58 protein-coding genes (1 of these 58 only partly in view) are annotated in these 55,304 nt (G+C 61.0%); 27 read left to right on the top strand and 31 right to left on the bottom strand.

The window, feature by feature from the left end; all coding sequences use genetic code 11:
- On the bottom strand, nt 1-1,489 hold the 5' portion of the coding sequence (locus GSQ75_RS13730; RefSeq protein ID WP_158755425.1) for a DUF2779 domain-containing protein. Its footprint begins 479 nt before the window's first position; the window shows 1,489 of its 1,968 coding nt (coding positions 1-1,489); its start codon is at nt 1,487-1,489; the stop codon falls past the left edge of the window.
- A 445-nt stretch (nt 1,490-1,934) separates the two neighbouring features.
- On the opposite strand from GSQ75_RS13730, the gene GSQ75_RS13725 reads away from it, so the two are divergent.
- Nucleotides 1,935-2,612 (top strand): hypothetical protein, encoded by a 678-nt coding sequence (locus GSQ75_RS13725; protein ID WP_158755424.1) that lies wholly within the window; start codon nt 1,935-1,937, stop codon nt 2,610-2,612.
- Between the two features lie 131 nt (nt 2,613-2,743).
- Here GSQ75_RS13725 and GSQ75_RS13720 read toward each other — a convergent pair whose 3' ends face one another.
- From GSQ75_RS13720 to GSQ75_RS13710, 3 genes are all read right to left on the bottom strand, one after another.
- Nucleotides 2,744-3,424 carry a hypothetical protein gene (locus GSQ75_RS13720; RefSeq protein WP_158755423.1) on the bottom strand — a complete coding sequence of 227 codons (681 nt, stop codon included), beginning with the start codon at nt 3,422-3,424 and terminating at the stop codon, nt 2,744-2,746.
- 175 nt (nt 3,425-3,599) lie between these two features.
- Nucleotides 3,600-3,914, bottom strand: coding sequence for a DUF1161 domain-containing protein (locus GSQ75_RS13715; RefSeq protein WP_158755422.1), 315 nt, complete (start codon nt 3,912-3,914; stop codon nt 3,600-3,602).
- A gap of 95 nt (nt 3,915-4,009) precedes the next feature.
- Nucleotides 4,010-4,543, bottom strand: a complete 534-nt coding sequence (locus tag GSQ75_RS13710; protein WP_158755421.1) for a hypothetical protein — start codon at nt 4,541-4,543, stop codon at nt 4,010-4,012.
- Between the two features lie 285 nt (nt 4,544-4,828).
- Here GSQ75_RS13710 and GSQ75_RS13705 point away from each other — a divergent pair, with 285 nt between their 5' ends.
- The 3 genes from GSQ75_RS13705 to GSQ75_RS13695 all read left to right on the top strand — a co-directional run bounded on the left by GSQ75_RS13705 (nt 4,829) and on the right by GSQ75_RS13695 (nt 8,255).
- Nucleotides 4,829-7,204, top strand: a complete 2,376-nt coding sequence (locus GSQ75_RS13705) for a hypothetical protein (protein ID WP_216840690.1) — start codon at nt 4,829-4,831, stop codon at nt 7,202-7,204.
- Between the two features lie 174 nt (nt 7,205-7,378).
- Nucleotides 7,379-7,777 carry a metalloregulator ArsR/SmtB family transcription factor gene (locus tag GSQ75_RS13700; protein WP_216840689.1) on the top strand — a complete coding sequence of 133 codons (399 nt, stop codon included), beginning with the start codon at nt 7,379-7,381 and terminating at the stop codon, nt 7,775-7,777.
- Nucleotides 7,755-8,255 (top strand): SRPBCC family protein, encoded by a 501-nt coding sequence (locus GSQ75_RS13695; RefSeq protein ID WP_254058579.1) that lies wholly within the window; start codon nt 7,755-7,757, stop codon nt 8,253-8,255. Before GSQ75_RS13700 ends, GSQ75_RS13695 begins: the two co-directional genes overlap by 23 nt.
- A gap of 119 nt (nt 8,256-8,374) precedes the next feature.
- On the opposite strand, the gene GSQ75_RS13690 is transcribed toward GSQ75_RS13695, so the two are convergent.
- Entirely contained in the window at nt 8,375-8,773 is a 399-nt protein-coding gene (locus GSQ75_RS13690; RefSeq protein ID WP_158755419.1) for a VOC family protein, read from the bottom strand.
- A gap of 108 nt (nt 8,774-8,881) precedes the next feature.
- Here GSQ75_RS13690 and GSQ75_RS13685 point away from each other — a divergent pair, with 108 nt between their 5' ends.
- Nucleotides 8,882-9,493, top strand: a complete 612-nt coding sequence (locus tag GSQ75_RS13685; RefSeq protein WP_158755418.1) for a TetR/AcrR family transcriptional regulator — start codon at nt 8,882-8,884, stop codon at nt 9,491-9,493.
- Between the two features lie 263 nt (nt 9,494-9,756).
- Complete coding sequence (locus GSQ75_RS13680) at nt 9,757-10,308, top strand: YdeI/OmpD-associated family protein (RefSeq protein WP_158755417.1); 552 nt, start codon at nt 9,757-9,759, stop codon at nt 10,306-10,308.
- Between the two features lie 36 nt (nt 10,309-10,344).
- Here GSQ75_RS13680 and GSQ75_RS13675 read toward each other — a convergent pair whose 3' ends face one another.
- The 5 genes from GSQ75_RS13675 to GSQ75_RS13655 form a co-directional block, all read right to left on the bottom strand.
- On the bottom strand, nt 10,345-10,971 hold the full coding sequence (locus GSQ75_RS13675; RefSeq protein WP_158755416.1) for a glutathione S-transferase family protein: 627 nt from the start codon (nt 10,969-10,971) through the stop codon (nt 10,345-10,347).
- The gene (locus GSQ75_RS13670; RefSeq protein WP_158755415.1) at nt 10,968-11,603 is read right to left on the bottom strand and encodes a glutathione S-transferase family protein; all 636 of its coding nucleotides are present in this window, start codon (nt 11,601-11,603) and stop codon (nt 10,968-10,970) included. Before GSQ75_RS13670 ends, GSQ75_RS13675 begins: the two co-directional genes overlap by 4 nt.
- Nucleotides 11,604-12,311: 708 nt before the next feature.
- Nucleotides 12,312-13,157 carry a hypothetical protein gene (locus GSQ75_RS13665; protein WP_158755414.1) on the bottom strand — a complete coding sequence of 282 codons (846 nt, stop codon included), beginning with the start codon at nt 13,155-13,157 and terminating at the stop codon, nt 12,312-12,314.
- A gap of 224 nt (nt 13,158-13,381) precedes the next feature.
- Nucleotides 13,382-14,155, bottom strand: a complete 774-nt coding sequence (locus tag GSQ75_RS13660; protein ID WP_216840688.1) for a hypothetical protein — start codon at nt 14,153-14,155, stop codon at nt 13,382-13,384.
- Nucleotides 14,156-14,449: 294 nt separating this feature from the next.
- Nucleotides 14,450-15,034 (bottom strand): PadR family transcriptional regulator, encoded by a 585-nt coding sequence (locus GSQ75_RS13655; protein WP_158755412.1) that lies wholly within the window; start codon nt 15,032-15,034, stop codon nt 14,450-14,452.
- 48 nt (nt 15,035-15,082) lie between these two features.
- Between GSQ75_RS13655 and GSQ75_RS13650 the strand changes: the two genes are divergently transcribed.
- Complete coding sequence (locus GSQ75_RS13650) at nt 15,083-15,469, top strand: hypothetical protein (protein ID WP_158755411.1); 387 nt, start codon at nt 15,083-15,085, stop codon at nt 15,467-15,469.
- A gap of 203 nt (nt 15,470-15,672) precedes the next feature.
- Here the strand turns inward: GSQ75_RS13650 and GSQ75_RS13645 are convergent, their stop codons facing one another.
- From GSQ75_RS13645 to GSQ75_RS13625, 5 genes are all read right to left on the bottom strand, one after another.
- On the bottom strand, nt 15,673-16,698 hold the full coding sequence (locus GSQ75_RS13645; RefSeq protein WP_158755410.1) for a 2-dehydropantoate 2-reductase: 1,026 nt from the start codon (nt 16,696-16,698) through the stop codon (nt 15,673-15,675).
- A 120-nt stretch (nt 16,699-16,818) separates the two neighbouring features.
- Nucleotides 16,819-17,472: a glutathione S-transferase family protein gene (locus tag GSQ75_RS13640; protein WP_158755409.1), complete on the bottom strand. Its 654-nt coding sequence runs from the start codon at nt 17,470-17,472 to the stop codon at nt 16,819-16,821.
- Between the two features lie 194 nt (nt 17,473-17,666).
- Nucleotides 17,667-18,053, bottom strand: a complete 387-nt coding sequence (locus tag GSQ75_RS19215; RefSeq protein ID WP_343160925.1) for a VOC family protein — start codon at nt 18,051-18,053, stop codon at nt 17,667-17,669.
- A gap of 122 nt (nt 18,054-18,175) precedes the next feature.
- Nucleotides 18,176-18,655 carry a VOC family protein gene (locus tag GSQ75_RS13630; RefSeq protein ID WP_158755408.1) on the bottom strand — a complete coding sequence of 160 codons (480 nt, stop codon included), beginning with the start codon at nt 18,653-18,655 and terminating at the stop codon, nt 18,176-18,178.
- A 645-nt stretch (nt 18,656-19,300) separates the two neighbouring features.
- Nucleotides 19,301-20,212 (bottom strand): LysR family transcriptional regulator, encoded by a 912-nt coding sequence (locus GSQ75_RS13625; RefSeq protein WP_216840687.1) that lies wholly within the window; start codon nt 20,210-20,212, stop codon nt 19,301-19,303.
- Between the two features lie 129 nt (nt 20,213-20,341).
- Between GSQ75_RS13625 and GSQ75_RS13620 the strand changes: the two genes are divergently transcribed.
- Nucleotides 20,342-21,775, top strand: coding sequence for an aldehyde dehydrogenase family protein (locus GSQ75_RS13620; RefSeq protein ID WP_158755406.1), 1,434 nt, complete (start codon nt 20,342-20,344; stop codon nt 21,773-21,775).
- A gap of 95 nt (nt 21,776-21,870) precedes the next feature.
- Here the strand turns inward: GSQ75_RS13620 and GSQ75_RS13615 are convergent, their stop codons facing one another.
- From GSQ75_RS13615 to GSQ75_RS13605, 3 genes are all read right to left on the bottom strand, one after another.
- Nucleotides 21,871-22,596, bottom strand: coding sequence for a hypothetical protein (locus GSQ75_RS13615; RefSeq protein WP_158755405.1), 726 nt, complete (start codon nt 22,594-22,596; stop codon nt 21,871-21,873).
- A gap of 238 nt (nt 22,597-22,834) precedes the next feature.
- Nucleotides 22,835-23,218: a hypothetical protein gene (locus GSQ75_RS13610; protein ID WP_158755404.1), complete on the bottom strand. Its 384-nt coding sequence runs from the start codon at nt 23,216-23,218 to the stop codon at nt 22,835-22,837.
- Nucleotides 23,219-23,311: 93 nt separating this feature from the next.
- Nucleotides 23,312-24,202: a LysR family transcriptional regulator gene (locus GSQ75_RS13605; RefSeq protein ID WP_216840697.1), complete on the bottom strand. Its 891-nt coding sequence runs from the start codon at nt 24,200-24,202 to the stop codon at nt 23,312-23,314.
- Nucleotides 24,203-24,335: 133 nt separating this feature from the next.
- On the opposite strand from GSQ75_RS13605, the gene GSQ75_RS13600 reads away from it, so the two are divergent.
- Nucleotides 24,336-25,208 carry an aldo/keto reductase family oxidoreductase gene (locus tag GSQ75_RS13600; protein ID WP_158755402.1) on the top strand — a complete coding sequence of 291 codons (873 nt, stop codon included), beginning with the start codon at nt 24,336-24,338 and terminating at the stop codon, nt 25,206-25,208.
- A gap of 54 nt (nt 25,209-25,262) precedes the next feature.
- Here GSQ75_RS13600 and GSQ75_RS13595 read toward each other — a convergent pair whose 3' ends face one another.
- Nucleotides 25,263-25,931: a helix-turn-helix domain-containing protein gene (locus GSQ75_RS13595; protein WP_158755401.1), complete on the bottom strand. Its 669-nt coding sequence runs from the start codon at nt 25,929-25,931 to the stop codon at nt 25,263-25,265.
- A 91-nt stretch (nt 25,932-26,022) separates the two neighbouring features.
- Between GSQ75_RS13595 and GSQ75_RS13590 the strand changes: the two genes are divergently transcribed.
- Nucleotides 26,023-27,903, top strand: a complete 1,881-nt coding sequence (locus GSQ75_RS13590) for an aspartyl protease family protein (protein WP_158755400.1) — start codon at nt 26,023-26,025, stop codon at nt 27,901-27,903.
- Nucleotides 27,904-27,957: 54 nt separating this feature from the next.
- Here the strand turns inward: GSQ75_RS13590 and GSQ75_RS13585 are convergent, their stop codons facing one another.
- A complete protein-coding gene (locus GSQ75_RS13585; RefSeq protein ID WP_158755776.1) occupies nt 27,958-28,317 on the bottom strand; it encodes a DUF1428 domain-containing protein in 360 nt (119 codons plus the stop codon).
- Nucleotides 28,318-28,554: 237 nt separating this feature from the next.
- Here GSQ75_RS13585 and GSQ75_RS13580 point away from each other — a divergent pair, with 237 nt between their 5' ends.
- Nucleotides 28,555-28,944, top strand: coding sequence for a nuclear transport factor 2 family protein (locus GSQ75_RS13580; protein ID WP_158755399.1), 390 nt, complete (start codon nt 28,555-28,557; stop codon nt 28,942-28,944).
- Nucleotides 28,945-29,063: 119 nt separating this feature from the next.
- Nucleotides 29,064-29,903: a helix-turn-helix transcriptional regulator gene (locus GSQ75_RS13575; RefSeq protein WP_158755398.1), complete on the top strand. Its 840-nt coding sequence runs from the start codon at nt 29,064-29,066 to the stop codon at nt 29,901-29,903.
- A gap of 26 nt (nt 29,904-29,929) precedes the next feature.
- On the opposite strand, the gene GSQ75_RS13570 is transcribed toward GSQ75_RS13575, so the two are convergent.
- Nucleotides 29,930-30,763, bottom strand: coding sequence for a helix-turn-helix transcriptional regulator (locus tag GSQ75_RS13570; protein WP_158755397.1), 834 nt, complete (start codon nt 30,761-30,763; stop codon nt 29,930-29,932).
- A 93-nt stretch (nt 30,764-30,856) separates the two neighbouring features.
- Between GSQ75_RS13570 and GSQ75_RS13565 the strand changes: the two genes are divergently transcribed.
- Nucleotides 30,857-31,753, top strand: a complete 897-nt coding sequence (locus GSQ75_RS13565; RefSeq protein ID WP_158755396.1) for an SDR family oxidoreductase — start codon at nt 30,857-30,859, stop codon at nt 31,751-31,753.
- Between the two features lie 106 nt (nt 31,754-31,859).
- On the opposite strand, the gene GSQ75_RS13560 is transcribed toward GSQ75_RS13565, so the two are convergent.
- Nucleotides 31,860-32,618, bottom strand: coding sequence for an SDR family oxidoreductase (locus GSQ75_RS13560; protein WP_158755395.1), 759 nt, complete (start codon nt 32,616-32,618; stop codon nt 31,860-31,862).
- A 141-nt stretch (nt 32,619-32,759) separates the two neighbouring features.
- Here GSQ75_RS13560 and GSQ75_RS13555 point away from each other — a divergent pair, with 141 nt between their 5' ends.
- Nucleotides 32,760-33,665 (top strand): AraC family transcriptional regulator, encoded by a 906-nt coding sequence (locus GSQ75_RS13555; RefSeq protein ID WP_158755394.1) that lies wholly within the window; start codon nt 32,760-32,762, stop codon nt 33,663-33,665.
- A 47-nt stretch (nt 33,666-33,712) separates the two neighbouring features.
- Here the strand turns inward: GSQ75_RS13555 and GSQ75_RS13550 are convergent, their stop codons facing one another.
- Together GSQ75_RS13550 and GSQ75_RS13545 are read right to left on the bottom strand one after the other, a co-directional pair.
- Complete coding sequence (locus GSQ75_RS13550) at nt 33,713-34,198, bottom strand: hypothetical protein (protein ID WP_158755393.1); 486 nt, start codon at nt 34,196-34,198, stop codon at nt 33,713-33,715.
- Nucleotides 34,195-34,761 (bottom strand): DUF4865 family protein, encoded by a 567-nt coding sequence (locus GSQ75_RS13545; protein ID WP_158755392.1) that lies wholly within the window; start codon nt 34,759-34,761, stop codon nt 34,195-34,197. Before GSQ75_RS13545 ends, GSQ75_RS13550 begins: the two co-directional genes overlap by 4 nt.
- Between GSQ75_RS13545 and GSQ75_RS13540 the strand changes: the two genes are divergently transcribed.
- From GSQ75_RS13540 to GSQ75_RS13520, 5 genes are all read left to right on the top strand, one after another.
- Nucleotides 34,751-35,719 (top strand): LysR substrate-binding domain-containing protein, encoded by a 969-nt coding sequence (locus GSQ75_RS13540; protein WP_158755391.1) that lies wholly within the window; start codon nt 34,751-34,753, stop codon nt 35,717-35,719. The genes GSQ75_RS13545 and GSQ75_RS13540 overlap by 11 nt on opposite strands.
- A gap of 272 nt (nt 35,720-35,991) precedes the next feature.
- Entirely contained in the window at nt 35,992-37,941 is a 1,950-nt protein-coding gene (locus GSQ75_RS13535) for a M61 family peptidase (RefSeq protein ID WP_254058577.1), read from the top strand.
- Between the two features lie 304 nt (nt 37,942-38,245).
- Complete coding sequence (locus GSQ75_RS13530) at nt 38,246-39,370, top strand: hypothetical protein (RefSeq protein ID WP_254058576.1); 1,125 nt, start codon at nt 38,246-38,248, stop codon at nt 39,368-39,370.
- Between the two features lie 325 nt (nt 39,371-39,695).
- Nucleotides 39,696-40,322, top strand: a complete 627-nt coding sequence (locus tag GSQ75_RS13525; RefSeq protein ID WP_254058575.1) for a cytochrome P460 family protein — start codon at nt 39,696-39,698, stop codon at nt 40,320-40,322.
- Between the two features lie 169 nt (nt 40,323-40,491).
- A complete protein-coding gene (locus GSQ75_RS13520; protein WP_158755390.1) occupies nt 40,492-41,415 on the top strand; it encodes a Dyp-type peroxidase in 924 nt (307 codons plus the stop codon).
- A 13-nt stretch (nt 41,416-41,428) separates the two neighbouring features.
- Here the strand turns inward: GSQ75_RS13520 and GSQ75_RS13515 are convergent, their stop codons facing one another.
- Both GSQ75_RS13515 and GSQ75_RS13510 read right to left on the bottom strand, forming a co-directional pair.
- Nucleotides 41,429-42,079, bottom strand: coding sequence for a PQQ-binding-like beta-propeller repeat protein (locus tag GSQ75_RS13515; protein ID WP_158755389.1), 651 nt, complete (start codon nt 42,077-42,079; stop codon nt 41,429-41,431).
- A gap of 9 nt (nt 42,080-42,088) precedes the next feature.
- Nucleotides 42,089-43,309 carry a helix-turn-helix domain-containing protein gene (locus tag GSQ75_RS13510; protein WP_158755388.1) on the bottom strand — a complete coding sequence of 407 codons (1,221 nt, stop codon included), beginning with the start codon at nt 43,307-43,309 and terminating at the stop codon, nt 42,089-42,091.
- 167 nt (nt 43,310-43,476) lie between these two features.
- On the opposite strand from GSQ75_RS13510, the gene GSQ75_RS13505 reads away from it, so the two are divergent.
- The 4 genes from GSQ75_RS13505 to GSQ75_RS13490 all read left to right on the top strand — a co-directional run bounded on the left by GSQ75_RS13505 (nt 43,477) and on the right by GSQ75_RS13490 (nt 45,942).
- Nucleotides 43,477-44,130 (top strand): glutathione S-transferase family protein, encoded by a 654-nt coding sequence (locus GSQ75_RS13505; protein ID WP_174236734.1) that lies wholly within the window; start codon nt 43,477-43,479, stop codon nt 44,128-44,130.
- Nucleotides 44,131-44,150: 20 nt separating this feature from the next.
- Nucleotides 44,151-44,918: a DUF899 domain-containing protein gene (locus tag GSQ75_RS13500; protein WP_158755387.1), complete on the top strand. Its 768-nt coding sequence runs from the start codon at nt 44,151-44,153 to the stop codon at nt 44,916-44,918.
- A 54-nt stretch (nt 44,919-44,972) separates the two neighbouring features.
- Entirely contained in the window at nt 44,973-45,269 is a 297-nt protein-coding gene (locus GSQ75_RS13495) for a hypothetical protein (protein ID WP_216840686.1), read from the top strand.
- A gap of 205 nt (nt 45,270-45,474) precedes the next feature.
- The gene (locus GSQ75_RS13490; RefSeq protein WP_158755386.1) at nt 45,475-45,942 is read left to right on the top strand and encodes a hypothetical protein; all 468 of its coding nucleotides are present in this window, start codon (nt 45,475-45,477) and stop codon (nt 45,940-45,942) included.
- Between the two features lie 33 nt (nt 45,943-45,975).
- On the opposite strand, the gene GSQ75_RS13485 is transcribed toward GSQ75_RS13490, so the two are convergent.
- Entirely contained in the window at nt 45,976-46,323 is a 348-nt protein-coding gene (locus GSQ75_RS13485; RefSeq protein ID WP_158755385.1) for a metalloregulator ArsR/SmtB family transcription factor, read from the bottom strand.
- Nucleotides 46,313-46,756 carry an SRPBCC family protein gene (locus tag GSQ75_RS13480; protein ID WP_158755384.1) on the bottom strand — a complete coding sequence of 148 codons (444 nt, stop codon included), beginning with the start codon at nt 46,754-46,756 and terminating at the stop codon, nt 46,313-46,315. Before GSQ75_RS13480 ends, GSQ75_RS13485 begins: the two co-directional genes overlap by 11 nt.
- Before the next feature lie 300 nt (nt 46,757-47,056).
- Here GSQ75_RS13480 and GSQ75_RS13475 point away from each other — a divergent pair, with 300 nt between their 5' ends.
- Nucleotides 47,057-48,385 carry an amidohydrolase family protein gene (locus GSQ75_RS13475; RefSeq protein ID WP_158755383.1) on the top strand — a complete coding sequence of 443 codons (1,329 nt, stop codon included), beginning with the start codon at nt 47,057-47,059 and terminating at the stop codon, nt 48,383-48,385.
- Between the two features lie 337 nt (nt 48,386-48,722).
- Here GSQ75_RS13475 and GSQ75_RS13470 read toward each other — a convergent pair whose 3' ends face one another.
- Together GSQ75_RS13470 and GSQ75_RS13465 are read right to left on the bottom strand one after the other, a co-directional pair.
- The gene (locus GSQ75_RS13470) at nt 48,723-48,905 is read right to left on the bottom strand and encodes a hypothetical protein (protein WP_158755382.1); all 183 of its coding nucleotides are present in this window, start codon (nt 48,903-48,905) and stop codon (nt 48,723-48,725) included.
- A gap of 307 nt (nt 48,906-49,212) precedes the next feature.
- Nucleotides 49,213-50,100 (bottom strand): DoxX family protein, encoded by an 888-nt coding sequence (locus GSQ75_RS13465; RefSeq protein WP_158755381.1) that lies wholly within the window; start codon nt 50,098-50,100, stop codon nt 49,213-49,215.
- Nucleotides 50,101-50,362: 262 nt separating this feature from the next.
- On the opposite strand from GSQ75_RS13465, the gene GSQ75_RS13460 reads away from it, so the two are divergent.
- A complete protein-coding gene (locus GSQ75_RS13460) occupies nt 50,363-51,040 on the top strand; it encodes a GNAT family N-acetyltransferase (RefSeq protein WP_158755380.1) in 678 nt (225 codons plus the stop codon).
- A gap of 79 nt (nt 51,041-51,119) precedes the next feature.
- The gene (locus GSQ75_RS13455) at nt 51,120-51,890 is read left to right on the top strand and encodes a hypothetical protein (RefSeq protein WP_158755379.1); all 771 of its coding nucleotides are present in this window, start codon (nt 51,120-51,122) and stop codon (nt 51,888-51,890) included.
- 45 nt (nt 51,891-51,935) lie between these two features.
- Here the strand turns inward: GSQ75_RS13455 and GSQ75_RS13450 are convergent, their stop codons facing one another.
- On the bottom strand, nt 51,936-53,840 hold the full coding sequence (locus GSQ75_RS13450; protein ID WP_158755378.1) for an AMP-binding protein: 1,905 nt from the start codon (nt 53,838-53,840) through the stop codon (nt 51,936-51,938).
- 181 nt (nt 53,841-54,021) lie between these two features.
- Between GSQ75_RS13450 and GSQ75_RS13445 the strand changes: the two genes are divergently transcribed.
- The coding region (locus GSQ75_RS13445; protein WP_216840685.1) for a sulfotransferase at nt 54,022-55,304 on the top strand (1,283 nt) is incomplete at its 3' end.

The raw sequence follows: 55,304 nt of genomic DNA, 5'->3' as shown, positions 1-55,304 counted from the left end.
CGAACAAGCGTCCAAGTGTAGCGTCTGTACCAACCAACTCATCGACGAACTCAATTAGCTCATTGCGATCTTCTACTTCATCGACGGATGCAGACTGTAGCTGTGACCTCACCTCCTTTAGCACCGTGCGCTCATGATCCCACCAGTGCAGCACACTCCCTTTGTCGTCGCTCAAGGTCGTTTTCAGAGCGCGCAAGGTGTCGAAATTGGGCAACGTATTCAGAGTTTCGGCAAGGTACTGCGTGGCGTGGCGTAAAGCTCCATCAGCCTCGAGCCGATGATGCGAGAACTGAAAAAGTAGTTGCTCATACGGCTTAAGATTGGGATGAAAGGGCAGCGCTGGTCGAGATGTCTCAAAATCGATGAAATGAAGCGGGAACGATAACGTACTCAGCCGTTTTCGAATCGCCGCAGCACGGAGAAAGGCCCCATCTAGGGCTCCGCGTGCTTCCTCCGATTGCAGCCATTGGCGATGGGACAGCGTGATTTCATCTGGTCCTTCTTTAAAGCTCACATCCTCCGACTCAAGATCTGTCAGAAGCATCTTTCCAGCAGCAAGGAGAGCATCGGTTTTGCGCGATTGATACAGATCGAGCACTGTCCCTCGCTGCGCCGCTTCGGGAGTTACGCCGGCAGCTTTTTCCAGACATTCTAAGCGTCCATCGAGCCTTCCATCTGCGAGTTCCGCAGGCGTTGCATGAAACTGGCAGGCCTTACAAAAAGCTCCAAGTTTGGGCGGAAACGGAACATCATCGAGGCGATGCGCCAACTCTTCAATTCCTCCCTCAAAGCTGAATTCCCATCCACCCATGATCAAAGGGAGCGCTTCCAATTCGTCTAGATCATTGTCAACGGGAAGCGCATGCAGTACCGCACGCGCTATCGCTCCATCGCGTAGTGTTGGATCGACCTCGATCCTGATGCTTCCATCGACTTTCGTGATTTGAAGACGCTGCGCAAGCCGAGCTTCGCGACAGATGACGGTTTTGTTGGGCATCATCAGGTGACAATGAATTTCTGCGTCTGGGAATGCCTTTCTAAGGACATACCGTTGAAACGCCACGTCGTAGAGATAGGGCTTCATTTCGGCGAGAAAGTTATTCTTCGCGCCACGAATCTTAGGGTCTGCCGGATCGACGCCCTTAGCCTTGACTTCATATAGATCAAGGCGTTGACCACGCTTTTGCAGCAAATCAGTCCGAATGAATAGTCGACCAACCCGAATGGCAGCCTCAAAAAGAACTACCTCGTCGCGCTGCAGCGCCGAGTTAGTTTGTGCGACTTGCGCATCGTGACCGAGCGCATCGATTTCCATGCCTTCCGGAAAAATGCACTTGGCCAGCGCGCCGACTTGATGGCCGCCATCCGCCAACGCCAGCATAAATTCATTGGTGACATTGGCATTGGCGTAGCTCGGATCATCGCTGTAGTTAAGCTTTGTTGGACACTGCAGTGCCAGCGTGAAACGACTCTTGGTGAGATATCGCATAAGCCCTCCTAGCTAAAAACGTCAGAAATAATCGGGTATGAATCCATCACTCTACGCTCACTGCCGCTACGCGTATCCAAATTAGGGGGCGGAGGCAATTAAGTAGAGTACCGATTCGCTCGAATGGTCCCCGGCGCCATTCTTTAATTCTTTGCATTCTTTCTATGCGCGCGGCGGTTGACACCATCCGCTCGCGATAGCAGACTTCCACTCCAAGGAGCCTAGAAACTCCCCACACAGCGGTACCCACCTCCGACAAACCGGTGGGTTTTTTGTGCCTACGTGCGTTGTAGGTACAACCGACGCGAACCCTGCGTCGGGAGGGCGGCTAATACAACACCCGCAAGGGGAATACGCCCGCCGGCTGTGTGCGGTTTCTAGCCTCCCGACACCCCGTCCGTCGTCATGCCGTGGACGGGCACTTCTATGGGATTAGGAGGCGACCATGTCGACGTTCGATGCGGATGATCTGGAAACGACGGGCTATTTCCTGCCGGAGGACAGCCAGCTGCGGCTGAAGAAGCTGCGCGAGTATGTGGAGTTCCTGGCCAACCTCGCGCGCCCGCGCGGGGCGGACGAGGCCAAGGAGTGGTATGCGGAGATTCGCCCGGGCGAAGTGGCGATCTGCCTGGAACTGCTGGAGGAACAGATCGGACTGGTGATGGAGGAACTCTCCTGGCCGGCCGAGCGTGGCGAACGGGCGGCAGCAGGCGAGGCCGATGCGCACGCGGACGCGGAGGATGGCACGGAAGCCGCGGAACCGGATGTCGCCGAGCCGGTGATGGATGAGGCCGGTGACCGCTACCTCTTTGGCGTCACCCTGGATCAACTCGACGAGATCAACCTGCTGCTGAGCAGCCTGCGGGCCCTTGGCAATGTGGTGACCTGCAGCGATCACGCCGAGCTATCCGATGTCACGCTGTCGATCATGGGCGATGCCATCGTCCGCGACGTGGAGAAGCTGCGCGACATCAATAGAGACGTGAATGCGCAAAGACTGGAGCCACCGCACGGGACGAAACCCGGCGTACGCGAAGATCGGGCCACCTACCTCGCGCTGCCCGTACGCTCACCGCTTGGCCGCACGTCGCCCATCGTGCGGCAGCATCCGACCTACCAGTAGCAGGGAAGCAGGGGGATTACCGATGAACCTCCGGCTTGGCCAGATCGAGCCGGAGCGGGTGCTGTAGGCTGCGGGTTCGAGAGTCCGCCATATTTTCAGAGTCCGTTACATTTAAGGTATGGCATCTTCCCTCAGCGCTGGCATAGCAGGAACGCGCTGATCAGCGCACCTATTACGACGAGGGTGCCGAATAGCAGTGCCATCTTGCGGCCAACTTGCGTGTCGGCAACGCTGGCGACACCGCCCGGCATGACGACGAGGGATGTCGGATCGCCCGATCCAAGCATTCGATGCATGTCCTCGATGGTTGTGGGCATCGGAAGTGCCAGGCCGTCATCCGCACGCCGCGTCATGAACAGCAGGTTGCCAGCGTTGGCCACCAGTTTGGGTGCAGGGATGTTCCAGCCCGTTCCTGAGCGGACGCCAGGTTGTGTTCGCACGATGACGATCTGTTGAACCCTCCGGCCCTGCTCGGGCCGAAGGTCGTCGGGTGCCCAGAGCATGGTCGCCAGCAGATCGGCCGGACCCAAGCGCAGGCTCTCATCGGCCAGATCGCGATGCAGCTCGTCCAACAGCGAGCTGTCCGCCGAATCCGTCGATCGGGCATGCACGAAACGCTCTTCGCGACCATCCATGCACCAGCACAGTGCGATCGGCGTGAGGTCCCGGTCGAACATCGCTGCCACTGACACCAGACGATCGCGAGCCATGCCGAGATTCAGCATGTCGGGTTTGTCGACCCAGTCGGTTGGAAATTCGATACCTCGGTAGATCTCGGCGACGACACGCGAGGTAACGATGGGCTTTTCCAAGAGCGGCTCTCCTGATGTGAGCTGAGGATCTTCCCCACAGTAAAAAAGGTCAGGTTCAAAACAGGGGGCAGGGTGCACTTTTTGCGAGTCGATGCCTTGGAAAATTCACTCTGCCCCTGTTTCGAACCCTTCAAACCTCACGACTGTTCTGGCCAATCGTGCGACCTGCGGACGATCAACCGCCGGTTTGGCCAGATCGAGCCGGAGCTGGTGCTGGAGGCGGCGGGTTCGGTGCGTTGTTTGAGTTGTCATTGCTGGCACTGGATGGCCCACGGGAATACACAATGACTTTGTTGCTTTCGCACTGTCCGACCACCTTGCCATTGCTTTTATCGGCCTGATCAGCGGCCACCACATCCAGGCTGTAATTGCTCACGCCGTTCGCTTTGATCTTTGCGTCGATATCGGACTTCACGGCGTCGCAAGAGGCGTGGGCGAACAGTGGAAAGGCCATCAATGCCAACGCGACGATCGATATGCAAGATTTCATGGTTCCTCCTGTGGGTTTGTTTCAAATGTTGATGTCTGCATAGGTGGCGGACCTCGACGGCAAGCCGTCCCACATCAGCGACCCGCCGCATGTAGCTACTCTTTTGGGGTGGACTTGTGTGCTGCTTGCAACTGAGTTGCGTGCTGCAAAGTCCAATCGTGGAGACCTGCAAGTCCTTGGCGCACTTGATTGCGTTGTACTTGAAATTTGTCCTTGGGTGTCTGTGGATCATCGTGCTCAGCATCCCATGCGAGTGCCTTGTTTATAGTGTCTGCCCACTTGGTGGGATCTGCACCCGCATAAAAGTTGATCGATTCACCCAACTGCGAAGTCGTGGCCGAGAACGCTTCTTGACTTTCTTGTTCTCCAGGATGGGCAGCGTAGTAAATTCGCCCACGCAATTGCCCCACGTAATACCAGAATACGGCATCGTCCTTGTTGCCCTCACTCAACAATCGTGAGACGTAGATATAGTCCGAGGCCCACGGCTCCGAGGAAAGTCGTGCCTCGACAGCTGGCCGTGGCAAGGTCTTTAACTCGGTGCTCGTCAGTGACGCACAAAGCGCGAGACCTGACCAACACCCAACCGTTCCTAAAATCATGCGAGCTAATTTCACACTTTCCCCCATACAGGTAATCCGCTACGCCAGACGAAGCTGTGCGCTACGCTAAAAATCATATGACATGCATGCTGCTGCATCGACCCGTTGAGACCGCCGTCGAAAACGGACATTCCGAGATTGCCGCTTGCATGTCTTGCGTGCAAGGTCCGATCGTGGCCAAGACTGGTGATGACCCCCTCGCCCACCACAGATCACTCCGCCACAGTTATAGACAGCCACTTGCCCTTGATGCGGTAAGTGAACTCGGTGTACGGCAGAATGAATCGTTATTTGACGTTTCCGGGGCATTTCATGCGCACGTCGCTCTGCATTCTCGGCATCTGCCTTGCGTTTCTTCGAAATGTGTCCCCAGCGTGCGCCACAGATGTAGCCGAGAACGTCGCACGATCCGATATCGCCATCGGTCAGCCCAACGTGCTTCCCAGTCAGGCGATGGGACTGGGTAACGGCGACTTGGGTGCGGCGTTCTGGTCGGCTGACGGATTGACGATCCAGCTCAATCGCATCGACACGCTGCCGTATCGGCGATCTCCGGGGCGGATAGTCCTTCCGGACTTGAAGATCATGACATCCGACCGTGGTTTTCGTGGTCGCCTGCGATTGTATGACGGGGTGCTTGAAGAATCCGGTGGTGGCGTCGTCTTGCGCGCCTGGGTGGATCACGATGCTGACCGCGTAGTGGTCGACCTGACCGGGCTACCCACGACATCGCCACAGCACATTCAGCTTCATCTGGGTGCGCAGCGCACGCCAACGGCTTTCGTGGATCGCGACAGTGGATTTCTCACGGAAACGTGGCGTGACGATCGGCTGCCAGGGGCATCGCGGCGCGTGTTTGGATCCCTGGCGGGTGTGCGCGTATTGGGCAGGCAGAGCCACGCAATCGTCCTCGACGCACGCACCGTTGAAGTGACCGCATTCCCCGACGCCAGTGGTCACCTCAGGTTGATCGCCGCCGCTCCATCGTTTGATGGAAGTCGTTCGGCACAGGACGTCATCCGGAATGCTTTGACTCTTGCCGTGAATCCAGCACACACCGAGCAATGGTGGCATGCCTACTGGCAGCGGGCCCATGGCATCGAGGCGACATCGGATGATGGCGTGGCACGCTATGCCGAGACGCTGCGCACGCTTTACCTGTTTGCCGCTGCCGCACACGCAGGAAGCACGTTGCCGGGTTCCCAGGCCGGTATCGCGGATCTTTTTTCGTCCAGCGAAGACGATCACTTCTGGGATCCGGCCGCTTATTGGTTCTGGAACACGCGCATGCAGGTAGCCGCCAACCTCGCCGCTGGCGTACCCGAGCTCAACGCCTCCGTATTCGCGCTGTACCGGAACAATCTGGACGCCTTAAAGCAATGGACCGTTCACCATATGGGCGGGCGGCCTGGTATATGCGTGCCCGAAACCATGCGCTTCAACGGAAAGGGCGTCGAATACGAGAGCGATCAATTTCGACCTGTCGTCATCGTGACCCACAGTTGCGATCTGGCATGGACGCCGACATCCAATGCGCGGACGTTGAGCACGGGCGCCGAAATCGGCCTGTGGGTATGGCGCACCTATCTGCAAACCGGAGATCGCCGTTTCCTTGAAAAAAACTATCCCTTGATGGCCGAGGCGGCGCGGTTTCTATGGTCATATCAGCACCGTGGCGCTGATGGATTGCTGCATACATCCCCGTCCAATGCGCATGAAACGCAGATGGATGTGACCGATCCGGCAACGGATATTGCGGCGATACGTGCACTCTACCCGGCAACTGCAGCGGCAGCCCATGAACTAAATGTCGATGCCGACTTTGCAGGGAAGTTGCTGCATGCCCTGAATGAAACGCCGGCGCTGCCGCAGATGCCTTCATCCGCTGGCGGAGATTTGGATGGTCGGATACTGGCGGCGAGCTATGACGTCCACGCTCCTTATGTAAATGGGGAGAACATCGGTCTTGAGGCGGTATGGCCATACGGCGTGATCGGTATGGATAGCGCGCTCTTCCCCGTTGCACGGAAGACGTTCATGCAGCGTCCCTTCAAGTACGCCGCCACATGGAGTTACGACCCGGTGCAGGCTGCGCACCTGGGCCTTGGAGCCGAAGCCGCCAAGGCTATCTTCGAGTTGGTGCAGCAGTATCAGGTGTACCCCAATGGCATGGCAGCGCTGCTCCACGATATGCCCAGTGAGTTTTATCTGGAACAGACAGCTGTCACCGCGTTAGCGCTGTCCGACATGCTGGTGATTCAGGATGCCGACCATCTTGTTCGTGTCGGTCCAGCCATACCACCGGGCTGGACGATGCACGGAACCGTAGCGATCCAGCATGGCGTGTCCGTCGAAGTGACCGCGGTGCAGGGACAACTCGTGTCATTCACGTTAAGAGGCGTTGCAGCAACGCCGTTGAAGCTGATGACGCCCTGGCAGGACGCCCGCATCCAAGTGTGGCAAGACAACACGATGCAACAGGTGATCTCATCCCACGAGGGACGTTTCACGTTCCAACCGGATGGCGGACATGTGTACCGATTCGCTGTATCAAAGGATTTACCCCTGCCCAGGTTCGATGCATCCGCCAATGCGACGGTGAAATCGCTCGGTCGTGCGTCGATCGGCTTGGGGCCACCCTGCTGCGCACCACCGGCAGGATATGTGCCGGCATCAGACAACGATTAAAGGGGACGTGGATTAAAGGGGACGTGGCAACCTGATTTCGTCGACCACGTTGGCTGACCATGCCGGTGCACCGCATTTAATTGGCCACGTCCCCTTTAGTTGACGCTGGCATGCGCAGTTTGTGTTCGGAGCGGCAGAGGAGCTGCGCGCGATTTGCGCCCGTGGGGCGTCCGCTTGCAAATCGCCCATGTGCGCTTTACAGTGAACCATATGGTTCACTATCAAGCCCGCCTCGACGCAACGTTCGCTGCGCTCTCCGATGTCACCCGACGCGGCGTGCTGGAGCAGCTCGGGGGTTCGGACGCCTCCATCACCGACCTTGCCCAAAGGTTTCACATGACCCTTACGGGCATGAAGAAGCACGTCAGCATCCTGGAGCAGGCGGGGCTCGTGAGCACGGAAAAGGTCGGCCGCGTACGAACCTGCAAGCTCGGACCGCGCGAGCTGGAAGAAGCAGCCGCCTGGATCGAGCAACACCGCCAACTGTGGAGCGCACGCTTCGATGCGCTGGACGAGCTTGTCGAACACTTGAAACGCAAGGAGAAGGCAGATGCCCAACGAAAAAGAAGGTAGTTCCGCCGTCATGAACCGCACCGTCGTGGAACGCAAGTCCGACCGCGAACTCGTCGTGAAGCGAACGTTCAATGCTCCGGCGCACATCGTCTTCGAAGCGTGGAGCAAACCCGAATTGTTCAAGCAGTGGTGGGTTCCGAAGTCCGTGGGGATGACGCTGGTCTCGTGCGACATGGATATTCGCACCGGGGGCGCGTATCGCCTCGTGTTCAGCCATCCGGCCTTCGATCAACCGATGGCGTTCTTCGGCACGTACAGAGAAGTAACGCCGCACAAGCGCATCGTATGGGCGAACGAAGAAAGCGATGAGGGCGCCGTGACCACGGTGACATTCGAAGAAAATGACGGCAAGACGCTGGTCACCTTCCACGAACTCTATCCCACGACAGCGGCCCTCGAGGACGCGCTCGCCGGTTCGGCGGAAGGCTTGCCCGAACAGTTCGCGCAGCTGGATGAGTTGCTCGCAGGAAGATCGTGACCACGCCGCGGCCACCGGCGCATGGAAGGGATGGCGATGAAACAAAACAGGGGTCAGATTGCACTTTCTTTGAGATAGACGCCTTGGAAAGTCGACTCTGACCCCCGTTTTGGTGTCGCCTATCGCGAACCAAAGCGTTTTTTCGCCTCATCGGTGGCCGGCATGTACAGCGAGACGGCGGTACCTTCAGGGTCGCGAAACTGGAACGTCTTATTGCCCCAGGGCATCGTCTTAAGCTCATGAACAAGTGGGACCTTATCCTTCAAGCGCTCATAGTCGGCCTCTATGTCCTCGACCTGAAACTCGATGTAGGCGGTACGATTGGAACCGGGTTGAGCGCTGCCTTCTTTCCACAGCGCGACTGTTTCAGCGCTGCCGATGGCAAGCGTGGCTGCCGGCGTGACGATCTCCGCGAAAACGGGAGCCAGCCATTCGGCGGGCAGGCCCGTGACCATTTCGTAGAAGGAAACCATGGCCTTGATGTCGGCGGCGATTAGGCGGGTGGAGGCGAATTTCATGACTATCTCCTTGGGTTGTGGCGGGATAAATTCCGGACCAAAGCGGCCTTGTCGGAATAATGCTACGATACCGTATCGTATCTAACAATGCACACCTTGTATTGACTCATGCGAAAAAAACGCACACTGAACAAACTGGACACCCCAGCTCTTGCGTTGCATGAAGCTGAGGTGCTTGACGAAAGAGTCCGTCACTCGCGAATAACCGTGCTCGCCGCGACGGCAGAGCTACTCTTCGACAGGGGTTTTGCCGGCGCCAGCGTCGATGAAATCTCACGTCGCTCGGGCGTAGCGAAGACTACGATCTATCGGCATTGGCCAACCCGAGTCGACCTTCTGCGTGATGCCTGCTCGACAATAAGTACGCCCCAAGGCGTGCCGGATACCGGAACCTTCGAGGCAGACGTGACCGCGTTGATGACAAACCTCGTCGATTTGCTGCGAACGGCCAAATGGACCTCCGTACTTCCCTCAATCATCGATGCTGCTGAGCGAGATCCCGACATCGCCAACATGTACAGCAAACTGCAACGCGGCTATTCGGCGCCTTTTGAGACAGTCATCCTGCGCGCGGTGGATACGGGCGAACTGCCCGCGGGCACCGATGTGGCCATGTTGATCGCGGCGCTCACTGGTCCGCTTTTTTATCGTCGCTGGTTCTCCCGCGATCCATTGACGGACGACTTCGCGGTACAGATAGTCAAGCGCGTAATCCGTTAGGGGATCTGACACTCACTGTGGTTTGATCGCACTAAAAAATACACCGGATGATTTCCGCTGAATCACTTAGCCAGCTAGTTCCATATCTTCTGCGGGGAGCACTCCATAGAAGCTGTGATCGTCAAAACGGGGTCAGTTTCACTTGGTAGGGGCGCGGAAGTGAACTCGTCTCTCGCTCCTGGGCGAGGCCCTTTGCGAATCACGTAAAACGATCAGCACGCGGCGCGAACACGGATCATGGCGACCGGTGCTACCGTTTCGCCATGGCCAAACCCACTGCGGTGATCAAGTTCAAGGCGAAGCTGTCGCGCCCCGCGACGCCCAAGGGCGCGGCGTGGACCTTCCTGGTGCTACCCGTGGTCGCGAGCGCGAAGCTGCTGACGCGGAGCATGGTCACCGTCGAAGGCAGCTTTCAAGGCCAGCCCTTCCAGGCCACGCTGGAACCGGATGGCCAGGGCAGTCACTGGCTCAAGATCGACAAGGCCTTGCGCGAGGCCGCCGGTGTCGCCGCGGGCGACAGCGTCGCGCTGGAGATCGCGCCGGTGGAGAAGGAGCCCGAACCCAAGGTACCCGCCGACCTGCGCAAGGCGTTGGCGTCCAACGCGGACGCCAAGGCGACATGGGCCGACATCACGCCGTTGGCGCGGCGCGACTGGGTCCACTGGATCACCTCCGGCAAGAAGGCCGAGACGCGCGGCAAGCGCATCGCCACCGCTTGCGACAAGCTCGCGTGTGGCAAACGCAATGCCTGCTGCTTCGATCGCTCCGGGATGTACAGCAAGGGCAGCATGGGCGCGCCCGAAGCGGCGGAGTAGGGCAAAGCAGGGGCAAGTTCACTTGGACAAAAGGTGTCAGGGACAATGGTTGGTCGGCCAGGGATCAGCCCATGCAGGAATACGCGCCAACGTGTCGAGCCAGCGAACGATATGGGGAAACGCCTCCAGCGGCATTTCCGATTCCCGCCAGTAGGCCGCCATCGAGGCGAGACCGAAGTCTGCGATCGTGAGCCTTTCACACGCGATAAAGCGGCGGTCCACCAGGTGGCCATCCAGAACTTTTGCGTATCTCACAAACTCCGGCACGGACGTCTTCAGCAACGCGTTGTCCGGCTGTCCGATCCCGAATGTCGTCTTGACGACATGTTCGAAATAAAACGGCGCGACGGCGGTCGACCAATGGCAATCGTTCCACGACAGCCAGCGCAACACCTCGACCTGCTCAGCCGGATTGTGCGCGGGCCACATGTCCGCCCCCGTCTTGATGCAAAGATGGGCCATGATGGCCGCAGACTCCCACAGCACAAGATCACCATCGATCAGCGTGGGCGCCTTCATGTTGGGATTGAGCGCCGCATAGTCGGGCGCCTTGAGGCCGCCCGCCATCAAGTCAACTTCAACAAACTCTGCCTCGATGCCGAGATGCTTCACCAGCGCCAGTACACGCCGCGGCGCCTGCGCCTTGATCCAGTAGATTTTCATGCCACTTCCAAATCGATACGGGCCAATGCCTCGGCAATCCGCAGCGGGGCGGTGGGGCGCGCATACATTCTTTCCAGGTAAGCGCGCAGTTGGGGGTGTTCGTCGATCAAATGATATTCATTGGCCCAATCCATCAGGTAGGCCGTCACGCAATCGGCGATGGTGATGGTGTCGCCGACGATGAACTGCCTTCCCGTCATGTGATCCTCCAATACGGCCGCCATGGCAATGAACTCCTGGCTCGCGGCAGGAATTTCTGCGGGTATCCGCTGGTCTTCCGGGTATAACCAGCTGTGCCGTGTGATGCGCCATAGCGGCTGTTCAAGCTCCGTCATGGCAAACATCACCCAGCGATACGCCTGGGCCAACTGTTTACGATCCACAGGAAGCAGCCCTTTGTCAGGGTATTTTTCGGCCAGGTAGATGACGATCGCTGCGGATTCGGTGAGTACCACATCGCCGTCGACGAGCACAGGCACCTTGCCGGCGGGGTTGATGCGGAGGAATTCCGGGCGATGCTGCTCTCCGGTCAAGAGGTTGACCGACACGAACTCGAATTCGGCATCGAGTTCGTTCAATGCCCATAACACGCGAAGTGAGCGGGTGGCGGCAAATCCATAGAGTTTCAGCATGATCTTTCCTTTCGGACTGAGGTTGGCTGCTGATAACTAGACGAATGGCGAAGCGCGGAATGGACACCTTCGCGAATTATTTTTTCGGGTGTGAATTGACGCGACTGGCGTGTTTCGACACGGAGCAAAACAGGGTTCACTTTCGAAAAGGATGCAGGTGAATCTACCCCTTTACCTTCGCTGGTGTCGCCCAGTTTGGACCTTCCGCAAGGTCCGCTATGGGTCGGAAACAGACACCGCGTGAATGCTTCCAAGCCTCGTTCTGTTATGAACCGATGGCCATCCAAACTCCAAACGCGAAAAGCGGAACGATCGTCAGTGCCGCTGCGACTAACGATCTAATCCTGGCTTCCGAATACCCGAATCCAGCCAGCCAAGCAGCGCCCACTACCAAGATCGTTCCTGCGAAGAAGATCGCCCAATAGAAGTGATTTTCCGCATCTACTACTTCATGCGGCACCTCTGGGCCCGGATCTCCGAGATGGGCGAACAATCCCAGGCAAGACGCGGCCCATCCGACAACGGTCAAGCCCAAGGCAATGTTGGCAGCTGTCGTTTTCCTCATGTGCTCAAGTCCTTAATTTCGCCCGCGAAATCCGATTTCTAGATGGGACAGGCCAGGAGCCCAATGTCCGCAGTCGAAAGCGGACCTTGTTGACGGATTGTTAGAAGTGCAAACAACGTTGTCTACATCGAGGCCGGAGGCGATCACATCGATGTTGCCGCAGCAGGCGGCGCGGCTGTGGTTGCGCCGGCGGGCTTCGCGGGTTGGGTTTCCCCAGATGCGTATTGCCCGACCTGCAGGGCGAACGGTACTTTTTGACCGGACGGCATCGCCGCTGGATCGACGTACACCTGAATCATGTAAGTCGTCGCTGCCGCAACCGACTCGGACCAGGTGTTCGCCCCGGTCGTGCTTGTGTCGACCAGTTTTTTGTCATGGGTCTGGTCATTCACCTTGAAGTGCAAACCGGGATTGCTCGAGACGAGATTGACCTTGACTGTCATGCCTGCCGCGATGGCAACGGTGAAGTTGTGCGCGGTGGCGCCGGAGGCCAGTGTCCCATCTTGTTCCGTCCATGGTTTGTTGCCTTCGAATGTCACCGCGGTCGTCGGCGGCTGCATGTCTTGGGCCCCGTATTGGCCGATCTGCAACGCGTATTTCGCGGTATCGCCGGACTGTATCGCGGCAGGCTCAATGTAGACCCGGATCGCATACGTGGTGGCTGTCGCGTTCGGTGTTGACCAGGTGGATTCACCCGTCGTGAGGGTGTCCAGCACTAGTTTGCCGTGACTCTGGTCTTTCACTTTGAAATGCACGTTGGGATTGGGGGTGAGGAGGTTGAGCTGCAATGTCTTGCCCGCCGTGACCGCAACCGTGTAATCGAGCGAGCTGTCGGAATGGGTGAGGTTGCCGATTTCCTGCGCCCAGACACTGTTTGCCGCGAAGGTCACCGTGACCGGCGTGCTGGCGAAGGCGGGCAGCGACATGCAGGCAGCAGCCAGGCCGAGACCCGCGCCCAGGGCGCTGCGGAGAAAATGGAAACGTGACATGTGTGGAGGCCTCGCGGAATTTGGAGTTCGCTTGTGAATGCTTCGATGAATCCCCGTTTTGCATCGTCGCAGTCGCATCGATGCTGCCTTCCTTATGCATGGCGTGCCTCACCCCTGAGTCAGCCCGTGTGCGGACCATACGCCTACTTCGAGTAGCTCGCCATATCAGGAACAAAGCGCAGCCGTGGGTATCCCGGTGAATCTCTCGGGATACCCACGCGTATCTATTGGGCTGCATTTTCGATTCGTACAAGATCGGTGACTACCCCATTGGGAAACTCTTCCCGCACCATGAAGCGGGGGCTTTCCTTGCTTGCGAAAACCCTAAAATGCTCGACGCCATTTGCTTTGTGAATGCGGTAGTCGATGGCATAGGACACAAAGTCGCCGGCGGGAACGTGAACATCGGATAGGGCTCCTACGTCCGCCTGGACATGGCTGACGCCACTTTTCGGGTCATAGACGTTGAATTCGAAATGCCGGCCCACTTCGAGGTCGTTGGCGGTCACTGTTGCCCAATCGATGCGCTGATCGACGGTATCCGCTGGGATCGGATCGTTTACGTAGGCCTTCTTCGAGGCTTCGTTCGATGACCTTGACACTACAAACCCTTTTGCTCTGCCTGCTCGATAAGTAATGTCGAAGACAGGTGCTGCCTCATTTCCGTTGACGAAAGAGAGGGCCGCAGATTTGGGCTGAAATCGCATGGACGCCACGGTAGTCCATCGCTGGCTGTGAAAACCCAGAAAACCCGATGCGAAAGTGGCGAGGTTCGAAAATTCGTAATCGCTTTCGTTAGCCAGCCGCCTTATCAGGATTCGCGAGCTACCGACGACAGAACCGCCGTCACGGTTTCGATCTTGGTAGGTAAAAAATCCAGTTTTAAGCCGAGCGGCGTTCGAGCCGAAATCCGCGGGCGGGCTTTGGGCGAATGCGACGCAGGGGACAAATACGCAAAAAAACGCAAGCATTGGGGTGCCAAGACCAAATAGCCGCATAATCTTTTCTCTTCAATACCTATGTTTGGTATTGGTGGTTTCAGTCGTTTGGATGCTTGCAGAGCGCAAATCCTGACAAGCATTCTACCTATCTCGTGTCCGCTTCGGATTCCCAATACAAAGAAGGTACATCCGAGGGCTCTTCGCGCTTCTTCCAACGTCTGCTATGGGTTGCGAAATCGGACGTTCGCTGAGTCAGATCGATCTGGCCGCAAGACTGAATTGCTACTGACGCTCGAATACAAACGGTCAATTGCGTCCAGATGCCGCGAGGGCCAAGCTCGTTATCCGCTCTCAGCCCCGGCCATCTTTGTCAATCGCGAGGCGTTGTGGGTCCGCGACGTCGCGCACGCGACGTGCTTTGACGTCCACGAGCAGACCTTTCAACCAGTCGCGATCGAGGCGTCGCTGCTGGTCGAGATGACGCAACAGGTGCTCGCCGCCCGTTGAAAGCACGGGACGAAGTTCTTTACGGATCGGACCGAGCTTGGCGATCTGTTCGTCGAGGCGCGCAATCCGGTCACGGATGAGATCCTGGACGATGGCGGGATCGCTCAGGTGCAGGAACAGGAGCGCTCCATATAGCGTCTGAGATACCGGGCCGTCTTGTTCGAATTGTCGATGCAGCAAGTCCAGAAACTCGGTCTTTCCCTTCGCGGTGATCTTGTAGATCGTGCGCATACCGCCGCGAGCCACGCGCTGGTGGGACACGGTGGAAATCAGGCCATCTTTCACCATTTGCCGGATCGCATAGTAGAGCGTCCCCACCTCAACGTCGGTGTAGCACTCCACCATCGCGTTCTCGAGGCGGCGCTTGATCTCGTAAGGATGGAAGTTCCCGCGATGCAGCACGCCGAGGATGAGAAGTTTTGCCTTCATGATGAAATCATATTAGTCTAATTAAACTATAGCAACGGGAGAAGGCACATGTGGCGTGCGATCGCGGGGGTCATCGCCGGGCTGGTAGCCTGGGTTGTAGTGGTAACGGTCCTGAACCTGGGTTTGCGATGGTGGCTGCCGGGCTATGTGCAGGCCGAGCCGGTGATGCTGTTCACGCTCGGCATGAAAATCGCGCGTCTTTCGATCGGGGCGCTCTCATCCCTCGCCGCTGGTGCGGTGGTACGTATCATCACGCGATCAAGCCTGGCGCCATGGATCGTCGGATTGGTGCTGCTTGCGCTGTTTGTGCCGGACCACATCCACATCTGGAACAAATTTCCGGTTTGGTACCACCTGACATTTCTTGTCACGCTTGCGCCGCTGGTCGCACTGGGCGCGCGGCTGGCGCTGCGTGCCAAAGTCAATCCGGGATAGAACGGCGCACCAACTTATCATTTAGCGTGCGCCCGCCAAGGATCGACCAGCGACCTTCAGTCGAAAGCTCGGCTGGTTGGCGATGCCGGGCAAGTTGTGTGGCGAGCCTGGCCAGCCTTGGAGCGATAACGGGCCACGCTCGGAGCCACGTGCACCTGTTCGATTTTGTCCGGGTAAGAGGGCGCGAAGTGGCTATGGCCCGCTTACGAAGATGCGCCGGTTGCAGCCCGCATCTCCGCCAGCAGCGCTTCGCCCGACCATGAAAGGCGCACGTCGGCACGTTCGGCTTCTCGCACGAGTTCGCATAGCCGTTCGTTCACTGGTGCTGTTTGCCCAAGACGTTTGGCGAGGCGCACGACCTCTCCGTTTATCCAGTCGATTTCCGTGGCGCGCCCCGCCGCCAGGTCGTCCGACATCGATGATCGCGCGAGCGGATCGATCGTCAGCATCCTGCGGCCCAGCCGCTCGAACCATGCATCGGGTACGCCGAGAACACGCGGTACCCAGGTGGCCGGAAGCGGCGTGAGCCTGGCTGGTCGTATGCCGGCGCGCTTCAGAAGCGCCAACGCTTCTTTCTGCGCCATGCCGAGGCAGATCCGGTAGGCGCGTTGCGAGAGCTCCTCCTTCAAAGGCCGGTTCGCCAGCGCGTTGATGGCATTGTTGAGATTGAGCAGCAGCTTCGCCCACTGCACCGGCAACATATCAGCATGCTGGATCAGCGGTAGCCCGGCCTTGCTGAACGCGTCAACGAACGGCTGCATGGCCGGCGCATGCCTGATCTCCAGTTCGCCCGCTGAGCCTTGATGAAATGCACCAGGGCCGCGTTCGACGACATTGAATGGCACCATCCCCTCCAGCACCGTGCTCTGCGGCAGGGCAGCGCGCAGTACGTCCGCGTTGCCGATGCCGTTCTGGAAACTCACGACGATCGTGCCGGCGCGAAGCACGTTCGCCAGTTCTGCCGCGGCCGTGGCTGTCGCGGTGGACTTGACGGTCACCAGCACGAGATCCGCTCTGGCCGCCGTCGCAGGGTCCGTCGACACCTCGATCCGCTCCGGGGGCACATGCCAGCGGCTTTCGTCGTACCGCGACAGCGTGAGGCCTTGATTGCGCAATTGGCCGGTGACGCGCGCATGCCCAATGAAACTGACGTCGCTGCCTCCGGCAAGCAGCCGTCCACCGACATAGCAACCAATCAAGCCAGCGCCGTAGATAACGATTTTTGCCATTCGGGTTCTCGGGCGATGCGTTGGGAAACAGAGCGCACTTTCATTGAACGTTCGGCTCTGGAAAGTCGATTCTGCCCTTTGTCTGGATACGTTGAACCAACGATTCGGAGCGGACCTTTGTCATCCGTTCGGATGCCTGCTGGTGAACACCGCCAATTGATCAGCGAACGCACGCTTGAACGCGGGTCGTGCTTCGCCGCGGGCAACGTAGGCGGCGAGGTTCGGGTACTCGTCCAGCAGGCCCGATGGCTTCAGCCTGAGCAACACCCCCACCATCATCAGGTCGCCCGCGCTGAACGCACCATCGAGCCAGTCGGCATCGCCAAGGCGATCGGACAGTTCGCCCAGCCGGGCGCGGATGCGATCCTTGATGAGCGGCAGGCGCTGTTCGGACCAGGGTTTGTCGCCCTCCAGAAACTTCGCAGTTACGAGTTCAAGGATCGGCGGCTCCACTGTGTTGACTGCGGCAAACATCCATGTGATCGCGTGTGCCCGGGCATTGGCATCATTCGGCAGCAGCCCCGCATGACGCTCCGCGATATGCAACACGATGGCCCCCGACTCGAACAGGGCGAGATCGCCTTCTTCATACGTGGGAATCTGCCCGAAGGGATGCAGCGCACGATGCGCGGGTTCCTTTACCGCACTGAACGAAACAAGACGAACCTCGTAAGGCTGGCCCACTTCTTCCAGCGCCCAGCGAACGCGCATGTCACGTGCGAGTCCCCTGCCACGATCGGGCGAATTTTCAAAGGCGGTGATGGTGGGGATCATGGGAAGTCTCCGGGGATTGCATGAGGCCATAGAAAAGGGGGCAGAGTGGAATGGCACTTACTTGGAAGCAATCCGACTCCCAACCGTTCGCGCTGAGCGTAGCCCGTGCCGCGAGCGGAGTCGAAGCGCCGCCGGTTGAGCATCCGGTGCAAGCGGTTGCCAGGCCGCATGGCCATCGTGTTTGAACATGCTGGTCACTTCTTTGCCGGCATGGCATTCATGTGGAAGAGCCCCCACCCATGGCCGTCTGGGTCGACAAAGCTATGCGAGTACATGAAGCCGTAATCTTCCGGCTCGTCGTGGGTCGAACCGCCCGCGGCGAGCGCTTTCGCAACGAGGCCATCTGCCTCATCACGACTCTCACAACGGAGGTTGAGCAAGACTTCGACGGCCTTGCTCGTGTCGCAGATGGCTCTGGGCGTGAGGTCACGAAACCTGGCGTGCGTAAGCAACATGACAGAAATCGTGTCGCTGACGACGATGCACGTGCCAGTGTCGTCGGTGAACTGCAGGTTTTGTGAAAAGCCGAGTGCCTTGAAGAAGGCCTGTGATTTCGGGAGGTCGGCGACCGGGAGGTTGATGAATATTTGTTTGCTCGCGGATTTCTCCTTTGCGTTGTTGGTTGCGATGATGTGAGGTGCGGCCTATCCCCGCATGCAGTCTTCGGCCCTCCGGATCCGATCCGGGCAGGAGCGGGCGTTCGTCAACCGCGCCGTGCGGCCTCGATCGCGGCGATGTCGATCTTCGTCATCCCCATCATGGCGTCGAACGCGCGCTTGGCGGCGGCGGGATCAGGGTCGGTGATCGCGTCCATCAGGGCACGTGGGGTGATCTGCCAGGACAGACCCCACGTGTCTTTGCACCAGCCGCAGGCGCTGGCCTGACCACCGTTGTCGATGATCGCGTTCCACAGGCGGTCGGTTTCGGCCTGGTCGTCGGTCGCCACCTGGAACGAGAACGCCTCGTCGTGCTGGAACGCGGGGCCGCCGTTCAATCCCAGACACGGGATGCCCATGACACTGAACTCGACCGTCAGAACGTCGCCCTGCTTGCCGGCGGGATAGTCACCTGGCGCACGTTGGACAGCGCCCACGGCGCTGTCCGGAAACGTCTTGGCGTAGAACGTCGCGGCGTCCAGGGCGGTGCCGTCATACCAGAGGCAAATCGTGTTCTTGCTGACCATGTGGGTTTCTCCTGGTTCGGGGGAGCGGGGGGTTCTTTACGACGAGCGACGGGCACACGGATCGACACATCCATGCCGGCTCGCCTGTCGGGTGGATGACCATGTCGTGGCGGTCACCGTGAACGCTGTTGCCAAGTGTGGCGAGGGTTTGATTTACCTCATCGCGCAAGAGTGCACCTGAACTTCTGTCGAATGGCGCCGCATTCTGTGGTGTGTCCGCTGCGTCCGATGTCCGCGTGAAGTGTCCGCGGACGGATTGTTCGCTTTCGATGATCAATCAAAAACGGCATGGGAGTGCAGTTTTCAAGGCGTGATGGCATTGGCACGGTGTTTGCCATATCTATTCTCGAAAGCTTCGTTTTCTCACTCGATGGAGAACTGCCATGAAATTCAAATACGAAACCCTGCTGCTGCAAAGCCTGTTCGGTGCCTGCGTGCTGATTTGCGCGATGACTGTCGGCAGCATGCTGCTGGCGTAAGCGATCGCACGCACGAAGTACCGGCGACACGCCGGTTTTGGGCCACGCAAAAGGCCAGAGTGCATTTTGCCTGGGCGCGAGGCAGCCGGAAAACCTGGTGGTGCATCGCCCCGACATGCTCCGCAGATTCTGCACGTGTAACAGGACGCGATAGCCTTCACGCCACTCAGCCTGCCTGTAGCACCCGCGAAGGACTCGTGGCCAGGTGCAGCTCATGAATCAGCTCGATCAGCGCGCGCAATCGCGCAGGTACGAACCTGCGGCCCGAGTAGTAAAGCCGGAGGCCGGCGAACGGTTGGCACCAAGGAACGAGGACGGGCACCAGCGCGCCGGATAGCAGTTCCTGTTCAATGAACCATTCCGAGATGAAACCGATACCGAGCCCCTGCAGCACCGCTTGCTTGATGGCCAGCATCTCGTTGAGAGCCATGCGCACAGGCAGATCCATCTGCAGCTTCTGGCCCTTGCGCTCCAGTTCCCAGTGATAGATGCCGCCGTGCGACATGCGCATGCCGATGCTCTGGTGCTTGAGCAGATCGCGCGGATGCTTGGGCGTGCCGTTGCGCGCCAGGTAGTCAGGCGTTGCCACGACGAGCATGCGGAGGTCGCGGGAGAGCGGCACGGCGATCATGTCCTGCGGTACGGATTCGGCGAGACGGATGCCCGCATCGAAGCCTTCGGCAACGATGTCGATCATGCGTGACTCGCTCGCGATGTCGATGCGCATCTGGGGGTAGCGCTGCGCGTAGTGGCTGAACAGCGGCTCCAGCAGCAAGAAGGCCGCTGCCTGCGGCGCGCTGATGCGCAAGGTGCCGCTGGGGGCATCGGGCTCGGTGGCAGCTTCTTCGTTGGCGCGCTGGATCTCCGCCAGCGCCGGCGTGATGCGCTCCACGTATCGCCGGCCCGCGTCGGTCAGGGCCACGCTGCGCGTCGAACGGTTGAACAGGCGCACGTGCAATCGCGCCTCCAGCCCGGCCACCGCGCTGCTCACGGCGGTGGTGGACATGTTCAGCTCCCGCGCAGCACCGCGAAAGCTGTTGCAGCGCGTAACGGCCAGGACCACTTCGAGTTCGGTCATTCCTGTGCGGTGCATAACTATCCTGATTTTCGGGATGCTTCATCCGTCATAGGACGGCTTATAAGCACAGTAATGTACTCCTAGACTGCGTCGCACAGCTGCCACAACCGGCGCAATGAGGAAACCGACATGCAACGCATCGAACACATCTACATCGACGGCGAGTTCGTCATCCCGCACGGCCAGGAATGGTTTGATCTTCATAATCCGAGCACCGAAGAAGTCATTGGCCAGGTACGCCTGGGCGACGAGCACGATATGCGCCGCGCGATTGCCGCGGCCAAGGCCGCGTTGCCCGGGTGGTCGCACACCACGCGCGAAGAACGCCTCGCCGCGCTCGGGCGCATGCACAAGGCCATCGCCGCGCGGGAAGACGATCTGATGCAGGCGATCGTGCTCGAATACGGCGCGCCATCCCAGCGCTCGCGCTGGATGGCATCCTATCCCGCGGATGTCATCGCCCAGGCCATGGCAGCGCTCGAATCCTTCGCGTTCGAAGAGCAGGCCGGCATGGCCCGCGTGATCTTGACGCCGGTGGGTGTCGCGGGCCTGATCACGCCATGGAACAGCAATGCCGGCTTCATCTGCAACAAGCTCGCCACTGCGCTGGCCGCGGGCTGCACGGCCGTGATCAAGCCCAGTGAGATGAGTGCGATGCAGACACGGATTGTGGCCGAAGCCTTGCACGAAGCGGGCCTCCCCAAGGGCGTGTTCAATATCGTCAACGGCCGCGGTGACGTGGTCGGCGAGGAGATGTCGAGCAACCCGGATATCGCCAAGATTTCATTCACCGGATCATCTGCGGTGGGCCAGCATCTGGTGAGTGCCGGTGCGGCCACGATGAAGCGCGTGACGCTGGAGCTTGGCGGCAAGTCGCCCACCGTGGTGCTCGACGATGCGGACTTCACCAGCATCATGCCGCTTGTGCTTCTTGCGGGCTTCCTCAATAGCGGCCAGGCCTGCATCGCGGGCACGCGCATCCTGGTGCCGCGCCAGCGGCTCGCGGAGTTCGAGCAAGCCGCGAAAGAAGCTGTCTCGCACATCAAGTCGGGTGATCCGCGTGAAGCCGATACCGAGATCGGCCCGATGGTGAGCGCCAGGCAATGGGAGCGCGTGCAGGACTACATACGCATCGGCCTGGAAGAAGGCGCAACCCTGCTCGCCGGCGGTGAAGGTCGCCCCGATGGCTTGCATGCGGGCTGGTTCGTCAAACCCACCATCTTCACCAGGGCCAGCAACCAGATGCGCATTGCGCGCGAGGAAATCTTCGGACCCGTGCTCACCATCATTCCCTATGAGGACGAAGCCGATGCCGTCGCGATCGCCAACGACACGCGCTATGGCTTGAGCGCCGTCGTGTTCGGCAGGGACCTGCAGCGCTGCGAGCGCGTGGCACGCCAGATCGATGCAGGCCGGGTGCTCATCAACACGCTCGCCCATGAGCCGCGCGCACCCTTCGGTGGCTTCAAGCATTCCGGGTTGGGACGCGAAATGGGGAAGTGGGGTATCAGCGCCTACCTGGAACCCAAGACGCTGCTGATGGAGGCGGGGCAGGTTCAATAGCTCACGCCACTGACGGCGCAGGTCTGCCTCGAAAACGGGGTCAGGTTCACTTGCAACTTGCTGGAAAGTGAACCTGAGGGGGCCCGCTTACTTGGCTAGTGATGATGGTCCGTGTCGTCATCGTCAGCGTGGCTTGCGCCCATGCCCATGCTGCCCCCCATGCCACCACCTGATCCGCCGCCGCCCTTGCTGCCGCCACCGCCGGATTCGCCCTTGCCACCACTTTCGCCCTTGCTCCGCGTTGCGGCGATACGGGTCGGTCCCTGCATGGGAATGGACAGTGTTGGCGGAATGGGTTCCAGGTCCAGCACCTGGCGAATGAAATCGCGCAGCGATGTCACCAGTTCAGCGGTGTGGGTAGGGCGCCCTTCAGCCAGTTCGGTGGCAGCCTTTGCGGCCATCCGCACCTGATCCTCCGTGCCAAGCAGGATGATGTCGGACAGGGCGGCTTCGACAGCGTCGCGTATGCGTCGCGGGCGTTCGCCGTTGGACAACGACGCAGCAGAGGCTGACACCATCGTGGCGTATTCGGTTGGGGCGTGATTGGCCGCGTCGGCAAGCGATTGTTCGTGACGTTGCCGCAGGTCGCGCATGTGGCTGGGGTCGACCGCGAGATTGCCGGTGAACGAGCCGCCCAGTGTCTTGTATGCCGCAATGAGCGTGCGCAGGCGCTCGTTGATCTGGCGGTTATCGCGTTCGCGCCGCTGCTGGATCGCGTGCATGGCCAGCAGTCGTATGCCAACGCCAATCAGCGTGATCAGCGACAGTCCGAGCATGGTCGTAAGAAGCGTATGCCACGAACTGAAGTCCAGGCTGCGCATGTGAAATCTCCAGAAGCTCGGCAGGACAGTCTAAGGCTGGAGCAGCTCAGGGAATCGAACTTACCCCAACAAGAGAATCAGGTTCATCTGCTGCGGATGGATAAATGAATATGCCCTCTTTCGCTTTTCGGCAGGTAGGTTTCGTTATCAACCAGAGACGATTTTTAGCGCCCTTCCACTTCCAAGAGAAAGGAAGGGCACTTCACTCGAGGTTTTCCTGTCGACGATATGTCGTATGTCAGCCAGGATGAAGCTGGCGGGCCGCGGCGTCGGCAGTGTCCTCCGGGCGCGTGTTGAACGCGATGGTCGCGCCCGGCGCTGCCTTATGGACAATGTTCACCACCGCCTCGAACAGTGGCAGGCTTTTCGGCGGAATTCTGAGGCCACCGCCGATCACCACACAGTCATAGGTAGCGCTCTTCAGTTGTTTTTCGAGTGTGGAGATGCCGGCTTCGTCGGGTGTGATCATGCACGTGTCGCCCTGCCATCCGCGTTCCTGGATCTTGGTGACTGCAACGGCGATACCGGCGTTGATCTTGTCGGCATCAAAGCCAGGGGGAAGCGACGGGTCGGAAAAATCCACGGTCTCCGGCTTCTGGCCGACAAACAGGATGCGGGTCATTTGGTCTTCTCCATTCAACGGGGGAATTGAGAGCGTACCCCCTGTCAGAGCCTCTTATCTTGGAAAGCAGGGGCCAGAGGCAATCAAGTCACCTCAACTTCCATCCCCTTCCGCCGCTTTCACGAAATCCACGAACGCCCGCAGCGGTGTGGGCAGGTGGCGGCGACCGGAGTAATAGAGGTACGGACCGCTAAAGTCCTGCCACCAGGGTTCGAGCACGGGTTCGAGCGCGCCGCTATCCAGGTGCGGCTGCAGCCAGGCTTCGAACAGGTGGATGATGCCCAGGCCCTCGACCGCCGCGGCGACTGCCAGGTCCACTGCCGCACCGAGGCGCACCAGCAATGGGCCGGTGGGATCGACGCGCACGATGTCGCCGTCGCGCTCGAATTCCCAGGTAGGAATGGTGCCGCTGGCGAACTGCCCGCGCAGGCAGGCGTGGGCGAGCAGGTCGCGCGGGTGCTGCGGCCGGCCATGCGTCTCGAGATACGCCGGCGCGGCGGCCGTGGCCATGCGCTGGATGCGCGGCCCGATCGGCACGGCGATCATGTCCTTCTCCAGCCGCTCGTCGTAGCGGATGCCGGCGTCGCAGCCGGCAGCAAGCATGTCCACATAGCTGTCTTCGACGATGACATCCAGGCGGATGTCAGGATAGGTTTTCAGGAACGGCGTCACGATAGCCGGCAGCACCAGCCGCGCCACGGTGGCCGGTACATTGAGCTTGAGCGTGCCGGCTGGGCGGGCGCGGTCGTGGTTGACCACGTCGAGCGCCGCTTCCACTTCGCCCAGCGCGGGGAACAGCCGTTCGGCTAGTCGTGCGCCGGCCTCGGTGGGCGAAACGCTGCGTGTGGTGCGGTGGAGCAGGCGTACACCCAGCCGGGTTTCCAGGCGCTGCACGCTCTCGCTCAGCCGCGAGGCCGACATTCCGCTGGCGCGAGCACCCTCGCGGAAGCCGCCCGCGCGCACCACGGCCAGAAACGCAAACAGATCGCGCAGATTTGCATCCATTGTTCGAAATTCCGTACAGCCCGTGCCGATTACACCGGATTATCAGGCAAGCGGCATGTGCGTACAGTGCATGCATGGCGGCACACCGGCCGCCACTTGCCTGGAGAACGACATGAGCAACTTCACGAAGGCGGACACGTTTGCCCTGGGTGGTCGCGCGGTGAACCGCATGGGCTATGGCGCCATGCAACTGGCCGGCTCCGGCGTGTTCGGCCCACCGAAGGATCGCGATGCCGCGCTGGCGGTGCTGCGCGAGGCGGTGGCGAGTGGCGTGAATCACATCGACACCAGCGACTTCTATGGTCCGCATGTGACCAACCAGCTGATCCACGAAGCGCTGCATCCGTATCCGGATGATCTGGTGATCGTCACCAAGGTGGGCGCACTGCGCGGCGCCGACGCGTCGTGGAACCCCGCGCAGAGTCCGGCCGAATTGACGTCAGCAGTGCACGACAACCTGCGCAACCTCGGCGTGGACGCGCTGGACGTGGTGAATCTGCGCGTCATGGGCGACGTGCATGCGCCAGCCGAAGGCTCGATCGCGAGGCAGTTCACCGCGCTGGCGGAACTGCAGCAACGCGGCCTGATCCGGCACCTGGGCCTGAGCAATGTCACCGCGACGCAGGTGGCCGAGGCGCGCGGCATCGCCGAGGTGGTCTGCGTGCAGAACCATTACAACCTCGCTCACCGCGAGGATGACGCGTTGATCGACGAACTCGGCCGTCACGGCATCGCCTACGTACCATTCTTCCCGTTGGGTGGCTTCACCCCGCTACAGTCGGACGTCTTGTCCGACGTGGCACGCCGATTGGGCGAAACCCCGATGCAGGTGGCGCTGGCATGGTTGCTGGCACGCGCACCCAACATCCTGCTGATCCCGGGTACGTCCTCATTGGTGCACTTGCGCGAGAACCTGGCCGCCGCAACGATCCGGCTCGACAAGGATGCGTTGGGCGAGCTGGCGACGATTGGCGCCCATGCGTGAGGGCATCGGTTAAAGAAGGTGTCAGAGGAAAGGGGCCGTGTGAGGTAAAGCGCGTCAGGTGTGCCGCTTCCGAGAGACCGACGGATTCTTTGCAATCGCGCTATCCGTCGGTGCTCGACGATGCGCCGAATTGGCTGCTGCGTCGCGCCGTGCGGGTTTCGCGTCGATAGGCGCGAGGATCCAGTGGAATGCGACGAGTTTGCCGTCCGGCTTTGGGCGCGTGCCAAGCAGCAAGTCGGACAGGCGCTGCAGCAGGCGATTCACTTCCAACAAATCAGCAGGATCGGCCCAGCCTCGAAGTCGTGCCACCCATAGTTCGCGTGCTGGTCCTTCGACGATCGTGTCGGAATTGGCCAGTGCGCGCACGAAATCGCGCTGCGCGAGTCGCGACATGCTGGCGGCGACGCGCGCAACGGCTTTTGCATTCGCGGTCGCGCCGGGCTTGTAGCGCAGGCGCATGCGTTCCCCGGGAGCCGTTACCAGGCGATAGCGGCGCGCGTCGGCATCGATGATTTCCTCCAGCAAACCGCCACGCACAAGCGTGCGCAAATGGTAGTAAAGCCCGTCGGCGGATCGGCCGAGCTGCATCGCGAGCTCAGCCACCGTCGCTACGCCGCCCAGCGCCTGGATCGCCGTGACCAGCTCGATCCGGATCGGGGTCGACAACACAGCGATCCTTTTCGCATCCTCGACGATGCCACTCGTTGTCTTTTTCTGTGCCATCGGTTGGGTTGCCTTTGTTGAAATTATGATGAATTATTCAATGTAGATTGCCGCCATACAAGCGGCAGACCACCCTATGACGGAGACGGGCATGACCAGAAGAATGGTGGCATCGGTGCTGACTGGCACGATCGCGCTGTTACTCGCCACAGCGGCGCAGGGCGAGGATGCAAACGCGGTGTTCGCACGTTACAAGGCCGCGAGCGGTGGCGCGCGTTGGGATAGCCTGCATTCGCTGCAAAGCGCAGGAAGCCTCAGCGCGGGTGGCCTCAAGGGTAAATTCCACCAGACCGAGGATCTGCTGACTGGCCGTTCCAGCGACAGCTACACGATCGGCCCGATCGATGGGGCCGATGGCTACGACGGCACGCATGCGTGGTCGCGTTCTCCCGGCGGCGAAGTTGCGGTAATCGACGACCCTGACGCCGTACGCAGCGCACGTAGCGATGCATGGCTGAACGCGTCCGCATTCTGGTATCCGAAGCGTGGCCACGCGACGTACGGCAAGGTGGAAACGCATGAAATCAACGGCAAGCAGTACAACGTCGTCGACGCGACACCGGAGGGTGGCAATCCAGTGATGCTCTGGTTTGCGGCCGACACCGGCCTGCTGGCGCGAAGCGTGCGGAAGATGGGTGGAGACACGCTCACGACGACGTTCGATGACTACCGCAATGTCGATGGTGTCCGCCTTCCATTCCACATCGCCGACGACCAGGCCGATGCCGCCGGCCGTACCGATCCGCGCAATCACCACGAAGTGCAGTTCGATCGCGTCGACGCGAACGTCACAGTCGCCGACCGCGATTTCGCGGTGCCTTCGATGGCTGCGACTGCGCACATCGACAACTCGAGCGGCATCAGCAAGGTGCCGTTCGAGCTGGTCAACAATCACATCTATGTCGATGGGGCTGTCGATGGCAAGCCGGCAAGATTCCTCGTCGATACCGGCGGCATCAGCCTGCTGACACCCGCGGCGGCGAAGAAATTCGGACTCGCCAGCGCCGGCCGCATGGCGGTCAATGGTGCGGGCGAGAATCCGACCGACCTGGCCTTCGCGAGGGGAAAGCAGGTGCGTGTGGGTGAGGCAACGCTTTCCGATCCGATGTTCTACGTGGTCGACCTGGGCAATCTGCCGCAGATCGAGGGCATGCCGATCGACGGCCTGGTCGGTTACGAGATGTTCCGCCGCTTCGTCGTACAGATCGACTATGCGAACAAAGTGTTGACCCTGGTCGACCCGAAGAAATTCGAGCCACCGGTGGGTGCGGCAGCGCTGGACTTCAAGCTCGCTGGCACGACCCCGGAGATTTCGGGCGAGCTCGATGGCATGCCTGTCGTGCTCACCGTCGATACCGGTTCGCGCGATTCCCTCACGTTAAGCTCGCCCTTCGTGCGTTCACACGGTCTGGTCGCGAAATATGTCGCCTCGCCCGAAGCGGTGGTCGGCTGGGGCGTAGGCGGCGCGGCGCGCGGGCGGCCGGCGCGCTTCGGCACGTTGAAGCTCGGTGCACTCGCTGTCAAAGACATCGCTGGCGATCTCTCCATCAGCGACAAGGGCGCATTCAGCGATCCGAATGTCGCCGGCAACCTTGGTGGCGGCGCCTTGCACCGCTTCACGGTGACGTTCGATTACGCGAACCGGAAGATGTATCTCGCACCGAACGCGGATTTCGGCAAACCCGACCTTTTCGATCGCAGTGGACTGTGGCTGTTCGCCGATGGCGATGCATTGAAGATTGTTGATGTCGCACAGGGCAGTGCCGCCGAGCGTGCCGGCATGCGTGTGGGGGACCGTGTTACCGCGATCGGTCATGCCGCGGTTTCCACAAAATCGTTGACCGACTGGCGTCGGCAGTGGCGCGAGCTTCCGTCTGGCACGCATGTCGCTGTCGCATTCCAGCGCAATGGCAACGCGCAGACCGCGGACCTGGTGCTGGCGGATCGCATACCGGCCCACGCATCGCCATGATCCCCGCGCAAAACACTGTCTGACCCCGGGTTTCGAAGAGGCCTGTCGGCGCCATCAATACGCCGACAGGCTTACCACTGGCGCGAAACCGCCGAAGATCATGCGTTTGCCGTCGAAGGGCACGTCGCCGGCTGCATCCAGGCGCGGATCTTTCATGAACTTCTCCATGCCGGCATCGCGGGTAGCCTTGTCGGGCCATTCGATCCAGGAGAACACCACGGATTCGTCTTTTTCTGCCTGCACGGCGCGACGGAAATCGGTGAGCTTGCCTTCGGGCACATCGTCGCCCCAGCATTCCACCACCCGTGTGGCGCCGAACTCCATAAAAATGGGGTCAAAGGTCCTGGCGTGCCCAATGAACCGCTCGCGGTTGGCGTTGGATACGGCGATCACGAAACCATCGATGTAGGACATGGGTGTCTCCTCGGCGGGGGTCGGTATGGTTATCTTCTTCCAAGCGACGAACGAGTGCATCGAGGATCGACTGAGACCTGAATTCGACGCGTCTTTTATTACCTCGCACGTCATTGCTGGCAGGCAGCATGTCACCGATAGTGACACCGCACCCGACGAAACGATGCGCATCGACTGACATTCGGGTAACTCCAGGCGCCTTGTCAGGCGCCTATCCAGATACTCAGGAGAGATGCGATGACCACGATGACTTTCACCCGCAAAGACCCGCCGCAGTGGCTGCTCGATTTCTGGATGGAGATCGACGACAAGACCTTCGGCAAGGGTTTTGACTGTTTCGCGCACGATGCCGTCTGTAACCTCGGTGTAGCCGACTGGCACGGCCGTGACACCATTCGCGAGAATCTTCGCCAGTTCATCGATCGCGGCTTCACCGCCCACCACGACGTCGTGGAATACTGGGACGGCGGCTCGATCAAGGTATTCCATGGCAAGGTGCGGATGACCTTCGACGATCCGGCGCTGCCGGTCGTGCGACCGACGATGACGCACTTTTTCTACATGGACGAGAAGGACCCCGCCAAGGTCCGTCGCTGGCTCGGTTCGGTCGGCCCGACCGCGTTCTGATGCAACGCGGTGGATCATGCGATGCCGGTGTGCATGCATTCGTTTCCCGGCATGCACTCGGGCATCGCATGATCCATCCGGCGTTGATTCCTTTGAACGGATGACCCAGGTGATATCCCATGACTACCCGACCAACTGAAGCCGCGGTCGGCGGCGAACTGGGCGAACTTCTTCGTTACTGGCGCGGCACACGCGGCAAGAGCCAGATCGAATTGTCGCTGGATACCGGCGTGTCCCAGCGCCACCTCAGTTTCATCGAAAGCGGCCGCAGTGCGCCGAGCCGGCAGACCTTGATGAATATCGCGCAGGGACTGGAAGTGCCGTTTCGCGATCGCAACCGCCTGCTGCTGGCTGCGGGTTTCGCGCCGATCTACGGCGAGGATGCATGGAACGCCGACGAGATGAAGAGCGTGCACGCCGCGCTGGAGCGCGTGTTGCGCCAGCACGAGCCCTTCCCCGCGGTGGTGATGGACCGCTACTGGAACGTGTTCATGACGAACGCATCGGCACCGCGTTTCTTCAACGCGTTCATCGATCTCGAGGCGCGACCGAAGCCGCGCAACCTGCTGCACCTGATGTTCGATCCCGCCGGCATGCGCCCCTTCATCGCGCACTGGGATCGCACCGCGATGAGCCTCATCCAGCGCGTGCATCGCGAGTCGGTAGGACACGTGATCGACGAACGCACCCGGGGTCTGCTCACCACGCTGATGGCCTATCCCGAAGTGGAGGATGCCCTGAAGCTGACCGACGCGTCGATACCGGAACCGACACTGCCGGTGATCCCGCTGAGCTTCGTCAAGGACGGCTGCACGCTCAACTATTTCTCGATGGTGACCACGGTCGGCACACCGCAGACCATCGCGACGCAGGAGTTGCGCATCGAGTGCATGTATCCGGCGGACGATGAGACCGATGTACAGCATCGCGCGTTGATGGCTGGTGCGAAGAAGCCTTGAAAGCAATCAAGACATAAGAGGCCACCTCACCGCCGTTCCATCATGGACCTGATTTTGTCAGCGTCCTCCGGTGTCGCCGGGTTGTAGACCACCATGCTGAGGTCTGTTCGTCCGTCGACCGCAAAGACCGAATATTCGAAAGCGAGCGGGCCGAGCGTCGGGTGGCGTATATGTTTGATGGCTTCGCCATGGGCGCCTCGAACGTCGTTATCGCGCCACATCGTCCTGAACTCGGGACTGAGCCGGCAAAGCTCGTCGACGAGAGGCTCCACCGCCGCCGCGGCCCCTGCACGCGCGGCTTCCGCACGGAACGCGCCCACCACGTGGCGCGCCACGCTCTCCCAGTCGTACTGCACAGCGCGGGCACGCGGGTCGAGGAAGATGGTGCGCAGCACATTGCGCCGATGCGGCGGCAGGGCGCCATAGTCGCCAAGCATGACGGTGGCTGCCCGGTTCCAGCCGATCACGTCCCAGGTCGCAGTCCTGATGAGGGCGGGGCTCGGGTCCAACTTGTCGAGCACACGCTGCAGCCGCGGCGTGACGTCGTCGTTCTTCCGGTAGCGCACTTCGGGTGGGCGGCCGAGGCCGAGCAGGAAAAGGTGCTCGCGCTCGATATCCGTCAGCATGAGCGCGCGCGCGATCCGATCGAGTACGTCGGGCGAGGGCGCGCCGCCCCGGCCCTGTTCGAGCCATGTGTACCAGGTCGGGCTGATGTTGGCGCGCTGCGCCACTTCTTCGCGGCGCAGGCCGGACGTACGGCGCCGCTCCGAGGGAAAGCCGAGGGCAGCCGGGTCGAGCTTGCCGCGGCGGTCTCGCAGGTAGGTGCCGAGCAAGTTCTCGGTAGCCAGAGGCTCGCTCATCCTGTTAGTCACTTTACTATGATGATTTCACTACTTTACTAGGGTAAATTTTACGACGACATTGGTCTCCAGCGAAATCAGGAGACTTGGCTCATGCGTATATTTGTCACTGGTGCAACCGGATTCATCGGCTCGAAAGTCGTGAAGGAATTGATCGCGGCGGGCCATCAGGTGATCGGCCTCTGCCGCTCGGACGACAAGGCAGAGGCCCTGGCGGCCGCCGGCGCCGAGGTCTATCGCGGGTCGATCGCGGACCCGGATAGCCTCAAGGAGGGTGCCGCCCGATCGGATGGCGTCATCCATCTGGCCTTCAATCACGACTTTTCGAGATTCGTCCAAAACTGCGAGGACGATCGCCATGTGATCAAGGCGCTTGGCTCGGTCCTCGCCGGCTCCGATCGACCGCTGATCGTGACCTCCGGGACCGGACTAGCCAACACTGTGCCCGGCCAGCCGGCCAAGGAAGACAATGCGATCGTCGGTTCTGACGTGCATCCCCGCGCAATCTCGGAAGAGGCGGCGGCCGCCGTCGCCGCGGTCGGGGTGAATGTGTCGGTGATGCGGCTCCCGCAGGTCCACGACACGACGAGGCAGGGCCTCATCACCCCTCTGATCGCGACGTATCGCGAAAAAGGCGTCTGCGCCTATGTGGGAGACGGACTCAATCGCTGGCCGGCGGCGTATGTTCTCGATGTGGCCCGCCTCTACAGGCTGGCGATCGAAAAGGCTGAGCCGAACGCGAAGTACCATGCAGTCGCGGAAGAAGGTGTATCGATACGCGATATTGCTGAAGCCATTGGTCGACGCCTGAAATTGCCGGTCAAATCCATCGCTTCTGAGGAAGCCCAAGCCTTTTACGGCTGGCTCGCGATGTTTGCTGGGCATGACGTGCCCGCCTCCAGCGCGCAAACGCGCAAAAAGCTGGGATGGCGTCCGACCGGACCTGGACTCATTGTCGACCTCGAACAATTGCACGTTTCCGATACTTGAAGGCCGCAAGGGCAAGCGGAGGGACTCTATTGAAAGAGCCCTCCACCAACACCTTCACTCGGAATGGGATCGCGTTTCGTCGGATAGTTCATGCTGTATTTCCCGATCACCACGGGAGCGCTCCGAGTTTTGCGTGCGTGAACGTACCTGTTGGGCCGTCCGGTCCGAGCAGCGCAACACGCACCGCCTCGCGGGCGCCCTCCTCGACAGTCTCCGTGCCCGCATAGCCGTTGAGGTTCGTCTTGGTGAAACCAGGGGAGACGGCGTTGACCTTGATCCCCTCTGGCTCCAGCTCGATCGCCATGGCGAGCGTCAAGGCGTTGAGAGCCGTCTTGGATGCAGGGTAGACAGGGCCGAAGATCGCGCGGTGGGAAGTGGCCGGATCCGCGTTCATCGTCAGCGAGCCAGCGCCGCTCGACACGTTAACGATGCGGGCTGCCGGTGCTTTGCGCAGGAACGGCAGCATCGCCTGGTAAACGGCGAGAACGCCAAACACGTTGGTGTCCCACACCGCGCGCATTTCATCGAGGGACACGTTGCTCGGGCGGACCGTCGTTGCGTAATCCGCGACGGACTGGCCGGGCAGTTTCGTTGTATTCGAGATCGCCGCGTTTTGGATAAGCACGTCGAGATGACCAAACTCGTTGCGGATGCGCTCCGCCGCAGCGGTGATCGAAGCCCGATCGGTCACGTCGAGCTGGAGCGCGCGGGCATCCGGCCCAATCTCCTTGGCCGCAGCCTCGCCGCGCTCGAGATTGCGCGACCCGACCAGCACAGTGAAGCCATGTGTCACGAGATCCTTGGCGATCTGAAGACCGATTCCTTGATTGGCCCCGGTGACCAGGGCGACGGGTTTGTCTTGCATGTTGCTCTCCTCCACGATGCGCGGCTGCCTTACGGTTCTCCCGGAGACTCCGGTAGCTGGTTTGCCGTACAGAGACGATAGGCCGCCGTCACTGGACTTGCTACAATCGAAAGTCCGAGTTTCGTTCGTGAGAGTCCTGCCATGATCGATCCGCTCGCCGAGGTAGTCACACTGCTCCAGCCGGGGGCCCCGTTCTCGAAGGTCGTCAGCGGGGCAGGTCGTTGGGGTGTTCGTCGCTCGGAGCCAGGGCGACCCTTCTACTGCGTGATCGTCGAGGGCTCGTGCCACCTCGCAGTCGACGGCTGCGAGCCACTCGCCCTCCAGGCCGGCGACTTCGCGCTGATCCCCGCGGCGTATGGCTTCGCGATGTCGAGCCTCGAGCCGCCGGCTCCGGACGACATCGACTCCCTGCCGGTCGCGCTGCCCGATGGCGAGTTCAGAATCGGCGTTCAGAGCGGAGCGCCCGACTTTCGAGCGCTGATAGGCCACTGCGTCTTCGGTTCACCTGACGCGGCTTTGCTCGTGTCGCTGCTTCCGCAACTCGTGCATGTTCGCGGCGAGAGGAGGCTGGCCACCCTTGTGCAGCTCGTGGGCGAAGAATCCCGCGCGCAGCGGCCCGCGCGCGATGTCATCCTGGCTCGCCTCCTGGAGGTTCTTCTCATCGAAGCACTCCGATCCACGGCCGGGACGGCAGCGTCGCCGGGCCTCGTGCGCGGGCTTGCCGACGAACGCCTCGCGGTCGCGATACGACGGATGCACGAAAGTCCGACCCGGGCCTGGACGGTTGCGCAGCTGGCGAAAGAGGCAGCCCTCTCCCGCTCGGCGTTCTTCGAGCGATTCAACCGCGCCGTGGGTGTGGCCCCGATCGAGTATCTGCTCGCCTGGCGCATGGCCATGGCCAAAAACCTGCTGTGGCGGAAAGAAGGTGGCGTCGCCGAAGTTGCGCAACGCGTCGGCTACAGCTCCGCAAGCGCATTCAGCGTCGCTTTCACGCGCTATGTCGGACTGCCGCCATCGCGTTATGCGCGCGAGGAGATGGAAGCGTGACGCCATTTCCGCCCGCTCACAGCAGGCAGGCGACGGACGCTTTACCGCTAGAACGTGTAGAGCGCGCTGGCGATCTTCCAGCGATCACCGACCTTCACCAGTTGCAACACCTTCCACCCGGCCGAGGATCTCCGATTTCCGGAAATCTGCTGCGTCAGGAAGTCGAGCGAGACCTGCGCCAGCGGGCCGTGTTGTTCGATGCGAACGTTGTAGAACTTTTCCCGATACCGCTGGCCACTGGCGAAGACAGCCTGGCGAAAGTCCTCGTATTGGCGAAGATCAGGAGGATTGGCCGAGGCGGCCGACTCCTGAACTGACGCGAATGGAATCTTCTCGTCGAGGAGCAGCGCGCGGAAGCCCGCCTCGTCGTGCTCCGTAACGCAACGGGTATAGCTTGCCAATAATGCCTCGATGGCCTGGCGGTCGATGCTGCTGGTTCGATGGATAGCAGTGAGAGCGGGAGACGCCACCGCCAAGGTTGCTCCGATCAGGCTTATCGCGAGCACACCGACGCAGATGTGGAGTGGCTTCATGCGCTGAGGCACTCGATGCGGGGAAAGGCGAGGTATTCAATGTCGTAGGCGTCAACACCCTGTTTCGTCTCGGGCGGTTGATGCCAAAAGCAGGTGCGGACCAGTTGCCATGTCGTTGCATCGAGTCCGATGTGGATCGAATGCAGTGACTCGTCATGTCCTGCAGCATCTGCCTTGGCTCGTTCGTGGGAGGCCAGGACACCGAGATCAGTAGAGGGATTTACCGGGATGAATTCCTGAGTCGCTTGTCCCGGGGTCCGGGATGCGCCTCCCGTTTTCGAATGAATGGTCATCCATGCACGTACCTTGGGGCGACCATATTTGGCGCAGAGCCGGGTGAATGCGTCCGAAAGAAGGAAGGCACGCATGGCTTCGTCATTCTTCCAGACATAGAACGGCGCATAACGATTGGGGCGACCGTTTGCGAGGCTTGAGACGAAAAACGCTTTTTGGACCAGGCCGGCGAGCGAATTGAAGCCGGGCCCGAGAACTGAGATACGCTCGCGCACAGATCCCATGTCGTAATCGTCAGCCAGGTCGAATCGGTATTGCATGAGCAACATGATGGCCTCCGTATCCGCTGAACCGGAGTTTCATTCTGGATGGTTCCGTCACGTGGGAATAGAGAGCGGTTTTAAAGTCATTGATGAGGTTTGCCAAACGATGATTCTCGATCTGACCAGCCTGCGTACGCTTGTCACGGCGGTGGATCTTGACGGTTTCGGCAAAGCTGCCGAGAGCCTTCATCTATCGCCATCCACTGTCAGTCTTCAGCTGCGAGCGCTGGAAGAACGATTGGGAAAGCCACTGTTCCGCAAAATTGGCCGGCGTCAGGAGTTGACGGAGGCGGGCGAACAGCTGGTCAGCTTTGCGCGAAAGATGCTGGCTCTGAATGACGAGGCCGTTCTGGCCGTCCGTGGTACGGGACTTCAAGGAAAAGTTTGCCTGGGCGTTCCCCAGGACTTTGCGGATAGCTGGTTGCCGCAGACGCTGGCGTTGTTCACCTCGGCGCACCCAAAAGTGCAGCTCGAAATCGTCGTCGGGCAAAGCGACCGCTTGCTGCAACTTCTCCGAAACGGCGGGTTGGATCTCGCCCTGGCCTTCGGTGGCAACGGTGGACTGATCAGCCAACTGATCGCCATGCTTCCTGTCCACTGGTACGCGCACGCAACATGGCAGGCGCTTGATCGCGAACCATTGCCGCTACTTGTACTCGAGCAACCTTGCATGTTCCGCCAACAAGCTGTCGATGCGCTCGACCGGGCAGGAACGAGCTGGCGCATCGCGTTGTCAGGTAGCAGTGTGTCAGCGGTTTGGGCTGCGGCGAAAGCAGGCCTTGGTCTGGTGGCACGCACTGCGGTCTACGTACCCGACGGCATCGCTTGCCTCGATGGGACATTCGACCTTCCAGACCTTGATGCGGTACCCCTTCATCTCGTTCGTTCTTCGCTTCGTGGCGACACAGCAATCGAACATTTGGCCGGTTTGCTCATGAACGCGGTCGGCAGCCATCTTGCCTAGGGTTGCGCGCACGAAACCTGTTGACCCATTGAACTGCCTGAGCATGATCAGCATTTTGGTGTGCATAAACGGCTGATCTTATTCGACGCTTTAATTTTCCTAGGCAATCTGGCACATGCGGTTCAAGCGCGCTGCGGGCGAGAGTCGCCGTTCGTCCCAGCCCCTTCGTGCTGGGCCGCTGCAACGCGCTCCCGGCCATCGCGTCATCACTTTCATAAGGGCAGGACACCGAGTTGCGATCACTGTTCGTTGTTCCAGCTGGCCGTGCTCGCATGCACGGCAATACTGCTGATGTGGTTGCGGCCTTGCGCAGGAAGTCGATCCCCGCGTGCGTCGCGGCGTGTCTGGCGCTGACGTCGTTGACGGTTGCAGCCGAGGTCGGGGTAGGGCCGCAGCCGGTGCCTTATCCGGCACCGATCGCCGCGCCGCGCGATATCGCTTTCGCTGGAACCATCACCCTCGCTGTTGACGCCACCGATACACGGCACAAGGTGTTCGACGTTCGCGAGTCGATACCCGTGCAAGCCCCCGGTCCGATGACCTTGCTTTATCCGGCTTGGGAGTCCGCCAGCCACGCGGAAACCGCAGCGGTGGTGAGTCTTGCCGGTCTGGTGATCCGCGCGGAAGGCAAACGCATCGCCTGGCAACGCGATCCTGTCAACGTCCATGCTTTCCACATCGATGTTCCCGCCGGCGCGCGGACGATCGATCTCGAGTTCCAGTACGTCACCCGCGCTGCGGATGCGCAGCTGATGCCTGACTCGGCCCTGCTGCCGTGGCATCGCGTGCTGCTGTATCCGGCCGGCTGGTTCGCACGCGATATTTCCGTCGCTGCAACGCTGAAGCTGCCGCCTGGTTTGCACGCGTTCAGTGCGCTGGAGGTGGAGCGCAGCATCGATGACACGATTGTGTACAAGCCCACCAGCCTGGAAACACTCACCGACTCGCCGGTGGCGGCCAGCCGCTATGCGCGCCAGATCAACCTTGCGCCCGAAGGCGCACCGCCGTTCCGGCTCGACCTGTTGACCGAGCACCCGGCCGACCTCGCGGAAACCCGCGAAGACCTCGCTACGTTGCGCGCGCTGATCGACCAGGCCGGCCGCGTCTTCGGTGTGCCGCATTACGCGCACTACGACGCGCTCGTTACCCTGAGCGACCAATTCTCCGCCGGCGGCATCGAGCATCTCGAATCGGCCGAGGACAACCTGCCGGCCGACTACTTCACCCACCCCGGTCAGCAACTCAACAACCGCGATCTCATCGCGCACGAATACGTGCATTCCTGGAACGGTCGTTTCCGGCAGCCGGCCGACCTGTGGGTGCCGACGTTGAACGAGCCGATGCGTGACAGTCTGCTCTGGGTCTATGAAGGGCAAACCGAATTCTGGGGTCGCGTGCTCGCGGCGCGCAGCGGCATGCGCAGCCCGCAGGAGACGCTCGACAAGCTCGCGCTGGATGCAGCGGTTGTCGCCGAGCGTCCGGGGCGCGCATGGAAATCGTTGGCCGACAGCAGCCTCGATCCGCTCTTCGTTATCGGCCATCCGATGCCGTGGCGCGATTGGCAGCGACGCGAGGACTACTACCCGGAAGGCGTGATGCTATGGCTGTACGTCGATGCGCTGATCCGCGAGAAAAGCGGCGGCCACAAAAGCCTCGACGATTTTGCGCATGCCTTCTTTGCCATCGACGGCGGTTCGCGCATCACCAGAACCTACACTTTCGACGATGTGTGCGTAGCGTTGAACAGCGTGACACCGTACGACTGGGCCGGTTTCCTGCGTGCGCGTCTCGAGTCGCAAAAAACCGACGTCCTCGACGGTCTCGCCCATGATGGCTGGCGGCTGACATTCACCGACACGCCGACCGAGACCTTTCGCCAGGACGAAATCGATGCCGGTGTCAGCAACTTGAGTTATTCCATCGGGCTTGCCGTCACCAAGGACGGCGATGTACGCACCGTCGCGTGGCAAGGACCAGCCTTCGACGCTGGCCTGGCGCCTGGCGTCAGGATCCAGTCAGTCAATGGAAAGCCGTTTACGTCCGAGGTCCTTGCCGCTGCAGTGCGCGCCTCCGCGACCGTACCGATCGAGCTCGGCTTCGAGGCAGACGGTCGCAGCGGGAGCGCTCGCGTTCCCTATCGGGGACCATTGCGCTATCCACGGCTGGAACGCATTGCCGGGAGCAAGGATCGAATCGCTGCGTTGTTGGCGCCGCTGCACTAGCTCAATCTGGCGAGCAAGCAGCAGGTACTGGGCGTGAGGCAGGGCGCCCAGGCTTGGCCAGCGATGCGCCATGGCTTTGCCATAATCGTGTAGAAGATTGCCGTTGGTTTCGCTCTTCGACAAGGAAGCGTCGCATCGTCCTTGAAGAAAAGGGAGGGCCGTGCAGGAAGTGGTTCTGATCCGGTTACTTGAGCTGCAGGGGTGATTGCTCGCGGCGTTGACCATGGCGGCGTCAGACGTCGACGTATCTTCATATAGCGCCGTTACACTGCCCGGGTATTCTCGTAATCTGGAGCGCACGTCGGTGAATGCATCTGCCATTACGGTTCGGTCCGGCGAGTTGGTGGCATTGCGATTGTTCGACATTGCCTACGCGATCGATCTTCCCGCTGCGGAAGCGGCGTGGCTTGCGCATGTAGGTGGTACGAGTAGTCGCAGCCGGCTTGCCAATACGCCGTCCAAGGCCGTTGCCTTCGACGTCCCACCGCTGCAACTGCTGATGGAGCCCATCTCGTTGGTCCTGGATGGCCTGACGGTAACGGCGCAAGTCAGCGTCAGGCTCTACGATTTTGGTGTTGCCGCGCTGGCCGTGCGCGTGGCGGTGGCCGATGCGGCGTGGCCGGCGTTTGTGGCGCAATTCAATGCACTCGATCGCGCTCTGGGTCCGTCATCGCCCGATGGCTTCTGGACGGCGCTGCGTGATCAGGTGTGTGCCGCGGTCGCGTCAGCGCTGGATCGCCCCGTGCCGGGGGAAGCATTGCAGGAGGATTACCTGCTCGGCAAGGTCTACACCTTGGACGAGCCTATCAATGCAACCGAGTTACGCCAGCGCGTGGACCTGACCGAGCTTCTCTCCGGTGAGACACGGCCGTTGTCCGACGGTGCGCGCCGCGACTTGCTGGCGCACAGCTATTCCTACTTCGCGGACGACCTGGTCGTGCTGACCTGGGATCGCGCATTTATCTATGAGCCACGCGGCGATTCGGACGTGGCCGATGTGATTGAGGTGGCCAACGCGCAGTTGCTCGAGCTGAGGTATTACGACACCTTGCTGGACGATGAATTGCCGCGCATGTACGACCGGGTTGAAGAGGCGCGTGGCGCGGTGTCGCTGCTGGCCGCCCGTCGCTTCGCGCACTTGGCGCGCGGCCTGTACACGCTGGTTGCGGAAACCACCGAGTTGACCGAGAAAGTCGACAATGCCTTGCAGGTGACCGAGGACGTCTATCTGGCGCGCGTTTACAGCGCGGCCTTGGCGTTGTTCCGCGTACCTTCGTTGAGTACGTCAGTCGATCGCAAGCTGGCGATCATCCGCGATACCTATGCAGCTCTGTACGAAGAGGCATCCAGCCGTCGCGCCGAATTGCTGGAGATAGCGATCGTGCTGTTGATCGTGCTCGAGGTTGTGTTGAGCTTGCTGCGGCATTAGCGTGGTTTATGGCGTAGCAGGTCTTGGCGCGGACGATATGGCTGCTCAGATCGAGAATCGGGGTTGCGCCTTGCAATTGGGCGAACCATTAGTGGGGCAAAGTAGGCAAAATAGGGGCCAACCTTTCCGGTGACGTCCGAGTGAGTTAGCCGCGCGGGGTTGTTATCTCAGGTAGCTCAAGTCGTACACATCCAACACGAGTCTGTGCAATGTTTCTTAAACCATTTTTCGCCTACTCACATCCAACCCCGGTCGGAGTCGGCTTTTCCTGAAATTGCGCTCCGCCCCGTGTTTCCATAAGCCGCGCATACAAGGAAGTCGTGACATGATCAAAAACGTTGCCGTTCGTCTCGCTCTGATTGTCGCCGCCGCGTTTGCACCGCCGATGGCGGCATTCGCCGAAGGTCCGTCGAAGAACGTCCATGAACCCACCTATGCTGCTGACGGTCGGCTGATACCTCCCACCGATTATCGCGAGTGGATTTTCCTCAGTTCGGGCCTGGACATGAGCTATAACGAAAAGGCCCTGGCATCCGCGCAGCCAGTATTCGACAACGTCTTTGTCAATCCCGAGGCCTATCGTGCCTTCCTGCAGACGGGGACCTGGCCGGACAAGACGCAGTTCGTGCTCGAAGTCCGAAGTTCCACCAGCAAAGGCTCGATCAATCATCGCGGCCATTTCCAGAATGGCGACATCAAGGGCGTCGAAGTACACGTAAAAGACGTGACGCGATTCGATGGAGGCTGGGCATTCTTCGATGTCGAAGGCAGCGCGCCGGCAGCCAAGCTACCCATGACTGCGGCTTGTTACGCATGCCACCGCGACCATGCGGCGGTGGATACGACCTTCGTACAGTTTTATCCGACCTTGCTACCGCTTGCGCGGGAGCATGCGACGCTCAGTACCAGTTACCTCAAGGATGAGGCTGAACTCGCAAAAGCGGTGCATTGAGTCTGACGTCGATGAAAGTGGCTCGATCATCAAAAGGTGTCAGAAAGACTTTTTCATCACTATGAATGTCTTTGGCGCCTGATTTCTTAGGGCGACCAGACGCCAGCTCGCTTTGGGACTTCATTGAACCAGAGTCATACTTGGGAAAACAATTCGCCAGGAGTGGATCGTGTCTTCCGTCATTCAGCAACCGGTTGTCGCCAAGCTTACACGCGCCGCGATTTTTCTCGTGGTGACGTTGAATCCTGAAACTCAGCATGAAGAGACGGTGCGAGCGCTTTGTGGTGACCTGGCGTCTCTTTTGCGCGCGGTGGGTTTCCGCGACTTCCAAGGCCAGCTTTCCTGCGTCATGGCTTTTGGGTCAGATGCGTGGGACCGACTTTTCGGGCAGCCGAGGCCCAGCGGTTTGCACCCGTTTCGCGAGATCAAGGGACAACACCACGCCGTCTCCACGCCGGGGGACATACTCTTCCATATCCGTGCCGCGCGCATGGACCTGTGTTTCGAGCTGGCGGCTCAGATCATGTCCCGCATCGGCGCCGCCGTCTCGACCGTAGACGAAGTGCATGGCTTCAAGTACTACGACGAGCGCGATCTGCTCGGCTTTGTCGATGGTACCGAGAATCCCGGGGATCCGGACGCCATCAATGCCGCGATCATCGGCGAGGAAGATCCTCACTTCGCGGGCGGAAGCTACGTGATCACGCAGAAGTATCTCCACGACCTGAAGGCATGGGACGCGTTGCCCGTCGAGCAACAGGAAAACATCATCGGCAGGAAGAAACTCTCGGATATCGAACAAGCCGATGCCGCGAAAGCCCCCTACGCGCACAACGTCCTGACCACCATCGAGAAGGATGGCGAGCAGTTGGAAATCGTGCGCGACAACATGCCGTTCGGCGAGGTTGGCAAGGGCGAGTTCGGTACCTACTTCATCGGTTACGCGCGATCCCCGGACCGGATCGAGCAGATGCTTGTCAACATGTTCGTCGGACGACCGCCGGGCAATTACGACCGCCTGCTGGACTTCAGCAAGGCCGTCACCGGCTCGCTGTTTTTCGTCCCGACTGCGACGTTCCTGGCCAATGTTTAGGCACTGGAAGGTTTCAGCGTGAGCTGGCCCGGGTTTTAGGCCGGCGGATGGCGGTGATCTTGCCGCTGTGGCCGCCACCGCAGAAGAAGCGGTCGCCGCCATCGGACTCGAGTCCCGACACGCCGACGCCGGGTGGCATCTGCAGGCTCTCGAGCACTTCTCCGGTAGCGGGGTCGATGTGCCTCACATCGCTTTCGTCGCCTTCCCAGGTGCCGTGCCACAGCTCGCCGTCGACCCAGGTGACGCCGGTGACGAAACGGTCGCACACGATGGTGCGAAGAATCGCTCCTGTTTCGGGATCGATCTGATGGATCCTGCGGTCGCGGTATTGTCCGACCCAGAGCGTGCCCTCGGCCCAGGCAAGCCCGGAGTCGCCACCCGCGCCTGGCGCCGGGATGGTGGCGAGCACGTGGCCCGTCGCCGGATCGATCTTCTGGATGCAACTCTCGGCGATCTGGAACAGGTGATGGCCGTCGAAGGCCGTACCCGCATGCGCGGCGACGTCGATCGTGCGCAATGCTTCTCCGTTCGCCGGATCGAATGCGGACAGTGTGTCGCCGGCGGCAAACCAGACGCGCGCACCGTCGAAGGTGACGCCACCTATCTGGTCGACACCCGGGAAGGGGCCGTACTCGCTGATGATTTCGGCATCTGATCGTTTCATGCATCCATCCTAATCGCCGGGGAAGGGCGTCGGGAGTAACAAGCTTGTCGGGAATCCGGGCATGGGCGGGGTCATCCAGCGTCGCGCCCGTCCGCGACCGAACGAGTCCACCTTGTTGGCAGTCGCCAGCGCGTCGAGTGCCCGTTGCACGCTGCGCTGGCTGGTGCACAGCGCCAGCGCCAGGGCCGAGCTCGACCACGCTTCCCCGTCGGCGAGGAGGGCAAGCACCGCCGCATGTGCGTCGTCGACGGGCCGGGCCAGCACGACGACCTCGCTGGCTTGGTGCGGCGCCAAGGTGAAGCCGTGCTTCGTCGCACTGATGTTGGCCACCGATCGAAGCAGCGTGCGCAGGCGCCCGATCTCGACCCGCAAGCGCGCACGATGCGACTCGTCGGCGTGCTTGGTGCGGAAGGCATGCGCGATCAACGTGGCCCTCGGCACATCGCCGGGCCATGCTTCGGCCAAGGTCCGCGCAAGCACGAACAACACCGGACGCCGCTCCAGCGAGATCGCCGAACGCGCATCGCGCACCATGTAGCGGCACGCGTCCACGACGAATGCCGCGGAGGCCAGCAAAGCCTCGACCTCGTCGAGCCGAAGGAGTCGCTCATCGCCGTTTGCAATCAGGCGTGCGGTGGGCAGGTCCAGCACGCGGAACGCGTTTTGGACTTCCGCCGTCAGCGCCGGAATGCCAGCCTGACGTGCCGCCTGTTCGGCTCGAATCAGTGCAGCGCGCGCCGTCGCTGTGCGTAGGCGACGTATAGCGATGCCCGCGCCGACCAGCTCGCAGGAGGCCCGCGACGCGGGTGGCAGCGCGGCAGGGTCGAGTTCGGCGAGTGTGAGCTCGGCGTCGTCGAGGCGTCCGATCAGCAGCAGGCGTCTGGCCTGGAGATAGCGCGCATACGCGGCGTTGGTGTGATCGCCGTGCGCTTCGAGCGTGGCTCGTGCGGCATCGAGCGCCTGCGTTGGCTCGCCGAGATCGCGCGAGACGAGCGCGATCTCGGCTTCGGCGACGGCGCAGCGCGCGCGGGCTATTGTTTCGTACGGGCCGAAGGCGCGCGCGGCACGGCGCAGCAGCGCCTTCGCCCGCACGTAATCGCCGAGCTGGGCCATTGCGATGCCACGCAGTGCGAGCGCTGGTGCATCGTCGCGCAAGGCGACCCGCTTCAATGCGCCGAGCGGGTCGCCCGCCGCAAGCGCGCGGGCCGCTGCCGTGATCAGGGAGTCCATTTGAGTGAGCCCATTTCAGCGAGCCTTTTTGAATCGCGCCCATTTCAATCGCGCCACACTTGTCACTCCCACCCTTCGATGGCCCGGTCGCAGTCTATCTCACGCTCACCAACCAAGGCGCCAGCGACAACCGGCGCCGACAACACATGAACATGAGGAGAAACGAGATGGAAAAGATCGCTGTATGGGGCTTTGGCTGGGTACCGCCTTTTGCCCAGGGGCTGGTGCGCGATCTGCGCGTGCGTTGGGCGCTCGAAGAGGCAGGGCTTGCCTATGAAAGCCGGTTGATCGGGATCGAGGAGCGAAACTCTGATGCCTATCGGCGCAGACATCCTTTCGGGTTGGTGCCCGTGCTCGAATCCGGTGACGGAACCTTGATCGAATCGGGTGCCATCGTCTATGCCATTGCCGAACAGTGCGAAGCGCTGATGCCTGCCGGCCAGCGCGCCGAAACGCTCACCTGGATATTCGCTGCGCTCAGTACCGTCGAGCCGCCGCTCTGGAATCTATTTGTGATCGATGTACTAAACCATGACGAAGAATGGGCAAAGTTGCGACGTGCCGGGGCGGTTGACGAGGCGAAAGCTCGATTGGCCGCGCTTTCCGAATGGCTCGACGGCCGCAACTATCTGCTGAGTCATTTCACGGCGGCCGACATTCTGATGACAACCGTGCTGAGGTTCATCCGGCATACGGATCTGGTGGCCGGATTCCCACGGCTCGATACCTACGTCAAGCGTTGCGAAGCGCGGCCAGCATTCGAGGCTGCCTTGCGCAGCCAAATGGCCGACTACGCGCGCAACGAACCGGTTGCAGCCTGAGTTTGAGAAGGAGAGAAGCGATGACCGACTACAAGACTGGAACACGCGAAGAGTGGTTGGCGGCGCGACTTGAGCTGCTGGCCGCTGAGAAGGAGCTGACGCGGCGCGGCGACGAACTAGCGCGGCGCCGGCAGGCACTGCCGTGGGTCCGGATCGAAAAGGAGTATCGGTTCGAGACCGAGAAGGGCAGTGCTTCGCTGGCGGACCTTTTCCGGGGTCGCTCGCAGCTGCTTGTCTACCATTTCATGTTTGGGCCCGACTACACGGCCGGCTGCCCATCCTGTTCGTCCATCGCGGACGGGTTCAACGGCTCCGTCGCCCACCTGGAAAACCACGACGTGGCCTTCATGGCGGTGTCGCGGGCACCGCTTGGGAAGCTGCAGGCGTTCAAGCGGCGGATGGACTGGACGTTCCCTTGGGCATCGGCGCTCAATGGAGAGTTCAATTTCGACTTCAACGTCGCGTTCACCGAGGAGCAACTGCGCAATGGCCCGGTGAATTACAACTACCAGCCGATGGACGTGAGGCCGGCCGTGAAAGCCGGAGAGGATGGTTTCGTCGGCCAGATCGCGGCCATGACGGAGACGGGCGTAGCCACATACCTGCGCGAGATGCCGGGCATGAGCGCGTTCGTGCTGGAGGACGGCGTCGTCTACCACACGTATTCCACCTATGCGCGCGGACTGGATGGCCTCTGGGGCATGTATCAGTGGCTCGATCGCGCCCCCAGGGGACGCAACGAGAACGGCGTCTGGTGGCGCCACCACGACAAGTACGACCAGCATTGAGCCGCGCCTTGGTGGCAGCGCAACGGTACGGTGCTTCATGACAGGAGAGATGAAGTGAGCGACGTGCATGCCGACGCAGTTATCTGCGCTGCCATCGGTCATGGAAGCGGCGATGTGGCATCTTCCCGCGCAGCCGACTGGCTTGGCCTCGCGGCTGCCCCGACGTTCGCCATCATGGCATTGCTGACCGGTGTCCTTGGAGGTGGCCCGATGGACATGCTCTGCTCAGCTGCGCACGGTGCCTCGCCGCTGAGCGGCATGGTGCTGATGTATGGGCTGATGAGTGCTTTCCATTCGGCGCCCTGGCTGAAGTGGATTGCCCGTCGGCGACGTGGTACCCGTCGATCCTGACCCAGTGTTCGCCCCATCCAACGAAGGTATCGGAGATATTTTTGCCGCAATAAATGCCACTGGCACCTTTCTGGTTTCTATCGATGGTATGCGTGACTTAGGTCTTCGACGCGGCAATGTTGCCTGCGGGAGCGTGTTGAAAAAGCGCTATTTGTTTCCTGCACCGTTGTCGGCTTGGCTCGTATCCCCGTCCGGCTTGCCATGCATGCACATCAACGTCTGTCGACCCAGGTGCTGGCGGCCGCTGGCCATGGTGTGCGCGGCAGCGTCGTGCGGTTGGCGCCCCTCGGTTCATGGAGCGGGCGACCGCGGCTTCGTGCCCAGGCTGATCAACATCGCCCGCGAAAGAGGTTTTTCGGCGTACGTAGGTGACGGCGCGAACCACTGGCCCGCAGTACACCGGCTGGACGCGGCGCGTCTGTTCCGACTGGCGCTTGAGGGCGCGCAGCCCGGAACGCGTCTGCATGGCCTTGAAGAGGAGGGCGTGCTGTTTCGTGCCATCGCCCAGGCGATCGGTGAAGGGCTTGGCGTCCCTGTCCGCAGCCTCACCGAGGATGAAGCGTCCGCGCATTTCGATTTTCCGGCGCTTTGTCGCCACCGACAATCCAGCCTCCAGCGCCATCACCGGCAGTTCGCTGGGATGGCGCCCAGAGGGGCCGGATCTGCTGACTGACATGCGTGACAACGGTTACTTCGGATAGCGCCGTCACTTTTCCACGAACGCCTTCAGTCGCGCCAGCGAGGCATCCCATTGGTCCGAGATCTGCTCGACGTAGCTGCGCAGCTCGTCGAGCGCCCGGGGATTCAGCGCGAACAGGTTTTCCCGCCCCTCGCGCCGGCTGCTGACCACACCGGCGCTTTCGAGAATGCGCAAATGCTTGCTGACCGCCTGACGGGTCAGCGGCTTGCTTTCGGTAAGTTGGGCAATCGACTGGCGGTTGCCGCGACTCAGCGACAGCACGAGCAAGAGGCGGGTGCTGTCACCCAACGCGGCAAAGACGGTGGCCGTCGCGTCCGATTGACGGGTCAGCCGGGCGAGTGAGTTACGCGACATGGTTGCGGATGTTTTCCAGCTGTGCGGTCCAGCCACCATCGTTCATGCGGAACGCTTCGGCGCGACGCCCACTGGGAATCTTGTCGAAGCCCGTCTCGGTGATCCGCAGCAGGGTACCGGTGGCGCTGGGCGTCAGCATGAACTCCACCAGGGTAGGCGTTTCGGCCTCGTAGCCGACGCTGGGGTCGACCGCATACGGATGCCAGGTAAACGAAAACAGGTGTTCGGGCTCGATCGCCTTGATGGTCGCCCGCCAGACGACATGTTCATAGCCCGGGTGGGTAATCAGTCCCTGGGCAACCTTGCCTGGCTTGAACGGCGCGTCCAGCTTCACGCGAAACCACTCGCCAAACTCACGGTAGTCGGTGAGCGCACGCCACACGCGCGATACCGGCGCCTTCAACTCGATGGACTTCTCGATGCGGTCGTTCATATGCTACCTCTTGGTTGCATATAAGCTTGGGCCTGCATGATGAAAAATGCAACCATAAGGTTGCTATTGACGCGTGTGACCAGGCGAGAGGTCCGGGGTTTTCTGGCATGAACGCCGAGCAGGCGCCTGGTTGCCACGGGCGTAATGAGGCCGCTCATCCGATATGGGGATCTCTGGAGTCACATCTCCGGCTATTTCGCGTTACTGGTGCGCTGGACAGTGACCAGGTTGCACTTTTTCTGAGACTGCTCTCTGATCCAGATTTCAGATCGCCTGAGCCACACAGAGGAGAAACAAGAAATGTCCGCAAGCATCTTGATGAAGCGCATGGCGCTATTGGTGTTGTCTACGCTGGCTACTTCGGTGCTTGCCGCCGAACCGTCTTTGCTACTGACCCACGCCACGGTCATCGATGGCACCGGCACGCCGGCGCAGGCGAACATGACCATCGCGATCGAGGGCGAGCGCATTGCGGCGATCTATCCGGACGGTAGCCGCCCGGCACCAAAGGCGGCGCGCGTGGAAGACCTGAGCGGACGCTATGTGATCCCGGGCCTGATCGATGCGCACGTGCATCTCACCGGTGCCGAGCCGGATTTCGCGCACTACCAGCCGCATTTGCAGGCACTCCTGCGTGGTGGCGTCACCGCCATTCGCGACATGGCAGGCGACGATCGCCTGATTGGCTATCTCGCCGGGGAAGCGAACTCGGATGCGCTGGAGTCACCGGACATTTATTACGTGGCGCTGATGGCCGGCCCCACGTTCTTTGTCGAGGACGTGCGCGCGCAGGAAGCTTCCGCAGGCGAGCCGCTGGGCTTTGCGCCATGGATGCAGGCGATCACCCAAACCACTGACATCCCGCTTGCCGTCGCCGAAGCCAAGGGCACCGGAGCGACCGCGCTCAAGCTGTATGCCAATTTGCCTGCAAACCTGGTCACGAAGATCACCGTGGAAGCGCATCGCCAAGGCCTGCGCGTATGGACTCACGCGACGATTTTCCCGGCCACGCCGAGCGATGCAGTGGACGCCGGCGTAGACACCATTTCGCACAGTCCGTATCTGGTCTGGGAGGCGGCACCGAAGGTGCCGGACGACTATGGGGTGCGCGCCATGGGCGATTTCGCACACATTCGGCCGGACGCGCCGCAGATCCTCGCGCTGTTCAAGGCGATGAAGCAGCACGGCACGATACTCGATGCCACGCTGCTCCCGTTCGAGCAGGAAGCGCAACATGATTCCAAAAGTGTGGGTGCCGGCATCATGCCGTGGAGCTATGCGGTAACCAGACTGGCGCACCAGCAGGGCGTACTGATCGACGTCGGCACGGACAGTTCGGGGCTTCCAACCGATCCTCAGGGACCAGATCTTCATGCGTTACCTCTAGTGCACACGGAAATGGCGCTGCTGGTCGAGCATTGCGGTTTCACGCCGCTCGAGGCGATCCACGCCGCCACGCAAATCAGTGCGGCCGCGATGGGGCAATCGACGCAACGCGGTACGATCAGCTCCGGCAAGCGCGCCGACCTGGTCGTGCTTACAGCCGATCCGACACGCGATATCCACAACACCGAAAAAATCGCGTACGTGATCAAGAATGGCCGGATCTACCAGAAGGACGGCAGCTGAGGTTTCGTCGAATCATGCGTTGGGTGAATGTAACGATTCCGACGGGACGGCGTCCGACATCCAACGCTCAGGCTCGAACCAACATGGCGTCCACGATCAAGTGCGCAGGGAATTGTTCGCAGAATCCTAGGGCTACGATGACAGAGCCGCAGTCGACAGCAGCACAAAAAGCGTCCAATAAGTTCTGGAATGAAAAGCCGACTACCAAATTCTGCGTTGGCTTTTGTACGTTTGTGATTGCCGAAATTCTTGAGTACGTCACCCATCCTGGATTTTCAACTTCGTTTAGACAGGCTGGCATTGATCGCGTGGGTATGTCCACATCCCCTGCTGGCGTTCACTCCGGCTGCTTGTAGATCACGCCGCCCTTCATCACGAACGGCACGTGTTCGATGGCGCTGATGTGGATTGTCGGATCGCCTTGTACCGCGATGATGTCGGCGTCGAGACCGGCCATCAGCTGGCCGAACTGGTCCTGCTGGCGCAGGATCTTCGTTTCGACGGCCGTAGCGGCCAGCAACGCCCGTGCCGGCGCAAGTTACTGACGCGGTTCCCGTACGGTCGGTCAGGCGTCAACGCTCATGATGAGCGAGTTGCAAAGAACCACGAAAGGCGCTCGTGTTCCATGGAGTGTGCTGCACTTTTCACATTCATGCGGATGCCTTCCAAGGGGGAAAAACAGCTCGAACGCGACCGCATGCCTTTCTTGCACATCAGCTGGTAGAACCACCTCGCGAAATTGTTGTACGAGCAGATCGGCTATCGCCATCGCCGCGAGATCGCGTTCTGGTCACTCTGCCGAGCATTGGCTTCTCCAATCGAGTCAGTTATCCCGCCGTATGGTCTTCGCGCGAAGCTGATGCCCAAAGCCAGCCAACTCCGCGGTACGAGTCGGCCATCGCCCAGGCGCCGCAGGCAATCGCGGTAGACATCAGGAATGGCGTCACGGAATCATTCCCCGGCGCAGTGATGACGCCGGGCAGCCAGACCAGCAGGGTGATCACGCTCAACATGGCCGCCTCCAGTGTCACCGCCAGGCGTGGCCAGATCGCGAACAGCACACCCAGGCTGGTGGCGAGGCTGCCGGCTCCGGTCAGGTAAGCCCAGCCCAAGTGCCAGGGAAGCCATGCAGGTATGAAGCTGGCGGTTTCCTTGGCATACACGAAGTGCGAAAGCCCGATCGTCGGCAGTGAGAGGGCGAACAGAAGCCGCGCCCAGCGCACGCCGCGCATGCCAGTGACGAGGCCCACATGACTCCTTGCCCATGAACCGGCATGGACAGCAAACACGATCCATCCTCCTGCCAGGATGACGGCGATCTCGCCGAAACCCAGCCAGGTGGCTTCCATCGTCGGCACGAACACCACGGCGGGGAGCTTCAGCAGCACCGCCCAGAGCAGCAGATAGATGAACAGGATGCCGGACGAAAACCCGACCATGCGTTTCACCAGTAGGCCGAGGCCGGTCGCCAGCTCGATCACTGCGCAGGCATACACGAAGAACTGCCGCGCCAGCAGATGCTCGATGGGAATGCGTTGCCACACCGACGCGAAATCGCCGTAGACGAGACCACGTATTCCGAGAGCGATCATAACCAGCGCAAGCAGTACATGACCCAGACTCATGCTGGGAGTACCGGCTCCCTTGGCCAGGTTCTCAGCAAAAAGCGCGGGCGGCCCCAACAGGGCGTGACCAGGTCGGGTTGATGTATTCATGCCGTGCCTCTCTACGTTGTTTGGGTGGAGCGTGAACTCTGGACGGAAGATGGCGGTGCAAGTAGTTATCCGTGATAGGCGTGCGCCAGGCAACTTGTTCGCGATGAAACTTTCCTCTCGTGGATGGTACGTCCGATACGGCTCGATCACGTCATCCCGATGCAGCCAACCTGTGACGCAGGTTGGGCGCCATATATCGCGCGCAGCCGACGCCATCTATGGCAATCTCTTCCGCCAACGGCAGACTAGGCGGTATCGCGGAATGATCGTTCCGGAACTCGACAATCCATTCTGGACTTCGCTATGCACTCGGCATCGGGCGCTGGCGTTGCGTAAGGATGGTGCGGCACGCTATCCGGCTGAGTTCGCGCCTTTCCTTGGCGTGGCAAGCGCGGATGTGGACGCGACCGAAGCGATCGAGTACTTGGTGGAGCCGGGTGAGGCCTTGTACCTGCTCGGCGTGGTGCCGAAGGTGACGAGTGGATGGGTTCTCAATGCCTATGGCCCACTGGCGCAGATGATCTGCACGATGCCGATACCAGTGATCGATGGGCCGGAGGTAATCAGGTTGTCCGCGGCGCACCGCGAGGATGTGCTGGCACTGACCGCACTGGTGTACCCGCATTATTTCCGCCCGCGCACGATGGAGCTCGGCCGCTATTTCGGGATCTATCAGGATGGCCGGCTCGCAGCGATCATCGGCGAGCGTCTGGGCATGGATGCGTACCAGGAAATCAGTGCCGTCTGCACGCATCCCGACTTCAGCGCTCGCGGTTACGCTCGTCGCCTGCTGGCCCTGTTGTCGAACGACAATCTGGAGCGCGGTCGCACGCCGTTCCTGCATGTGAGCCACCAGAACCACCGCGCGAAGCTGTTGTACGAACAAGTCGGCTACCGTCACCGCCGCGACATCGATTTCTGGTCGCTGTGCCGGGCATAGGTCTGGCTGTCGGCTGTACTGCGTGCCACCGTATATCATGTGACTGTGCTGCAAGCCGTTGCTTGCCGGGAGCGGGCCTATGTTTTCCGGTTTCACGAATGACATCGACGGCATCGCCTGGCTGCTCGCCCTAGGGATACTGCTTTGTCTGGTCGTCGCACGTGAATTCGGCTATTGGATGCGTCGGCGGAAAAACCGCAGTGGCGCGCGCGAGGCCGAAGACGGCTTCACCCTGACCAGTGTGCTTGGCCTGCTGGCATTACTCGTTGGTTTCACTTTCTCGATAAGCCTCAGCCGGTATGACACCCGCCGGGAATTGGTCGTTGCCGAGGCCAATGCGATCGGCACCACGGCGTTGCGGGTGCAATTGCTGGACGCCAATGTGCGCAGCGAACTGGATCCTCTGCTGCGAGCCTATGTGGCCGAGCGCATCGTCTACGGCAGCGCGCCAACGGAACGAGCGGAGGATGCCAGCTACGCGCGTGCCACGATATTGCAGAACCGGTTCTGGCAGACGATGAGCCGTGGCATCGAGCCGATTCGCACGACGCCGTTGGCGGCTTTGGTCGTATCGGCCACCAACGACATGTTCGATCTGGCCGCATCGCGCAAGGCGGCACGCGCCGCGCATATCCCGACGCGGGTCCTGGTGGTGCTGCTCATCTATACCTTATTCGTTGCCTTCCTCGTGGGTTATGAGAAGGGCCACGCGCGCTGGGCCAGCACGATGCTGTTCGTGCTTCTGTTGATCGCAGCGGGGCTTATCCTCGATATCGATCAACCCGTGCATGGAGCCGTGCAGGTGTCACAGCAACCCATGCTGGATACCCAGGCAGCGATGGGTCCTTGAAGTTCCGGTCATCATGCTGACGATCACTTGACTCCGGTATTCGCCTCACGGCTCGGCGAGCTTGTTCAGCACCACGTCGATCGCGTCCGGATTCTCGAGGCTGGTCAGGTCGCCTGATGTCTTGCCCGTGACCACCAGATCGCGCAGCACGCGACGCATGATCTTGCCGCTGCGTGTGCGCGGGACCGTGGCCACCACCACCACGCGCGCCGGGCGCGCGATCGCGCCGACCGCATCGACGACAGCCTGGCTGAGTGTCGCGCGGAGTTCGGCGCTATCCGTGTGTCCCGCACGGGGTACGACGAACGCCACCGGGACCACGCCCTTCACCTCGTCGGGCTGGGTGACGACGGCTGCTTCGGAGACTGCGGCATGCGTGAGCAGTGCGGCCTCAAGCTCCATCGTGCCGAGCCGATGGCCCGCCACGTTGATGACATCGTCGAGACGACCGGTGACCCACAGCTGGCCGTCCGCATCGAACAGCGCTGCGTCCGAGGCTACGTAATGGCCGGGAAATTGTGCGAGGTAGGTATTCACGTAGCGCTGGTGATCGCCCCACACGGTTCGCGCCAGGCATGGGAATGGCGCGGCCAGCGTGAGCGCGCCGCTCTCGCCGGGCGCGGCCTCGGTACCGTCCTCGCGCAGCACATGTGCCACGTAGCCCGGGAGTGGGTGCCCACAGCTGCCCGGGCGCGCCGGCGTGGCGCCAACCATGCTGCTCGACCACGCAGTGCCGGTCTCGGTCTGTCCGTAGGTGTTGTTGACGAACAACGTGCCGCGACCGAGCTTGTCGCGCGTCCAGAACCAGGTATCGGGATCGAGCGGCTCGCCGACCAGCGACACCAGCGCGAGCTTGCTGGTGTCGTGGATATTCAGCAGGTCATCGCCCGCGCGGCGCATCATCCGCAGTGCGGTAGGCGCGGTGAAGAGCTTGTTGACGCCGTAAGTCGCAATGAGTTCGTAGGTGCGCGCCAGCGTCGGCGTGTCGAGGCTGCCCTCGTAGATGACATGCGTGGCACCGTGCGCAAGACCCCCGACGAGTGCGAAGATCGGGAATGTGAGCCAGCCCACGTCCGCCGTGCACCAGTACACGTCGTCGGCGTCGAGGTTCAGCGACCACTTCACGTTCGCATAGGTGCCGACCATGAAACCGATGCCCGCGTGCACGAGGCCCTTCGGCTTCGACGTCGTGCCCGACGTGTAGATGATGAAGCCCGGATCGTTGGCCTCGAGCGATACGGGCGCAGCGCGGCGTGTGGTGCTTGCCAGCAGCTCGGCGAAATCTCGCTCGCCTTCGCGCAAGAGGTAATTCCTGTCGACCCGCCGTGCAACGACGATGTGCGGAATGGGCAGTCCTTTCAGCGCCTCGTCGAGCGTGGCCTTGAGTGGCACAGTGCGGCCACGGCGCAGCGTGGCGTCGGTGCAGACAATGACTTTGGGCTGCGCATCCTTGAGGCGGTCGCGCACGGCCGATGCGCTGAAACCGGCGAAGATCACCGAATAGATCGCGCCGATCCGGTAGCACGCGTGGATGGCGATGAACGACTCGGGTACGTTGCTGGCGTACACGGCAACGCGATCGCCCTTGCTCACGCCGAGATCCTCAAGTGCAGCGGCGAAGCGGGCGACGGCATCGGTGAGTGCACCGAACGTCCAGGTTTCCTTCAGCCCGTCTTCGCGCTCGTAGTGCAGGGCGATCCGTTCGGCCGGCCAGCGATCGAGGCAATTGACGCTCACGTTGCCCATTGCGCCGGGGAAGTAGCGGAAGTCGCCGAGCTGGCCTTCGAGGGTAATGTCCGGTGCGCGGTCCCAGCTGAACTCCTGCGCGATCTCCAGCCAGTATGCCTCGGGAGTGAGCGCGCGCAGTCGCGCGGCATCCGCAGCCGTCGTCGCGGGTTTCACGCGATCCGAGGCCATGATCAGGGGCTGTTCGAGGAGCGCCTTGTCCATGGGAGGAATATAGCGGAGTGCAGGGACAGAGTGGGTTGATGCGACAGTGGTGTGAGGTGAAGCAGGGTCAACGCCGTGCGCAAGCGGCACCAGCCATGCCAGCCCATGCTATCAACGGCCGGCCGACGGCGATATCGTGGAGGTAGAACCTAATGTCGCTACTGTCACGCTAAGGCACTGCATGTCTGATCCAAACAAGCTCCTTGCCCAGGCCACCGCGGTGTACAAGCAGGGAAACTATCGTCAGGCATTTGATCTGGCGAAAACCTTGCTGCCGGTGGCTCCCGATCATGCGGGGCTGCATTACCTGATCGGGCTTGCCGCACTCGGCCTGAAGGAGATGTCGCTTGCAGTGAAGTACCTGCTAAGGGCTGTGACACTGGATCCTCTGCGAGGCGAGTATGCGGCGCAATTTGCGAGGGTACTTTCCCTGGTCAACCAGCAAGCCGTTGCACTGGCTCTCGTGGATCGGACCCTGACCCTGTCACCGCTCGACGCAACGACACTGGATACCCTCGGGTTCGTGCTCGCACGCGCCAATGAACACGAGCGTGCACGGGCTCTTTACGCGCGTGCGGCGGCCCAGGAGCCATCCCGCGTCAACCTTCATAACCACCTCGCCAAATCGCTGATGTTCCTGGGCAAGCTGGACGAAGCGGAACAGGAAATGGAAACCTGCCTGGATCTGGCACCACAGTCGTGGGAGATCCACCTGACGTTGTCGTATCTGCGCACGCAGACCGCGACGAGCAATCATCTGGAGCGCTTGCAGTCGTTGTTGCCGAAGAGTGCAGGCAACCTTCTCGCGCAGATATACGTGCATCTGGCACTGTTCAAGGAATACGAGGATCTGGCCGACTATCCCAAGGCATTCGGGCACCTTGCCCTCGGCAAGGCCGCGGGAAAAGTAGGACGGGACTATTCACGCGAGCGCCAGGAGGCCCTGTTCGCCGCGCTGACCCAAGCGCTGCCGAACCCGGAGACCGCCGCCGCCGGCTTTCCTACCGATGAACCCATCTTCGTCATCGGCATGCCGCGTTCGGGCACGACCCTGGTCGAGCGCATCATTTCCAACCACCCTGATGTGCATTCGGCTGGTGAGTTGCATAATTTCCCTGTGACGTTCAAGCAGCTGTCAGGCAGCCGCACGCGGGCCCTGTTTGATCCGGAGACCATCGATTGCGTGCCCAATATTGACTGGCGCCGGCTGGGCGAAGCCTATCTCGCCGGGACCCGGCCTGTGACCGGCCACAAGCCCCATTTCATCGACAAACTCCCGCACAATTTTCTCTATGCAGGCTTCATTGCGCAGGCGCTGCCCCAGGCAAAGATCATCTGCCTGCGGCGTGATCCGATGGATACCTGCCTTAGTAACTTTCGCCAGCTATTCGCGCTGGAGTCGACCAGCTACGACTACTCGTTCGACCTGCTCGATACTGGCCATTACTACGTTCTGTTCGATCG

It is taken from the genome of Dyella sp. S184, from assembly GCF_009766065.1.
Lineage (GTDB): Bacteria > Pseudomonadota > Gammaproteobacteria > Xanthomonadales > Rhodanobacteraceae > Rhodanobacter.
The sequence above is the reverse complement of the archived record's forward strand: the minus strand, read 5'-3'. Positions and strand labels throughout refer to the sequence as shown.

Excerpts from the sequence above, each read along its gene's own strand:
- GSQ75_RS13725 (WP_158755424.1), top strand. The coding sequence starts at position 1,935 with ATGTCGACGTTCGATGCGGATGATCTGGAAACGACGGGCTATTTCCTG.
- GSQ75_RS13715 (WP_158755422.1), bottom strand. The coding sequence starts at position 3,914 with ATGAAATCTTGCATATCGATCGTCGCGTTGGCATTGATGGCCTTTCCA.
- GSQ75_RS13710 (WP_158755421.1), bottom strand. The coding sequence starts at position 4,543 with ATGGGGGAAAGTGTGAAATTAGCTCGCATGATTTTAGGAACGGTTGGG.
- GSQ75_RS13705 (WP_216840690.1), top strand. The coding sequence starts at position 4,829 with ATGCGCACGTCGCTCTGCATTCTCGGCATCTGCCTTGCGTTTCTTCGA.
- GSQ75_RS13695 (WP_254058579.1), top strand. The coding sequence starts at position 7,755 with ATGCCCAACGAAAAAGAAGGTAGTTCCGCCGTCATGAACCGCACCGTC.
- GSQ75_RS13690 (WP_158755419.1), bottom strand. The coding sequence starts at position 8,773 with ATGAAATTCGCCTCCACCCGCCTAATCGCCGCCGACATCAAGGCCATG.
- GSQ75_RS13685 (WP_158755418.1), top strand. The coding sequence starts at position 8,882 with ATGCGAAAAAAACGCACACTGAACAAACTGGACACCCCAGCTCTTGCG.
- GSQ75_RS13680 (WP_158755417.1), top strand. The coding sequence starts at position 9,757 with ATGGCCAAACCCACTGCGGTGATCAAGTTCAAGGCGAAGCTGTCGCGC.
- GSQ75_RS13675 (WP_158755416.1), bottom strand. The coding sequence starts at position 10,971 with ATGAAAATCTACTGGATCAAGGCGCAGGCGCCGCGGCGTGTACTGGCG.
- GSQ75_RS13670 (WP_158755415.1), bottom strand. The coding sequence starts at position 11,603 with ATGCTGAAACTCTATGGATTTGCCGCCACCCGCTCACTTCGCGTGTTA.
- GSQ75_RS13665 (WP_158755414.1), bottom strand. The coding sequence starts at position 13,157 with ATGTCACGTTTCCATTTTCTCCGCAGCGCCCTGGGCGCGGGTCTCGGC.
- GSQ75_RS13660 (WP_216840688.1), bottom strand. The coding sequence starts at position 14,155 with ATGCGGCTATTTGGTCTTGGCACCCCAATGCTTGCGTTTTTTTGCGTA.
- GSQ75_RS13655 (WP_158755412.1), bottom strand. The coding sequence starts at position 15,034 with ATGAAGGCAAAACTTCTCATCCTCGGCGTGCTGCATCGCGGGAACTTC.
- GSQ75_RS13650 (WP_158755411.1), top strand. The coding sequence starts at position 15,083 with ATGTGGCGTGCGATCGCGGGGGTCATCGCCGGGCTGGTAGCCTGGGTT.
- GSQ75_RS13645 (WP_158755410.1), bottom strand. The coding sequence starts at position 16,698 with ATGGCAAAAATCGTTATCTACGGCGCTGGCTTGATTGGTTGCTATGTC.
- GSQ75_RS13640 (WP_158755409.1), bottom strand. The coding sequence starts at position 17,472 with ATGATCCCCACCATCACCGCCTTTGAAAATTCGCCCGATCGTGGCAGG.
- GSQ75_RS13630 (WP_158755408.1), bottom strand. The coding sequence starts at position 18,655 with ATGGTCAGCAAGAACACGATTTGCCTCTGGTATGACGGCACCGCCCTG.
- GSQ75_RS13625 (WP_216840687.1), bottom strand. The coding sequence starts at position 20,212 with ATGACCGAACTCGAAGTGGTCCTGGCCGTTACGCGCTGCAACAGCTTT.
- GSQ75_RS13620 (WP_158755406.1), top strand. The coding sequence starts at position 20,342 with ATGCAACGCATCGAACACATCTACATCGACGGCGAGTTCGTCATCCCG.
- GSQ75_RS13615 (WP_158755405.1), bottom strand. The coding sequence starts at position 22,596 with ATGCGCAGCCTGGACTTCAGTTCGTGGCATACGCTTCTTACGACCATG.
- GSQ75_RS13610 (WP_158755404.1), bottom strand. The coding sequence starts at position 23,218 with ATGACCCGCATCCTGTTTGTCGGCCAGAAGCCGGAGACCGTGGATTTT.
- GSQ75_RS13600 (WP_158755402.1), top strand. The coding sequence starts at position 24,336 with ATGAGCAACTTCACGAAGGCGGACACGTTTGCCCTGGGTGGTCGCGCG.
- GSQ75_RS13595 (WP_158755401.1), bottom strand. The coding sequence starts at position 25,931 with ATGGCACAGAAAAAGACAACGAGTGGCATCGTCGAGGATGCGAAAAGG.
- GSQ75_RS13590 (WP_158755400.1), top strand. The coding sequence starts at position 26,023 with ATGACCAGAAGAATGGTGGCATCGGTGCTGACTGGCACGATCGCGCTG.
- GSQ75_RS13585 (WP_158755776.1), bottom strand. The coding sequence starts at position 28,317 with ATGTCCTACATCGATGGTTTCGTGATCGCCGTATCCAACGCCAACCGC.
- GSQ75_RS13580 (WP_158755399.1), top strand. The coding sequence starts at position 28,555 with ATGACCACGATGACTTTCACCCGCAAAGACCCGCCGCAGTGGCTGCTC.
- GSQ75_RS13575 (WP_158755398.1), top strand. The coding sequence starts at position 29,064 with ATGACTACCCGACCAACTGAAGCCGCGGTCGGCGGCGAACTGGGCGAA.
- GSQ75_RS13570 (WP_158755397.1), bottom strand. The coding sequence starts at position 30,763 with ATGAGCGAGCCTCTGGCTACCGAGAACTTGCTCGGCACCTACCTGCGA.
- GSQ75_RS13565 (WP_158755396.1), top strand. The coding sequence starts at position 30,857 with ATGCGTATATTTGTCACTGGTGCAACCGGATTCATCGGCTCGAAAGTC.
- GSQ75_RS13560 (WP_158755395.1), bottom strand. The coding sequence starts at position 32,618 with ATGCAAGACAAACCCGTCGCCCTGGTCACCGGGGCCAATCAAGGAATC.
- GSQ75_RS13555 (WP_158755394.1), top strand. The coding sequence starts at position 32,760 with ATGATCGATCCGCTCGCCGAGGTAGTCACACTGCTCCAGCCGGGGGCC.
- GSQ75_RS13550 (WP_158755393.1), bottom strand. The coding sequence starts at position 34,198 with ATGAAGCCACTCCACATCTGCGTCGGTGTGCTCGCGATAAGCCTGATC.
- GSQ75_RS13540 (WP_158755391.1), top strand. The coding sequence starts at position 34,751 with ATGAGCAACATGATGGCCTCCGTATCCGCTGAACCGGAGTTTCATTCT.
- GSQ75_RS13545 (WP_158755392.1), bottom strand. The coding sequence starts at position 34,761 with ATGTTGCTCATGCAATACCGATTCGACCTGGCTGACGATTACGACATG.
- GSQ75_RS13535 (WP_254058577.1), top strand. The coding sequence starts at position 35,992 with ATGCACGGCAATACTGCTGATGTGGTTGCGGCCTTGCGCAGGAAGTCG.
- GSQ75_RS13525 (WP_254058575.1), top strand. The coding sequence starts at position 39,696 with ATGATCAAAAACGTTGCCGTTCGTCTCGCTCTGATTGTCGCCGCCGCG.
- GSQ75_RS13515 (WP_158755389.1), bottom strand. The coding sequence starts at position 42,079 with ATGAAACGATCAGATGCCGAAATCATCAGCGAGTACGGCCCCTTCCCG.
- GSQ75_RS13510 (WP_158755388.1), bottom strand. The coding sequence starts at position 43,309 with ATGGACTCCCTGATCACGGCAGCGGCCCGCGCGCTTGCGGCGGGCGAC.
- GSQ75_RS13505 (WP_174236734.1), top strand. The coding sequence starts at position 43,477 with ATGGAAAAGATCGCTGTATGGGGCTTTGGCTGGGTACCGCCTTTTGCC.
- GSQ75_RS13500 (WP_158755387.1), top strand. The coding sequence starts at position 44,151 with ATGACCGACTACAAGACTGGAACACGCGAAGAGTGGTTGGCGGCGCGA.
- GSQ75_RS13490 (WP_158755386.1), top strand. The coding sequence starts at position 45,475 with ATGCACATCAACGTCTGTCGACCCAGGTGCTGGCGGCCGCTGGCCATG.
- GSQ75_RS13485 (WP_158755385.1), bottom strand. The coding sequence starts at position 46,323 with ATGTCGCGTAACTCACTCGCCCGGCTGACCCGTCAATCGGACGCGACG.
- GSQ75_RS13480 (WP_158755384.1), bottom strand. The coding sequence starts at position 46,756 with ATGAACGACCGCATCGAGAAGTCCATCGAGTTGAAGGCGCCGGTATCG.
- GSQ75_RS13475 (WP_158755383.1), top strand. The coding sequence starts at position 47,057 with ATGTCCGCAAGCATCTTGATGAAGCGCATGGCGCTATTGGTGTTGTCT.
- GSQ75_RS13465 (WP_158755381.1), bottom strand. The coding sequence starts at position 50,100 with ATGAATACATCAACCCGACCTGGTCACGCCCTGTTGGGGCCGCCCGCG.
- GSQ75_RS13460 (WP_158755380.1), top strand. The coding sequence starts at position 50,363 with ATGATCGTTCCGGAACTCGACAATCCATTCTGGACTTCGCTATGCACT.
- GSQ75_RS13455 (WP_158755379.1), top strand. The coding sequence starts at position 51,120 with ATGTTTTCCGGTTTCACGAATGACATCGACGGCATCGCCTGGCTGCTC.
- GSQ75_RS13450 (WP_158755378.1), bottom strand. The coding sequence starts at position 53,840 with ATGGACAAGGCGCTCCTCGAACAGCCCCTGATCATGGCCTCGGATCGC.